Origin of the sequence: Pseudomonas sp. S32, from assembly GCF_016648095.1 — a bacterium.
GTDB lineage: Bacteria > Pseudomonadota > Gammaproteobacteria > Pseudomonadales > Pseudomonadaceae > Aquipseudomonas > Aquipseudomonas parafulva.
In genome coordinates, this window is record NZ_JACVVF010000040.1 from 1 (window position 1) to 44,049 (window position 44,049).

Sequence of the window (44,049 nt, forward strand, 5' to 3'; positions counted from 1 at the left end):
GTATGGCACCGGCTTTGCCGGTGTTCGCGGCTGAAGCCGCTCCCACAAGGTAGATTGCGCCAGCGTCCAGATTTTGTGGGGCAGTCCAGACGGAGTATCCACAGGCCCGTCATCATTCATGGGCCCAGAGCACAACTGTTGTAAGCCGCTGCGTATCTCAACCCTTGCGCGTGGTGCGGCTCTGTTGACCATCCACCCCCACCGGCACCTCACCGGCCAGGGTCACACGGCGAACCACCCGGGGCTGGGTGCCGTAGTCATCCACTGCGTAATGCTGGGTCGCACGGTTATCCCAGATGGCCACGTCCCCGGCCTGCCAGCGCCAGCGTACGGTGTTCTCAAGGCGCGTCACATGGCCCTGCAACACGGCGAACAGGTGCTGTGAGTCGGCCAGGGAATAGCCTTTGATACGCTTCACAAAGTGCCCCAGTTGCAAGACCCGCTCACCACTGACCGGGTGTACCCGCACCACCGGGTGTTCGGTTTCGTACACGGTGGAGGTAAACACCTTGCGGTAGTGTTCAAGCTTGGCAGGGTCCACGTCGGGCTTGAGCGTTGCATAGTCGTACTCGTTGCTGTGCACCGCCCACAGCGAGTCGGCCAGCTTGCGCAGCGCTTCAGGCAGTTCCTGGTAGGCCGCTGCGGTGTTGGCCCACACCGTGTCGCCACCCGACGCCGGTGCCACCACGCTACGCAGGATGGACGCCTTGGGGTAGGCGTCGACGAAGGTCACGTCGGTATGCCACGAGTTGGCGCGCTGGCCTTGGGCACCGTCGAGCTGCATGAGATAACGGGTGTTCTCCACCACTGGCACGGTCGGGTGAGCGACCGGCTCACCAAGCAGTTTGGCAAAGCCTTCCTGGCTCGTATCGTCCAGGTGCCCCTGGTCCCTGAAGAAGATCACCTTGTGCTGCACCAGCGCAGCCTGGATGGCCGCCACCGTGGCAGCGTCCAGGTCGGCAGACAGCTTCACGCCGTGGATCTGCGCGCCGATACGGCCGGCAACCGGTTGAATGTCGAGGTCAAGGGTGTGCGGCACGGTGGCCAGGGCAGCGTTACTCATGGTTGTGGTCCTTGCTTTGCTTGTGGGGGGTTGAGGGTTCAGCGCGCGGCCTGCACCGCATGTTCCTGCTGCAATGCAGCATCGAGGAAGCGGGGTTCGACCCAATCGGCCACCTGGAAGCCGCGGCGGATCAGGCGCTCCTTGGCAGCCAGGTCAACGCCCTGCTGCAACTGGCTGATAAAGCCAGGGTCCAGGCGCGGGTCGAAGTACTGGGCGAGGTCTTCCTTGGCCAGGTCATCACGCAGAATGCTGAGCGGCCAATTGGCGTTGCTGGCCACCAGTTCCAGGTAGGCCTCGCGGTTGCGTTCGTTACGCAGCCAGGTGCTTGCCTGCTCCTGCGCGTTGACCAGGCGCTGCACCAGTTGCGGGTATTTGCGGATGAAATCGCCCGTGCCCAGCAACACCGCTTGGGTACCCCCAGCCCCGAGCAGGTCGCGGGAGCTGACCGGTATTTCGACCAAGCCGCGCTCGCGCAACGACAGCAGGCTGGACAAGCCCCAGGTGGCGTCGATCTGCTTGGCCGCCAGTGCGGCATTGGCAGCATTGAAGTCGAGGTTGATGACTTTCAGGTCACGCTCGGTCAACCCCTGGCTGGCGAGGGCACTGGCGAACGACAGCTGGTTGGCAGTGCCGCGGAATACCGCCACGCGCTTGCCCTTGAGATCGTGCAGGCTTTTGATACCCGAGCCGGGCACCACCCCCAGGTAGCTTTTTACCCCACGCACACCGGCGGCCAGCACCCGGGTATCCAGCCCGTTGGCCTTGCCGACGATGGCAGCCAGGTCGCCCAGGTAGGCAAAGTCGGCCTGCCCGTTGGCCAAGGCTTCGTTGACCACAGGGCCTGCCCCCTTGAAGAAATGCCAGTCGATACGAATACCGTCTTTGGCGAATTCCTTTTCCAGCAGCTGCTGGTTACGCAACACATCCACCACGCCACCGGCACTGGGCTTGCTGCCTGCGCTCAAGTCGGGCACAGCGATGCGGATGCTCGATGGGTTGGCCGGTTCGGCGGCTTGAATGTTCAGGCTGAGGGCCAGCCCAAAGGCCGTGATCAGATGTCGCAAAGGGGTTTTCATGGCAAGGCTCCAGGGCAGGCCGCCGCCGGAAACGCCCGGCGCTGTGGGCTGAAGCTAGGCCGCGTTGGATAAAAGCTACAAAGACCAAAAACTCATTTTTTTGTAACCGAATGGCATAAACGAGCGTTCATGCCTTCTGCGGGCAGGCTTGCGAAAAACGCATAGAAAATATGAGGAAAACGCAATGTCTGGAGGGTTTCATCAGGCGAGAACACCGTGCTCTTATCTCTTGAAGATCACCCATGGATATTTTTAATTCCATAAGTGAATAAAACACAAACCTTCGAGATTCGGCTGATGGATGGAGCTTCAGGCACAACACGATTCTGGCTGCCAAGCCTCCTGCCCGGCTCACACGCCGTGCAACGTTTCATACGGCAAAGCCTGCCATGGCTGGTGCCTTTGACGGTTGCCGCCCTGTGGCTGACCGCGACACAACAGCACTGGATGAGTGAACAGATCCTGCCTGCACCAGCACTGGTATGGGACAGCGCCGTGGAGTTCGGCTCGGGCGAACTTTGGGGGCACCTTTGGATAAGCTTGCAGCGCCTGTTCTGGGGGCTGTCTGTCGGGATCGGCAGCGGCTTGTTGCTGGGGGTGTGGCTGGGGGCGTCACGCCAGGCGCAGACACTGGTGCTGCCTACCTTCATCGCGCTGGCACAGATACCGACACTGGCCTGGATCCCGCTGTTCATGCTGTTCTTCGGCATAGGTGAATGGCTGAAGCTGGTGGTGCTGGTCAAGGCCGTGGTGGTGCCGGTGACCCTGCATACACTGGTGGGCGTACGCGATGCCCAGCCCAAGTTGCGCGAAACCGCCTTGGCCTTACGGCTGCCACGCCACCTGCTGTTGCTGCGCCTGCTGCTGCCGGCAGCCTTGCCTGCGTTTCTCACCGGCGTGCGGCTGGCCTTGGCCACGGGCTGGACATCCCTGCTAGCCGTCGAGCTGCTGGCCTCGAGCGAAGGCATCGGTTACCTGATGGTGTGGGGGCGGCAGCTGTTCATGCTCGATCTGGTCATGCTGTGCATTCTGGTGATCGGCCTGGTGGGGGCACTGCTGGAGCGCAGTTTTTCGGCTTTGGAAAAGCGCCTGCTGTTCTGGCCACAAGCAGCCACAGGGGAGCAACGGCACGGGGCGGTGCCGCGCAGCTGGCAGAGCCTGCTGCTGCCCGTGGCGCTGCTGGCGGCGTGGCAGGCCAGCAGCCGCTATGGTTGGGTCGACACCAATATCCTGACCTCCCCGCTGCAGGTCCTGCATACGCTGCTTGACGGCCTGGCGGACGGCTCCTTACCCCAGGCGTTGCTGGCTAGCCTGCAACGCACCCTGACCGGCCTGATACTGGGTGGCGGTGCAGGCCTGCTGGTCGGGTTGCTGCTTGGCCTTTCAACCACGGCCGAACGCCTGTTCGGGCCCAGCCTGTCGGCCTTGCGGCAAGTGGCACTGTTTGCCTGGGTGCCGCTGCTCACTGCATGGTTCGGCCTGGGTGAGGCCGCCAAGCATGTCTTCGTAGGGCTGGCAGCGTTCTTCCCGCTGATGATCGCCACACAACGCGGCATTGCCAGCCTCTCGCCGCAGCTGGGCGAAGCCGCCCGCACCTTGCGCCTGAACCTGTGGCAACGCCTGCGCCTTCTGGTGCTGCCCGGCGCGGCACCGGCCATTTTTGCCGGGCTGCGCCTGTCACTGATCTACGCCTGGCTGGGCACGATCGGGGCTGAGTACTTCATGCCCTCGGACGGCGGTATCGCCAGCCTGATGATCGGCGCCCAGCAATTGTTCCGCATGGACCAGGTGATGGCTGCCATGGTTCTGATCGGCCTTATCGGCGCCCTGCTCGGCACCCTTGGGCAACGCCTGGAATCACGCGCAACGCGCTGGAGAACCGCATGAACGCCTTTAACACTTCGCACTTGAAAGCGGCCAACCAGGCCGATGTTCGCCCGCCGCTGGTCAGTTTCGAAGGGGTCGGCAAAGTGTTCACCGTCGATGGCCGCCCCTTCGAAGCCATCCACAATTTCAACCTGTCGATCCGCGAAGGCGATTTCGTTGCCATTGTCGGTGCTTCCGGTTGCGGCAAATCCACGCTGCTGCGCCTGTTGGTGGGGCTGGACACCGACTACAGCGGCAGCATCCAGGTGGATGGCAAACCCGTGAGCGGTATTGGCGGCGAACGCGGCATCGTGTTCCAGGAGCACCGCCTGTTCCCCTGGCTGAGCGTGGAGCAGAACATCGCCCTGGGCCTGGTAAACGAGCACTTGACGCAGGGCGAGCGCGCCCGCCGCGTGCACGAGTTCGTGCAGCTGGTGGGCTTGGTGGGGTTCGAATCGGCGTACCCGCACCAGTTGTCTGGCGGCATGGCACAACGCGTAGCCATCGCTCGCGGCCTGGTGGCAAGCCCGCGTATCCTGTTGCTCGACGAGCCTTTTGGCGCACTCGATGCACTGACCCGCCAGCAACTGCAGGATGAACTGCTGGCCATTCGTGAACGCGCCGGCATCACCACCTTGCTGGTAACCCACGACGCCGAGGAGGCGACCTACCTGGCCGATCGGGTAGTGGTGCTGGAACCGCGCCCTGGCCGTATCAAGTCGGTGGTGCAGATCGACCTGCCGCACCCCAGGCTGCGCACAGGTGTTGCGCTGCACGGGCTACGTGAGCAGGTGCTGCATCAGATTACCGGGCACGGGGGCTACCTGCCGCCGCCAGCCCCGCGTGTCGAGGGCCTGCGGCCAGAGCTGATCGCACTATGAGCGATAGGGGAGGCTGCAGCTGCGAAGGCCCTCGGGCTGAGCAGGCCAGAAAACAGCTACAGATCAAGGCGATGGACGACACCGGCCGAGATGGGTATCATGCGTGCGCGTTGCACTCGTAGCTCAGCTGGATAGAGTACTGCCCTCCGAAGGCAGGGGTCGTGGGTTCGAATCCCGCCGAGTGCGCCATATCAAAAAAAGCCCCAGGCCAGTGCCTGGGGCTTTTTCGTTTGTGCGACATGTCGCATTCCTGGCACTCCCGTACCACGGGCCATTAATGATAGCGTGGGCGTCTCCCCGTTTTCCAAAACGGGCCCACAACAATGATTGGCGAAGGAATGCGCACACCCATGTACCTGAAAAACCTGATCACCACTTCCCTGCTGGCGGCCGGCATCGGCTTGTTCGCCCTGCCCGCCCAGGCCAACCTCAGCCAGCATCAGTCTGCTGCAATCGTGAAAGCCTTCGACGGCGTTATCTTCAGTGACTTCAAGCAGTTCCTCGGTAAGCTCAAAAGTAGCGAACTGGCCAAAGCTGATGACCTGGGTACTACCCTCGATGCTTATCTGGCGGGTAAGCCGCTGGCAGTCGAGCAGCAAAATGAAATCAATCGTCTACTTGGCCTGTATACCCGTATCAAGTATGGCAAGGAGGCCCTAGGCACCCTGCGTGGGCTCGTTGAAGCCCGCACCTTCCGCGTCGAGGGAGTACCACAGCACCAGAACCCGGAATTTCTGAAGATCGCCGACCTGATCGCGGCTCAGGCCGGTTACCTGGGCCTGACCTTCCGCAACATCGACAACCGCGTCTATGAAATTTCGCTGGGCAGCGGCAAGGAAGTCGTCGGCCTACATGCCCACGCCGACGTAGTACCGGTGAACCCGGATAACTGGAAATTGCCCGACGGCACGCGCCTGGACCCGTTCAAGGTCACCTTGGTGGGTGACCGCATGTATGGCCGCGGTACCGAGGATGACAAGAACGGTATCGTAGTGGCGATGTACGCGCTGAAGGTGGCAAAAGACGAAAACCTGCCGCTCGCACGGCAGTTCAAACTGCTGATCGACACCACCGAAGAAACCACCGGCGATGCCATCCCCTACTATTTCGAGCGCAACCCCACGCCGGACTACAACCTGGCGCTGGACGGCGGCTACCCGGTGGTCATCGCCGAAAAAGGCTATGGCACGGTCATGGCAACCTTCAACAAGCGCGCAGCCAGCGGCACCGGTGCTGAAATCACCGGCCTGACCGGCGGGCTAGCCACCAATCAGATCCCCACCACATCGGTGGCCACCCTGGTCGCAGACAACCCCGCTGCCGTGGCTAAAAGCCTGAGCGACGCAGGAGCCGACTATGTCAAACGTAATGGCGGCGACTTCAGCATCGAGGCCAAGGCCGAAGGCAACAAGGTGGTGCTGACAGTGGCCGGCGTTTCGGCGCACTCTTCCGAACCGGAGTCGGGCGTGAACCCGGTGGCGCGCATGCTGGGCTTCATCAACGGGCTGGGCCCACAGGTGCCGCTCAAGCAAAACCAGTTCACCGATGCAGCCCGCTACGCGGCAGAGAATTGGGGCCTGGACTACCTGGGCAACAAGCTGGGCATTGCTTACAAAGACGCCTTCATGGGGCCGCTGACCGCTTCGCCGACATTCGTTGGTATGGATGACAAGGGCCTGAAGCTTGCCGTGAACCTGCGCATCCCCAAAGGCAAGCCCATTGCCACGATCCAGGATGAAATCGCTGGGAAGCTCGGCAAATGGAGCGAGCAAAGCCACACCTCGGTGGCCTTCGACTACAGCCTGGACGAGCCGATGTACCGCAACCCAGAGGGTGAGTGGGTGAAAGCGCTGCTGGCAGTGGCCACCGAGAACCTGGGCATGAAGCACGAGTTTGGCACCTCGGCAGGTGCAACTTCAGTGCACGACTTGCCCAATGGCGTGCAGTTCGGCCTGGCCATGCCAAACGTGAAATACACCGGGCACAACGACAACGAGTTCAAGACCGTGGAGCAGTTCATGCTGGACTTGCAGATCGTCAGTGAAATGGTCGCGCGTATCGGGCAAATGCCGAAGCTCTGAGGCGGCATGCACTGCATTCAGGCGGGGGCGGTATCAGCTGAAAAAAGCGCCTTGGCGAGGGTCATGACGTTTTTCAATTGGCTCGATGCCGTTTCCTGCATTGCCGTGCAGGCTGGCGTGCCGGATGCTTTAGTAACCCACGCACCACACTATCCGCAGAGGCCCGTATGAAGAACGTCGAGCAGATCCTCAAGAGCAAGTCCGAGCACCAGACCGTCCACACCATAGGCCCGGACGATTCGGTGCTCGATGCACTCAAGCTGCTGGCCGAGAAAAACATCGGCGCGCTGCCCGTGGTTGAGGGCAACCAGGTTATCGGGATCGTCAGTGAACGTGATTATGCGCGCAAGCTGGTGCTGAAAGGCCGCTCATCCGCCGCTACGCCAGTGCGCGACATCATGAGTGCGCCCGTGGTGACCGTGGAGCCGAAGCAGAACCTGGAGTACTGCATGAACCTGATGACCAACCGTCACTTGCGCCACCTGCCGGTGGTCAGCAACGGCGAGCTGCTTGGGCTGTTGTCGATCGGTGACCTGGTCAAGGAAACCATTGCAGAACAGGCCGGCCTGATTGTGAAGCTGGAACAGTACATCCGGGGCGAATGAGGCTGTCAGTGGTAAGCGCGCTCCAGCTCGTCCAGCTGGTGGTCGAAACTGCGCAGGCGCGCTGACCAGGTATACACCAGCACTTCCAGGTCTCGGTTGAGCACTGTGGTAGTGCCGTCGTATTGCGGCAATGCCTCGCCCAGGTCCAGCTGATAGCGCTCCCGCGCCATCGCCTGTGCCACGCTGGAGAGGTCACGGGCGTTGGCCAACCAGTGGTGATGGTGATCATGCACTTCACGGTCGAGTGCACGGCATTGGCATTTCAGTGCATCCAGGCTCTGGTCGAGCGGTGTGCCCTTTAGCTCCCCCATCACCTCCTCGAAGGTTCGGCCTGAGTGCCAGTAGCTGCCCCAGAAGTACCGGTCGAACACCGTTTCTACACGGCGCAGCGCCACTTTGGTGTTCCAGATGGTCAGCAAGGTGTGGCCCTGCACCACTTCACGCTTGTTCAAGCGCAGCTGTTGCCAGGCGATCCAGGTGAGCGTGGTGAGTGAGTAGGCGACGATAACCGCAGCAGCAGCGTACAAAAAATGCACAGCCTGGTTCAGGTAATAGGCTTGGCGGATACCGTAGAAGTAACTGGCCGTGAGCGTGCCCAGGATCAACAAGGCGCACCAGAAACCCGATGCATAGGGATCTTTCATCGCGCTATCCCCTTATTGTTTACCTGAGCATAGCAACGGCCAATCACCCTTCAGGTGCCGCTCGGCGCTTTATTTCTTGCTCGAATGCAGCGCCTCGTTCAACTGGTCGATCATGGGGATCCAGTCGGCATCTGCGGTGTAGCTTTCCTTGAGAAAAGCGCGCTGGGCATCGCTCCAGAACGGTGCATCCACCAGTTTCACATCCTCGTCGAGGGGCGAATGGGTGGTGATGAAACGGTCGATTTCCACGGGGTCGTCAGGCAGACCCAGCTGCTTGAAAATCTCTGAAAAATGATGAGTCGGGCTATCCATGGTTCCTCCTAGATACCGGCTTCGGCTACTGAGCCAGGGCACGGCATGGTGTGAAAGCTTGCTGAACGCGATCATCCGCCTGTGGATAGACAGCACGCAGCCAGGGAAGACTCGAAATAACCCGTATATTTGTCCGGGCGCTGCCGCAAGCACGGGGCTGCAAGCAGCCCCTCGGCAGTCAGACCGGGGCGCGGCGCAGGGTTGCCAGGAACGTGGCAGCGCCGATGAACAGCCCGGCAAAGGTGCGGTTCAGGCGCTTTTGCTGCCGCGGCGTACGCAGCAGGCGCAGTACCCGCGAGGCAAGGCCGGTGTAACCTGCCATTACCAGCATATCCACGGCCACCATGGTCACGGCGATGGCAATGTACTGCGGCAGCAGCGGGGCATGCGGGTTGATGAACTGTGGCAGTACCGCCAGCATGAACACCAGGGCCTTGGGGTTGCTGACATTGACCAGGAAGCCGCGGAACACCAGGCTCAGCGGTTTGCCGATGGGGCGTACGCCAGATTCATCGGTCATGTCCAGGGGCAAGGCGCGCCATTGCTTGTAGGCCAGGTACACCAGGTAGGCCACACCGAACCACTTGATGAACTGGAACGCGGTTGCGGAGGCGGCGAGGATGGCCCCCACACCCGCAGCGATGATGGCGATCTGCATGAGCAGCCCGAGCTGCAGCCCCAAGGCGTTCCAGTACCCACGCCAGAAACCATATTGCAGGCCGCTGGACATCGAGGCGATTGCCCCCGCGCCCGGCGACAGGCTGATCACCCAGCACGCGGCAAAAAAGCCCAACCACACTTCCATAGACATCGCACACCTCGCTCGAACACATGTTGCAAAACGTTAAGCTAAGGCGCCGATGAAAAAATGACCAGAAGATTTTAGAGGGGGTGGGTAGCGGCCCATCGCCAGCAAGGGGCTTGCCGGCGATAGGCTTAAGGCTCAACCCAAGGTTTCGAGCTCGGCCTGCATGCCTTCCAGGGTTTCCAGGGCCTCCATCCACGCTTCCTCAAGCTCGCCTTCACGCTGCTTGAGTGTGCTCTGGCGTGCCAGCAACTGCCGCAACTCGTCCTTGCGCGCAGCTTCATACAGGCCGCCGTCGCCAAGGGCGGTTTCGATCTCGGCCAGCTGAGCGTGTACCTGGCCAAGCTCGGCCTCAAGCTTGTCAGCAGCCTTCTTGTGCGGCGCCAGTTGCTGACGCAAGGCGGCAGCCGCCTGACGCGTGGCCTTCTTGTCGGTCTTGTCCGGGTTCACCGCCGCGCTGCTGGCCGGCGCACTGCGCTGGCGGTACTCCACCAGCCAGCGGCTGTAGTCGTCCAGGTCACCGTCGAACGGCTCGACCTTGCCATCGGCCACCAGCAGGAAGTCGTCAGTGGTGCTTTTGAGCAGATGGCGATCGTGAGAAACCACCACGACCGCACCGGCAAACTCCTGCAAGGCCATGGTCAGCGCCAGGCGCATTTCCAGGTCCAGGTGGTTGGTAGGTTCGTCCAGCAGCAGCAGGTTGGGCCGCTCCCAGGCGATCAGCGCCAAGGCCAGGCGGGCTTTTTCACCACCCGAGAAGTTCACCACCGGCTCGTCGACACGGTCACCATGGAAGTCGAAACCACCCAGGAAGTCGCGCAGGGTCTGCTCGCGCTCGGCGGGGGCAATGCGCTGCAGGTGCAGCAGCGGGCTGGCCTTGTCGTCCAGGGAGTCCAGTTGATGCTGGGCAAAATAGCCCACAGCCAGGTTTTCACCCAGCACCAGGCGACCTGCCAGGGGCTGTAGCTCGCCCGCCAGGTTCTTGATCAGCGTGGACTTGCCCGCACCGTTGGGGCCCAGCAGGCCGATGCGCGCCCCTGGCGTGAGCTGCAACTTGACCTTGTCGAGTACCGACTTGTCCGCGTAACCAAGACGGCCTTCAGACAGGCTCAGCAACGGGCTGGAGATTTTGTGCGACTCGCGGAACACGAAATCGAAGGGCGAATCCACATGCGCCGCCGACAGCTCTTCCATGCGTTCCAGGGCTTTGATACGGCTTTGCGCCTGGCGTGCCTTGGTGGCCTGGGCCTTGAAGCGGGCGATGTACTTTTCCATGTGCGCACGCTGCGCCTGCTGCTTTTCGTACGCCTGCTGCTGCTGCGCCAGGCGCTCGGCACGGGTGCGCTCGAAGGCGGTGTAACCACCCTTGTACAGGTTCAGCTTGCGTTGCTCGACGTGCAGCACATGGTCGACCACCGCATCCAGGAAGTCACGGTCGTGGGAGATCAGCAACAGCGTGCCCGGGTAGCTCTTGAGCCAGTCTTCCAGCCACAGGATGGCGTCGAGGTCCAGGTGGTTGGTGGGCTCGTCGAGCAACAGCAGATCGGACGGGCACATCAAGGCCTGGGCCAGGTTCAGGCGCATCCGCCAGCCACCGGAGAAATCACCCACCCGGCGATCCATCTGCTCATTGGTGAACCCGAGGCCTGCCAGCAATTTACGCGCACGGGCGTCGGCGGTGTAGCCATCGGCGCTTTCCAGCTCACTGTGCAGCCGGGCCAGGGCAGTACCGTCATGCAGCTGTTCAGCCTCGGCCAGTGCGGCCTGGACCTTGCGCAGGCGCACATCGCCATCAAGCACGTAGTCCACCGCCAGGCGATCGAGGGTATCGACCTCCTGGCGCATATGGGCAATGCGCCAGTCGCCAGGCAGCTGGCAGTCGCCGCCATCGGGCGACAGCTCACCGCGCAGCAAGGCGAACAGGCTGGATTTACCGGCGCCGTTGGCACCGATCAGGCCGGCCTTGTGACCGGTGTGCAGGGTCATCTCGGCGCCGTCTAGCAAGCGCTGCGGACCACGCTGTAAAGTGAGGTTGGATAGTCTGATCATGATGGTCGCGGAGTCTACCAGCTTCCTCGGCCCATAGCGCGGGTACAACCATGCAAAGCGACTTGTGGAATCACGCATTGGCCATGTATGCCAGGCCCGGTGTGGAGGCAGCGTGCCTTGAGCTGCAAAGGCAAGGGGGCGACGTGTGCCTGCTGCTGTGCGCGACCTGGTTGCAGGCCCGTGCAGTGCCTTTCAGCGATGAGCGCGCGTGCGCATTACAGGGCTGTGCCGGCCGCTGGCAACAGGAGGTGGTCGCCCCGCTGCGCAGCCTGCGGCAGCAATGGCGTGAAGCGGCTGGCAGTGACAGCCAACTGGCGCTATTACGTGAGCAACTGAAAGGGATGGAGCTGCAAGCCGAAAAGAACCTGCTACAACGCCTTCAGGTCTGCGCTGCACAGTGGCCTTGCGGGTCACCCGCTGGCGCAGGCGACTGGCTGGCCCGGCTTGCGCCAGGCTCTGCCAGGGGCCACGACGCGCTTGACCGGCTGCGCGCCGCGGCTACGGCGTATCAGGAAGCCGAAGACGAAGTCTGAGCGGCGCCTGTGTCGGCCGTGGCGGTAGTGCTGCCAGTGGCCGAGTTGCTGCTGGCAGTGCCTGCCGGCTTGGCGTCAGCAGGCTTGCTGGCAGCCGCGCGCGCAGGTGCCTTGGCCGCGGGCTTGGCCTTGGCAGTAGAGGCACTGCTGGGCGCCTTGGTTGCAGCGGGCTTGGTAGCAGGTTTTGCCGCAGTACGCGTGGCAGCAGGTTTAGCTGCAGGTTTCGCAGCTGACGTGGCGGCCGGCTTTGATGCAGCAGCTTTGGCAGCAGGCTTGGCGGCAGCGGTTTTTGCAGCTGGCTTGGCTGCCGGCTTGGCTGCAGGGGTTCTGGCAGCGGGTTTGGCAGCAGGTGCCTTGCCTGCCGGCTTGGCGGTCGCGGTTTTTGCCGCAGGCTTGGCAGCGGCGGCCTTGGGTGCAGGCTTGGTCGCGCTAGCCTTGGCCGCAGGTTTGGCCGCAGCGGGCTTGGCAGCCTGGGCGGCGCGCTGATCCAGTGCCTTGGTGGCAGCTTCACGCACCTTACCCACGCCCTGCGCCAGCTTCAGGCTGTCCTGAGCATCACGCTTGAGTTGCTGAATGTACGAGCGCGTCTGGGTTTGACGGTCTTTCAAGGAGTCGAGCAGCTCTTCCAGAGCCCCCACTGCCTTTTGCGCCTTGGACTGCGACTTGGCTTTACCCGCCTTCGCGGCGTCTTGCAGTTTCAGACGGCCATTGTGCAGTTTCTCTTGAGCCTTGCCGCGCTGTTTCTCCAACTTGGCGAGCAATTTTTCCGCATCAGCCAGCGCTTGCGAGCAGGCTTCCTCCAAATGGTCGAGCAGGCTACCTGAAAGTTGTTGAAGCAGGTGTAAAGGCGTACTGACTGGCTTCTTTTTAGCCGACATGGCTTACCTCCTGGCTGACGAGATTACGGCTCATACTATGCTTCTGCTGCTGACGCCGCTAGGGCATGTTGACCGTAATATCCATGCCCTGTTGCATGCCGGGGCAAAGTTGCAGTAGCGCCGCCAGCGAAGTGTAGCGGCGGTGAACAGCCGCGCTGCAAGCAAAGGCTGGCATACTTGGCCCTTCATCCACACAGGGGCTGACCATGCCGCGTTATCTTGTTCTGGGTTTGTGCCTGCTGGCGCCTTTGTGCATGGCCGATAACAACGAGCACGACCTCGCCTACAGCCTGGGGGCCAGCTTGGGCGAGCGCTTGCGCCAGGACATGCCCGGCCTGCAACTGGAAGCCCTGGTCGAAGGCCTGCGCCAGTCGTACCAGGGTCAGCCGCTGAAGCTGGATCAAGGGCGTATGCAGGCACTGCTACAACAACATGAAACTCAGCAGGCGGATACGGCGACGCAGAAGTTACAGGCCGCCGAAGTGCGTTTCTTGGCCAACGAGCGGGCGCGTCACGGCGTACATGAATTGCAACAAGGCATTCTGTACAGCGAAATCCAACCCGGCAGTGGCGCTCAGCCAAAAGCGGCAGGCAAGGTGCAGGTGAACTACGTAGGGTGGCTACCGGATGGCTCGGTGTTCGACCGCAGCCAATCGCCGCAGTGGTTCAACCTGAACTCGGTGATCGAGGGCTGGCGGGTGGCATTGCCACAGATGCAGGCGGGCGCAAAGTGGCGCCTAGTGATCCCGTCGGCACTGGCCTACGGCGCCGACGGAGCGGGTGACCTCATCGCCCCCTACACTCCGCTGGTCTTTGAAATCGAGTTGCTGCAAGCACGCGACTAGCGCTGCGCCTCAGGCCTGAACCGCGCCTTCTTCCTTGTGCGCGGTGTGCAGCACTTCGATCAGGCAGTCTTCAAGTTCAAAGCGTTCGTGCAACAAGCTACCCAGCTTGCCAAGTTTCTCGGCAAAACGCTCAGTGTCGCGGCACTCGGCCTTTTCACAATGGTCGTTGAACGCCAGCGCAATCTGGGTGATGTCGATAATACGAGGGTTGATCTCTTCGGCCAGCTCCAGCGCTTTTTCGTCGCCAAACGCCTTGGCTTCGCTGATCAGCTGTTCGCACACTTCGAAGTGCCAAGCCGATACATAATCCACCAGCAAGGCGCAGAAGTCGCCGTTGGTGTCCTTGTCGGCAAAGGCAGGCTTCACATCACGCAGGGCAGCGAATGCGTGTACCAGTTCCTGGCGCTCCGCTAGCCACCGGTCGATCAGGTTATTGACCCCGCCCCAACGTTCCTGAGCATTCTGACAACTATCTAGCATGGCGATCTCTTCCCTTTTGGGTAGATGCCGCTGCACCTCGTACCCGAATCTCGCGGCACAAAAGTGGATCAGCAGAACGGCATCGAGCCGTAGTATTTTGCGTTATGCGTGCAGGCAGATTATTCCCGCACGTGCTGCCCTTCAAGGTACGCAGCGGACTAACTTCGTACAAGTGTTTAATACACGGTTACACGGCCACTGGTCGTGCTGGCGGCCCACAGCGCCTGTGCAAGCTACCTGAGGTCGCGGATTGCCAAGGTATGTAGGCGGCTCGCCAGCAAATAGCCCAACGGCAGCGTGGCCAGCAGCAAGAACGCCAGCAGGCTCCACTCGGGAAGGGTCAGGTCCAGAAAGCTCCAGGCCAGCGAGTTGCAGTCGGCGCTGCCAAACAACAGCTGCCGGGCGGCCTCGCTCCAGGACTGCCTGAACAGGCGCGCCAGCGGCACCGGGCAGGCGTGGCCGACATCGTCGGCACCCTGCAGCCATACGTGCCGTGCGGCCAGCAGGGCACCGGCCAGCGCACAGCCCAGTGCAACCCGCGCATAGCGGCGTTTGCCTGGCGAGGCAGGGGCATGGAGCGTTGCCAGCAGGCATACCAGCGCATAGCCCGCGAGCATCAACCGCTGGCTGAAACACAATGGGCAAGGCGAAAGCGCCAGCGCTGCCTGCAATTGGAAGGTGGCGATCAGCACCACGAGCGCGCCCAGGCAGGCAGGTAGGAAGAAGGTGCGCAAGCGGGCCGGCAGCATGGGCGTTGAATGTTCCGGGGTTGGTAGGGTAGACCTGAAACGGTAGAGGAAACGTATCCTTTGTTTCAAGGCACTACTGCCCAGACAATTCACTGCACGGCGAAGGAAATTTCCAGCTACATGGTAGGAAGGGCCTTAGGACAAAGACCGCAGAATTTACCTACACCAGTGGAGAAATTACCCGCCCCCTAAGCCCGCTGCATTGCGCGGGCCCAGGGGTGGCTCAGGCGCGGACGCTTTCTGGCAGGGGCAGCGCCAGCAGGCGCTCATCAAGCAGGCCAAGGCCTTCCTGGAACAGCTGGTTGCTGCGCTCGGTTTCACCCAACCCCGCCAGTAACCGAGCCAGCTCGGCGCAGGTTTCCGGGTTGCGCTCCATGCGCAGGCTGCTTTCCAGATAATCCCTGGCCTTGCCCCACAGACGGTTCTGCAGGCTCAGGCGGCCCAGGGTGAGCAGCAGGCTGGCGTCCTGCGGGTGCTCTTTGAGCCAACCTTCGGCGGTTTGCAGCTGACGCGCAGGGTCATCACCGCGAACCAGACCATACAGCCGGGCCAGGTGGCTTTCGTACTGGCGCTTGAGCGCAGCGCGCAGCACCTGCTCGGCCTCGCTTTGGGCGCCTGCCTGGCGTAGCTGCTCGGCATAGGCCAGCACCAACTGCGGCTCCTGGCGCTGGGCAGACGTCAATTGCTGCCAGGCGCGTTCAAGGGCCTGCCGGGCGGTTTGGGCATCTTCACCACGGGTGGCTGCCAGGCTCAGGTTCTGGCCCCAGGCACGGCGCTCCAGCGCCGCCAGCTCGGCAGGCGGCAATACCTTGCCCTTGCGCAGGTCTGGCATCAGGCGGATCAGTGCCGACCAGTCGCCGCGCTCCAGGTGCAGGCGTTGCAGCAGGCGCAGCACCTGGGTGTTGTGCGGATGGCGTTGTTGCATGGCCAGCAGTGTTTCCAAGGCGCCATCGCTATCCCCGCGGTCCATCTGCAACTGGGCATGGGTCAGGGCAACGGCCAGTTCGGCTTGGGGCTGGCGTTCGAGGGCGCGCTCCAGCAGGTTGTCACTGTCTTCGATGCGGCCCTGTTCGTTCGCCGCACGTGCAGCGCCCAGGTAGTACATCAAAGGCTGGCGCTCGGCCTCGGCGGCACGGTGCAGGTGGCGCTGGGCACTGGCCCAGCGGCCCTCGGCAAGGTCCAGCTGCCCTTGCTCGACGGCCAGCCGATTACGCCGGCTGCGGTTGCGTCGCGACCAAGGGTTGACCGCACCGCTTGAGGCCAGCACCAGCCCAACCAGAAAGCGCAGCAACAACAACACCGCCACCACCGCGAGCAACCCCAACAGGGCAGCCCACAAGCCGGACTGATAACGGAAACTGCCATAGGACACCATCACGTAGCCGCTGTGGTTGGCCACGGCCACACCCAGTGCTGCGGCAACCACGATGGCCAGCACCGCCAGCAGGTACACGCGCTTCATGGCTTGCCCCCCTCGGCATCAGCCGGCAAGTGGCGGCGCTGGATGTAGTTCTGCACGGCAGCCAGGCTCTGGCTGAGGTCAGGGGTGACCACCGATACCGGCTGCTCGGCCAGAGCGTTGAGGCTGTCGAGCATGGCCTTGCTTTGCGGGTTATCGGCGTTGAAGTTGGCGACCAGCACGCTGCGGGCATCATCCAGTGCCTGGGTGTAGACCTTGGCATCACCGTTGAGCGCGGCCCACTGGGCCTGTTCGATGGTGAGGCTAAGTGCCAGGCGCAACTGGTTAAGTTGCTGGCCTGCCAACAGAGGCCGCACGTTGTCGTCGGCATTGAAGTCGATCTGGAAGTACTTGGAGATCTCCGACCACCACTGCGCCAGGCGGCTTGGGCCATCGCCATCTGCGGTGAGTGCGCCCATTGCATTGGCATCGCTGGAAAACTCCGGCGACTGGGCGCTGAGCTGTTGCACTTGCTCACGCTGGGCGGCCAGCTTGAGGAACAGGCCAGTGCGGTCGGGTTGCTGGGTGCTGCTGAGGGTAGCGAGGCTGCGGGCCAGTTGCTCGCGGGCAGCGAAGGCACCCGGGTCGCTCTGTTCGCGCAGAATTTCGTCCGCACCCTCGACCAGCGCCTTGGCACTGGTGATGTCCTGCAGGGCCGACAGGCGCAGGGTCGCCAGGCGCAGCAGGTGCTCGGCCTCGGCCAGGCGCCACTCCTTGCGGCTTTCGCCCAGCACGGTTTCAACCCGTTGGCTGAGGCGCTGCTGATCGCCTTGCAACTGGGCGACCAGCCGGCGGCGGTCTTCCAGCTCGCTGGCCGCCGGCAGGCTGGCCAACTGCGCGCTGATTTGCTGCTCACGCTGCTGCAGTGCCTCGGCGCGCTGGTTCAATGCTTCGAGGTGCTGGCCCTGGTCGAATTCATCGCCCTGCAGCTGGTGTACCTGCCAGGCACCCCAGCCACCGACGCCAACGCCCGCAGCGCCCAGCAGCAAGGCCAGCGCAGCCAGGCCGTTGCCGGAGCGTTTGCCGGATGGGGGGGTGACAGGCTCCGTCGGCGCCTGGGCCGCGGTTTGATCATTATTGGACAAGACAGTCTCGCTCACGTATCCATCCTTTGCATGGGGGCGCATCGCGTACAGCTTAGCGCCTAATCGGCAGGTGCAGCGCTGCGCTGCACGGCTGCCAGCAAGGCCATGGCGCTGGCGCCACGGCAATCCACAACCTGTTGGGCCCCTGCGGCCCTGGCCTGTTCGGCTACCCGCGGGCTCGGCACGAACAGCGGCATGCGCGCAATCTGCGGCCACGCGGTGCCAGCCAGCTGCTGCAAGTGTTCGAAACCCTGCCCACTGCTGACCACCACGCCATTGAGGCGTTCCGCGTGGATGCGCTGCATCAGGGTACCTGCCGGGTAAGCAGGCAGGCAGCGACGATACAGTTCCAGATATTCGACGCTAGCACCTAGCTGTGCAAGACGCTCTGCCAGCAGTTCGCGACCTCCTACGCCGCGCACAATGAGCATGCGCGGGGCGGCACCCGCCACCGCCTGGCGCAGCGCCGGCACGGCCAATAAGGCTTCGCTGTCATCGCCTGCCGCCGGGTAGCTCACGTGCAGGCCTGCCTGTTGCAATACGGCAGCGGTCGCTGCACCCACGGTGAACCAGCCGCGCGGCGGCATAGGCAGGCCACACGCGGCCACCTGTTCAATCAGCAACCTGGCAGCCGGTTTGCTTACCACGATGACGCCGCCAAACTGCCCCAGCTCACCCAGCAGCGCCCGCTCCCTGGCGTCGGGAAGTACAGGTTCGATGGCCAGCAAGGGCAGGCAACTGCTACCCACCCCGGCGTCAGCCAGGCTTTGCGACAGCGCCGCGCAGTCCTCGGCAGGCCGGGTCAGCAACAGGCGCCAAGGGCTCACGGGTGCCCAGCCTCGCCATAGACTTCCTTGAGGATAGCCTCGGCGCCCTGGCTCAGCAGGTCTTCAGCCACTTGTATGCCCAGGGCTTCGGCGTGCGCCCGTGGCGCGCGGGCCTGGGCAACCAGCAGAGTGCCGCCATCAGGGTGGCCAACCAGGCCACGTAGCCACAGTTGGTCCTGCTCGAGCACTGCATAGCACGCGATGGGCACCTGGCAGCCCCCGTTCAGGCGCTTGTTCAAGGCGCGCTCGGCGACTACGCGGTCGGCAGTGTCGTCGTGGTGCAAGGCTGCCAGCAGTGCATGGATGTGCGCGTCAGCACTGCGGCACTCGATGCCAACCGCACCCTGGCCGCCAGCGGGCAGGCTGTCATCGACGCTGATACTGTCGGTGATGCGGTCTTCGAAGCCCAGGCGAATCAGCCCGGCAGCCGCCAGAATGATCGCGTCATATTCGCCGGCATCGAGCTTGGCCAGGCGCGTATTGACGTTACCGCGCAAAAAGCGAATTTGCAGGTCGGGCCGGCGGGCCAGCAGCTGGGTCTGCCGGCGCAGGCTTGAGGTGCCGACGACACTGCCGGCCGGCAGCGCCTGAAGGCTGTCAAAGCGGTTGGAGACAAACGCGTCGCGCGGGTCTTCGCGCTCGCAGATGCAGTACAGCCCCAGGCCTTCGGGGAAGTCCATGGGGACGTCCTTCATCGAGTGCACAGCGATGTCGGCTTCGTTGTCGAGCAGGGCGTTTTCCAGCTCCTTGACGAACAGGCCCTTGCCGCCGATCTTCGCCAGGGGAGCATCCAGCAGCTTGTCGCCGCGGCTCACCATCGGCACCAGGGACACGTGCAGGCCTGGGTGAGCCTGCTCAAGACGGGCTTTGACGTATTCGGCCTGCCACAGGGCCAATGCACTTTTACGGGTGGCAATGCGGATTTCGCGAGTGGACATGTAACGCCCCGATACATAGAAATGCCGCCGATGATAACAGCATCGTCGGAGGCACTAGCAGATGCGGATCAACAGCGAGTGCGATGGTGAACCTGGGGCGGGAGTAGTGGGGGCAGGTGTATCAAGGCCGCTGGGCGGCCTGTCGCGGGCAAGCCCGCTCCTGTAGAGAAGGCCGACAACGTTAGAGGTTCTGCATCATTTTGCGCACACCGGCCACGTGGCGGCGGCTCACCGTGAGGGCGTCACCGTCGAGCCCCTTGAGGTAAAGCTGGAAATGGCCGAGTGGCGTACGCTGCAAGCGCTCGATACGCTCGCGGGCGACCAGTGCGTTGCGATGGATACGCACGAAGCGATCACCGAACTCGTCTTCCAGGGCCTTGAGCGGTTCATCGAGCAGCACCTCGCCTCCTTCGTGACGCAGGGTGACGTACTTGTGATCGGCGATGAAATAGATCACCTGGGGTATGGGGATCAGCTCGATGCCTTTGCGGGTTCTGGCACTGATGTGGCTACGTGGCCCACCCCCTTCGCTGCCCGGTCGGGTGAGCGCGGCCAGTTGCGCACGGTTGGGTTTGTCCGCCTTGCGCAGCGCGTCGCGAAGGGTTTGCGGCTGTATTGGCTTGGTCACATGGCTGAGGGTGCTGCCGTCGAATGCATCGGCGCCATATTCGTCATCACCGGTGCAAAACACCAACGCCGGCGGCGCCTCGCGCTCGCACAGGCGCGCGGCCACCTGCAGGCCATCGAGCCCTGGCATGCCGATGTCCAGCAAAACCACATCAGGCTTGAGGCTTTCAATCAGTGCAAGCGCTTCCTCGCCATTCGTGGCACTTGGCTCCAGCACGGTGTAACCCTCGAGTTCACCGAGCAATCGGCTTAGGCGTTCGCGGCCTTGGGGTTCGTCATCAACGATCAGGACATTCATAGTTGCGCTGGATTCCTGAATGAGTCTGCACGGTCATGGCGTAGACAGGTGTGAGTGGAGCGATGCTGCGTGTCACGCTCTAGACCGGTGCGATGGCCAAAGATTCACTGGAGCCGGCAGATTCGCTGCCCACCCCTTGTCAAACTGTAGACGGTCCGTGGAACACTGCCGTTCAATCCTGAAAATCTCTGCAACGGTTTTGCGCGGCCTTCGTCTGTCGATTAACTGCGCCCTGCGCCCTGCGGCAGCTGGCCCAACCCTGCTATCATCGCGGCAATTTTTTCGTTCACGCCTGCAATGAGTGAATTCATGAGCACTGACAAGACCAATCAGTCCTGGGGCGGCCGCTTCAGTGAGCCCGTCGACGCCTTCGTCGCCCGTTTCACCGCCTCGGTAGACTTCGACAAGCGCCTGTACCGCCACGACATCATGGGCTCGATTGCCCACGCAACCATGCTGGCACAGGTCGGCGTCCTCAGCGACGCCGAGCGTGACACCATCATCGATGGCCTCAAGACCATTCAGGGCGAAATCGAAGCCGGCACCTTCGACTGGCGCGTCGACCTCGAAGACGTGCACATGAACATCGAAGCACGCCTCACCGACCGCATCGGCATTACCGGCAAGAAGCTGCACACCGGCCGCAGCCGCAACGACCAGGTGGCTACCGATATCCGCCTGTGGCTGCGTGACGAAATCGACCTGATCCTGGGCGAAATCACCCGCCTGCAAAAAGGGCTGCTGGAACAGGCCGAGCGCGAAGCCGAAACCATCATGCCAGGCTTCACCCACTTGCAAACCGCCCAGCCGGTCACCTTTGGCCACCACCTGCTGGCCTGGTTCGAGATGCTCAGCCGCGATTACGAGCGCCTGGTCGATTGCCGCAAGCGCACCAACCGCATGCCATTGGGCAGCGCTGCACTGGCCGGCACCACCTACCCCATCGACCGCGAGCTCACGTGCAAGCTGCTGGGCTTCGAGGCCGTGGCAGGCAACTCGCTAGATGGCGTCTCGGACCGTGATTTCGCCATCGAATTCTGCGCTGCGGCCAGCGTGGCGATGATGCACCTGTCGCGCTTCTCGGAAGAGCTGGTGCTGTGGACCAGCGCGCAGTTCCAGTTCATCGACCTGCCAGATCGCTTCTGCACCGGCAGCTCGATCATGCCGCAGAAGAAGAACCCGGACGTGCCGGAGCTGGTGCGTGGCAAGAGCGGCCGCGTGTTCGGCGCCCTGACTGGCTTGCTGACCCTGATGAAAGGCCAGCCGCTGGCCTACAACAAGGACAACCAGGAAGACAAGGAGCCGCTGTTCGACGCCGCCGACACCCTGCGCGACTCGCTGCGTGCCTTTGCCGACATGATCCCGGCCATCAAGCCCAAGCACGCCATCATGCGTGAAGCGGCCCTGCGTGGGTTTTCCACCGCAACTGACCTGGCCGACTACCTGGTGCGCCGTGGCCTGCCGTTCCGTGACTGCCACGAAATCGTTGGCCACGCGGTGAAGTACGGTGTGAACACCGGCAAGGACCTGGCCGAAATGAGCCTGGAGGAACTGCGCCAGTTCAGCGACCAGATCGAGCAGGACGTGTTCGCGGTGCTGACCCTGGAAGGCTCGGTGAATGCCCGCAACCACATCGGTGGTACGGCACCGGCACAGGTGCGCGCGGCGGTTGCCCGTGGCACGGCGCTGCTGGCCCAGCGGGCCTAGGTGCCGCAGCGGCCTTGCGCATCGCGTCGCAAGGCCGCCCCCCGTCACTGTTTGCGGTTACGCATCATCTCGAGGAAGGCCGGCATCGCCGCTTCCTTGTCTGCGACAATCCGTGCGACGTGCGGGTTCTCGCCCATCTGCTGCAGCAATGCCTTGGCCTGGGGGAAGTCCGCCAGCAAGTCGATGTTCAGCACTTTCTTGCCCACAGCGCTCGCCAGGTCAACCGAGAAGCAGAACATCAGGTCGGCCAGGGTCAGTTGATCGCCCGCCACGAAGGGTGCGAAACGCCCGTTGCGTTTGAGGGTGGCGAAGCCGGACAGCAACTCGGTACGCGCCTTCTCCTTGACCAGCGGCTCCACAGGCGTGCCGAAGAACGCTTCGGCGTAGCAGGTGCGCGCAGGCAGCTCGATGTACAGCTCGATTTCCTTGACCAGCTCACGCACCTTGGCCTGGGCGAAAGGGTCAGCCGGCAGCAGCGCCTTGCCGCCTTGGGTTTGCTCGATGTAATCGAGAATGACGCTGGTTTCACTCAAGAAACCGTGCTCGGTTTGCAGCACCGGCACCTTGCCACGTGGGCTGACTTCCAGTACCTGCGGGGTCTGGCCACTGAAGAACAGCACCTCTTCGAAAGGCACGCCCTTTTCCAGCAAGGCCAACTTGACCATGTTGTAGTAGTTGCTGACAGGGAATCCGTAGAGCTTGAGCATGGGTTGACAGCCTCCGGGCCGTAAGAAAATGGCACGGCTTTTATAGCCCCATCGCCCGCGCCTGACCAGCGTCATGCACGCGGTCGATGGCCGGGCATTGCCAATACAGCCGTGGCAAACTGTGCATCCCACAACAGGAGTTGCGCCATGAGCGAACACACCGACATCGACGATGATCAAGACGACGAGGCCTTTGCCGAGGCTACGTTGACGCAGGCAATCGAGAACCAGATCGAAAGCGGCGAGCCCCCTGCGGCCAAGGCCACATTCAACAAGCTGACCCTGGTCGGCTACGCGCGCGAAGACATCCTGAACCTGATGGCACACGTTCTTGCCTTCGAGATCGACAACATGCTCAGCGAAGACCGCGAGTTCGACGGCCAGTGGTACGAAGAGGCGCTGCGCGCATTGCCTGAGCTGCCGCCTGAGATGGATCAAGGCGACGACGAATAAGCCGGCTACACTCCTAGGTCAGGCACCCCTTGCGGTGCCGCCATCCTTGTCCGGAAGTCAGGAGTCGCCATGTCCTTTTCCCCCGAATTGATCGCCGAACTGGAAGTACTTGCGCTGTTCAACCTCGACAGCAGCCAGGAAGGCATCAAGATTCACAACAACGCCTCCCCCACCCTGATCGCTGCGGCGCAGCGCCTGCACGACAAAGGCCTGACCGATCAGCCTGACGGCGGTTACCTGACCAGCCTTGGGCACGATGCGGTGGAGAGCGTGCAGCTGCTGCAGAACATCCTCAAATCACCGCAGCCAGCCTGAAACCCGAGCACCCCCGGTGGGAGCGGTTTCAACCGCGAGCCCTGGGGGTGCGCCAGCATTGCGTCAGCTAACGGCGGCCCGGCGCTTTTCCATCAACCGCGAGCGCCCGTACAGGAACACGATGGCCAGCAAAGCCACCGCCTGTGCCGACAGCGAATAGGCGTCGGCGTGAATCCCCAGCCAATCGAACTCAAAGAACGCCACCGGGCGGGTACCCAGCACGCCCGCCTCCTGCAATGCCTTCACGCCATGCCCTGCAAATACTACAGACAGCGCGCACAGCAGTGCGGCGTTGATGCTGAAGAACAGTGACAGCGGCAGCTTGGCCGAACCCCGCAAGATGACCCATGCCAACCCCACCAGCAGCACCAGTGCAGTAGCCCCGCCCGCCAATACCGCCTGGTGCCCGGCCGGCCCTGCCTGTAACCACAGGGTTTCGTAGAACAGGATCACTTCGAACAATTCCCGGTACACCGAAAAGAACGCCAGCATGGCGAAGCCGAACCGGCCACCACCGCTGACCAGGCTGCTCTTGATGTAGTCCTGCCAGGCTGCGGCGTGGCGACGGTCATGCATCCACACCCCCAGCCACAGCACCATCACCGCAGCAAACAATGCCGTGCAGCCTTCGAGCAGTTCGCGCTGAGCGCCACCGACATTGATCACATAGGCAGCCAACGCCCACGTAGCGAAGCCGGCAACCAGCGCCAGGCCCCAGCCGATGTTGACGCTGCGCACCGCCGACTGCTGGCCCGTGTTACGCAGGAAGGCCAGGATTGCTGCCAGCACCAGAATGGCTTCCAGGCCTTCACGCAGCAGGATCAGCAGACCAGACACATAGCTCAGCGACCAGCTCAGCCCATCACTGCCCAGCAACTTGGCGGCTTGGTCCAGCTTGGTTCTGGCTTCGGCAAGGCGCTGCTCGGCCTGGGCGATGGGCAAGCCATCCTGCAATGCCTGCCGGTATGCCATCAGGGATTTCTCGGTGTCCTTGCGGGCCTGGGCGTCGATGTTGTCCAGCGAGCTTTCTACCAGCTCGAAACCCTCCAGGTAGGCCGCTACTGACAGGTCGTAGGCCTGGTCATGGTCGCCTGCACGGTAAGCGGCGAGGCTCTTGTCCAGGGTAGTGGCGGTGTACTCGAGCAATTGGGCCGGGCCGCGTTTGACCTGCGGCGGCTGAGCGCGCTGAGCGCGGAACGCCTGCACGGCTGCTGCACCTTCGTTGGCTGCCACTTCCGCGGGTGTCTGGCGCGCCAGGTCGGCCAGGTTCCACACCTTGTCGCCCTTTGCCGCTTGCGGGTTGGCCGTGAAGCTGGCGATATACGCCGCCACATCCCAGCGCTGGCGGTCGTCCAGCTGGTCAGCGAACGATGGCATCTCGGTACCGTCGATACCCAGAGCCAGCGTGTTGTAAAGGTCGAACAGGCTCAACTGGTCGAGGCGTTCGGTATTACGCAGATCGGCGGGGGCCGGCTCCAGGCCGACACCAGCCGGGCCATCGCCCGCTCCGGTATCACCGTGGCAGATCGAGCAGTTTTGCGCATACAACGATGCGCCACGGGCCGGGTCGGGGGTGATCACCGGGGCTTGGCTCACCTCGTAGGCCACGGCCAAGCGAGCGCCCAATTGGCGAGCCTGCCTGGCGACTACGGCGCCATCCTGACGCTGGTCGATGGCCTGGCGCAGGGCCTGGATGCCTTGCTGCAGCGCTTTGTGTTCGGCGTTGGCCGGCAGGCTGTTAACCAGCTCAGCCAACACAGCACTGAATTCCTGCTGCTCACGGTACTCGCCACTGTCCACTACCTTGCCATCGCGCACGGTGGGCGGGTAATCCGCACCAATGTAGTCAAGCAAGTGCAGCGCTTTGGCGGCTTCAGCGGGCGCTTCGGCCTGCGCCAGGGTGCTGCACAACGCCAGCACTGGACCAAGCAGCAACGCGGGCAGCCAGGACAGCAGACGGGTACGGGTTTTCATGGCCAGTCTCGGAGGGAATGCGAAAGAGAACATTGTTCACTTCCACTCAGCTTGCCTCAAGGTTTGTGGGCAGATTTCATGAAAAATCTTGCTACAAATCAGTCGGCGGTCAACCTCCGCATTACCAAGAGCCAGCGTCTGCAGCCAAGCTAAGGGAGCAGCCCTGCCGGCTATTGGCCTAAGGCTTGGCGCTCTCCCTCCAGCCGCCACCCAATGCAAGGAACACCCCAATCTGCCCCACCGCCACCTGGCTGTTCGCCGCCGCCAGTTGCGCACGCATATCGGTGTAGGTGCGTGTTGCCTGCAAGTCCGCCAAAAACGATTCGCGCCCTGCCTGGTAATAGCGGTGGGTCTGGTCTGCCGCTTCTTTCGCCGACCTTTCTGCCTCGGCCAGTGCATCACGGCGGTCAAGCAAGGCGCTGTACTGGGCAAGCCGGGTCTGGGTTTCGCGAATGGCGTTCAGCACTACACCGTCAAAATGGGCCAACGCCGCCTGGGTAGAGGCTTCAGCCATGCGAATGCGCGCCCGGGTGCCATTGGTAGGGATGGACCAGCTGATCTGCGGACCAAAGCCCCAGCGGTTGGTTGCAGGCTCGCCCAGGTTGTCAAGGATGCCAATGGTACCGACCTGGGCACCGATGCTGATGTCTGGGTACAACGCGCCAGTAGCAACGCCAATAGTGGCTGTGGCAGCAGCCAGTTGCCGCTCGGCCTGGCGCACGTCAGGGCGGCGCTTGAGCAGCGCCGCGCCATCGCCGACCGGTACCAACTGATGAAGCTGTGGCAGTTCGGCACACTCGGCAGTGCCGGCCGGCAACTGATCCACCGGCTTGGCCAGCAGCGCCGCCAGGGTATACAGGCCCGTTTCACGCTCGGCCTTGAAGCGCGGCAACTCGGCGCGCAACGATTTGAACTGGGTTTGCGAGCGGGTGACCTGGGTTTCATCGCCACGGCCCGCATCACGCAGGCGCTGGCTGAATTGCACACTCTGCTGCTGCAGGTCGAGTGACTCGCGGGCAATGTGGTATTCCTCGTTGGCCGAGCACACCTGGGTATAGGCCTTGACCACATCCGCCACCAAGGTGATGCGCGCCGTGTCGGCAGCCGCCTGCACCGCATCGGCATTGGCCTTGGCAGCCTCGGTACCACGCTTGAAGGTGCCCCACAGGTCGAACTGGTACGAGGCGCTGATGATCGCCTCGCCGATGTTGGCCACCGGCACTTTTTCGGTCAGCAGGAAGGCTTCACCCGACTCTTGCAGGCGCTGCGCACCAGCCTTGACGCCACCGCTGAAGCCGCCCTGGGATTCGGCAACGTCGACCTGAGCGCGAGCCTTGGCGATGTTGGCCGCTGCAACCCGCAGCTCGGTATTGGCGCTGAGCGCCTGGCGCACCAAGGCATTGAGGCGTGGGTCCTGATAAAGCTGCCACCAGCCCTCGGGCACCGGTGCCGACACCACGCTGCCACTATCCTGGCGCAACGGGCCGTTCAGGTCGCTGCGCTGTACGGCGGCGGCCTTGGGCACTTCATAGTCGGGGCCGACCATCATGCAGGCGCCCAGCGACAGGCAGATACCCGCCAGCATCAGCTGTTTCATGGCTACTGGCCCTCCACGATCGAAACCGTGGCGGTACGCCCGGCGACCATTCGGAAGTCCGGTGGCACTTCGTCGAAGGCGATGCGCACCGGAATACGCTGTGCCAGGCGCACCCAGCTGAAGGCAGGGTTGACGTTGGGCAGCAGGTTCGCGCCGCTGCTGCGGTCACGGTCCTCGATGCCGGCTGCGAAGCTTTCTACATGCCCGCGCAGGCGGGTGTTGTCGCCCATCACGCGGATATCCACCGCGTCACCAATGTGGATGCCGCCCAGCTTGGTTTCTTCGAAGTAGCCATCGACGTGGTACGAAGCGCTGTCGACCACCGACAACACCGGCCGCCCTGCGGTGACGAACTCATGGTTGCGCGGCGCGCGGTCGTTGAGGTAGCCGTCCACCGGGCTGCGCACCACCGAGCGGTCGAGGTTCAGCTGCGCGGTATCCACCGCCACCTGGGCCTCGCTGACCGCGGACCGGGCACGGGCTTCGCGCGACTGGCTTTCTTCCAGTTGCTCGGCAGCCACCAGGTTGCCCAGCTTGCGATTGCGTCGGGTTTCCCGCGACGCCTGGGCCAGGGTTTCCTGGCGCTCACCAAGGGTGGCCTTGGCCTGGCGCAGGGCCAGGGTGAAACGGTCCTGGTCGATGGTGAACAGCACATCGCCGCGTTTGACGGTCTGGTTGTCGCGCACTTCCACCTTCTGGATAAGCCCGGACACGTCCGGGGCAATCTGGATCACGTCGGCACGGATGTGGCCGTCGCGGGTCCAGGGGGCGAACAGGTAATACACCACCATCTGCCACACAAGTACGGCGGCAAAGGTCACGACCAGCAGGGTGAGGACCACACGGCCCAGCGTCAGCAAAGGTTTTTTCATGGCAGCATCAGGCTTCGACAAAAATGGTCAACCGCACCGAGCAGTACGGCGTAAAGGGCAACGTTGAACAGTGCGCGGTGCCAGACCAGGCGGTAGAAGTGCACGCGCACCAGCACCGCATGCACCCCCAGAAACAGCAGGTAGGTCGCAAACATCATCACCAGCAGCGTGGGCAGGAATACCCCGCTGATATCCAGTTCACCAATCACAGTGGCGCTCCATCCAGCCCGGGAGGCAGTTGCGGTTGTTCGGCAGGCTCCAGCATTACCTCCACCCCGGGCAGCAGCGCCAGGCGCAAGCCGGCCAGGGCATGCAGCAGGTGGGTGCGGGCCGCGCCGCGTTCATGCGGGTTATCCAGGTTCAGTGCCAGGCGCGCACGCTCCATGCTGCGCAGCAGCGCTGTTGAGGCATGCAGCCGCTCGCCGACACGCAGGCAGGCGGCGTAATGCGCTCCCACTTCCTCGATGACCGTGGCCAGGCGCTGGCGGCCTTGCTGCCCCGCGCGCGGCATGTAGGCCAGCAGGTCCAACAGGTTGAGCCCCACGCGCAGGTCGCGCAGTGCTACACCGCTGTCCTGGCCGGTTTGCGACAACCGCGGCAGGTGCTGCATCAGGCGGTCGAGCATCTGCACCCCCACCTTACGGTGCTCCGCGAGAGTGGCCGGCTCGGTCATCTCGACGATGTCGCGCCAGGTGAAGCGGGTCATGCGTTTGGCCGCCAGTTCCACCCCGAACGGACGCATTACCAAGGTCCAGACGAAGGCGAACAACAGCCCCACCGGCCCGGCCAGGTTGGAATTGAGGAAGGTGAAGAAGTCCGCGTCGTACGCCCCCTGAATGCTGATGAAGGTGGAAGTGTTGACGATGGTCAGCAGGGTGCCCAGGTAGAAGCGCGGCTGCACGGTCAGTGTGCCAATGCAGATGAAGGGTACGGCGAAGGCCAGCACCAGCATGGGGAAGTCGTGCAGGTTGGGCAGCACCAGGAACAGGTACAGGCTGGAGAAGATCACCGACATCAGGGTCCAGAAGAAGAACCGGTAGATCTGTGGCGCCGGGTCATCCATGGCGGCGAAGAAACTGCATGACACCGCCGCCAGGATCACCGCACTGGCGCCGTCATTCCAGCCCAGGCCAATCCACAGCCCGCATGCCACGATGATCGCCAGCACGGTGGACGCTACCGAGTACAGCATCAGGCCCCGGTCAAAGAACGGCTTCAGACGGGCCAGGCGCCAGTGCCGATACACGGCACGCCACGGTGTGGCATCGTCGCTGCGCAGCGCATGCTGCAGGGTGCAGCAGTCCTGCCACAGATCGACCCACTCGGTGAGCCGGTAAAACGCGTTGGACAGCAGCAACTCGGCACGCTGGTCGAGGGCCTCGGCCCCTGGCTGCAGGCGGTCGATGTCGGCATGCAGGGCAGCCCAGCGCCCGATCGAGGCGCTGTCGGCAGTGCCCGCGAGCCATTGCCGGGCGGCATCCAGCACAGGTTGCAGTTGTTCGAACTGCTGTGGCGCACGGCCGTGCAACGCCGTCAGCGCGTCATCCAGGGCATCGAGCACCGGCAGCAGGTGGATCATGCGCCCGCGCAGTTCGCGTACGTTCTTCAAGGTGTGGGGGCCGGCGCCTTCATGGCCGAGCTGGCCGATCATCAACTCCAGGGAGTTGAACGTGGTTACCATGGCACCGCGCATGCCACCCACGTCACTGGTGCCAGACAGCCGCGCCAGGTAGCTATCGCTGTAGCGGATGGCATCGTTGAACCAGTTGCCGGTCGCACCCACAACCACCGGCGCCAGCCGGCGTGGCCAGAAAATGGCCCCGACCACTGCCGCACAGACAATGCCCAGGCAGATTTCCTGAGCCCGGGAGGAGGCCACGTCGAAAACCGCCAGCGGGTTGTCGACCACGGCCAGGGCGATCATCGGCAAGGTGTAACCGGCCAGCATCAGTACATAGTTATTGGCGGTACGCAGGTTCAGCGAGAGGAACAGCAAGGTACCGGTCCACAGGGCAATGGCGATGCTGAGCAGCAACGGCGATTGCACCAGCGGCGGTACCAGCAGCACCGCCCCGGCGGCGCCCAGCAAGGTCCCCAAGGCGCGGTACAGTGCCTTGGAGCTGGTAGGGCCGAGGAACGGGCTGGAGACGATGTACACCGTAGCCATGGCCCAGTAAGGGCGTGGCAGCTGCATCAGCAGCGCGATGTACAACGCGATCATGGAGGCGGCGAAGGTGCGCACACCATAAAACCAGTCACGGGCCGGCGGTACCGAACTGAAGAAGCCGTTCATGCCGGGCCTCCCGCGCTGCCCAGGCCGGCTGCTTCGAAGGCACGCAGCACGCGCAACGCACCGTCGAGGTCCGCCTGGTCGACACCGCCCAGCACATCGCCACGCAACCTGACCAGTTCGGCTTCGATGGCTTCGGCCAGCGTGCGGCCTGCGTCGGTCAGGCTCAGGGCCTTGGCCCGCCGGTCCAGCGGGTCTTCACTGCGCACTACCAGGCCGGCTTTGCACAGCTGGTCGAGCAGACGTACCAGCGAAGGGCTCTCCAGGCCGGCAGCCTGGGCCACGGCAACCTGGTGCACACCATCGCCCAGGCGCACGATCATCAGCAGCGGCGCCGCGCAGGCCTCGGAGATACCGTAGCCGGTCAACGCGTTGTGGCAGATGCGCCGCCAGTGGCGAGCAGCAACCACCAAGCCGCTGCTGACCTGCAGGCGCAGAAGATCAAGGGACATAGGTAGACCAGCTATATTCATAGTTTGCTAACTATCAATATACGCCTGGCCCTCCCCCTCTCGTCAACCGCTGCCGACGGAGGGCACACCGCAAAGGCTGCACATCATGGGTGAATCTGGTCTTCCAGTTTCATTGTCAGGGCCAAGGTGCTGCCCATCTGCACGGCACGGTCCCGCCACTGTTCGTAGCGCACCTTATCGCGGCTGCTGAAGTGCACAGCCAGTTCCTCGGCCGCCTGTACTACGCCCGCTGCGGCAGCCAGTTCCAGCCAGTACAAGGCAGGCTTGAGCTCAGCCTGCACGTACAGCCCGTGCATCAGGCGGTAACCGACTTCGAAGCGGCAGCGCGCCTCGCCCTGCTCGGCACCGCGCAGGAACCACTGGTAAGCCTGCGCAGGGTCTACCTGCCATTGAAGCTCGCCGTCACACACTTCTTCTTCCAGCAGGTCGCCCAACGCGGCAGCGGCATGCAACATGCCCCGCTCGAAGGCCTGCCGGTAGCACTCTGCTGCCTGCATGTAGGAAGGCTCGACGCCTTTGCCAAAGTAGTGTTGCTGCCCAAGGTTGAACCATGCCGCCGCACTCCCCTGCAACGCTGCCATGCGCAACAGGTGCCCCGCCAGCACGGTATCGGCACGCCAGTACTTGCCGTTCAGCCAGATCCAGCCCAAGTCATTGAGGGCTGCCACGTTGCCCTGCAACGCTTGTAGCCGCAGGTCGCGATACACCGCCTGCAGGTCGCTGGCCTCGTCCAGGCGGCTGACCAGCAGGGAGCGTTGGCTGGGCAGCCCGACCCCGGCAAACAACCGCTGTCGCTTCCCCACGGCGGCTGGCGGGGTGATGACCCGCTCGGGAAGAAGGCGGGCAAGCAGCGAATGGATATTGCTGGCAGCAGACATGTTCATCCTCATTGAACGACGCACAACCCCAACCTTCGGCTGTGATGAGGCGTGATTCTGCGGGACGGCACGTCAAAACCTGTCGCGAACGATACGGTACCAGGCAACCAAACGTCACTTACTTGATCTGAGCGGTCTGTGGCCAATTGCCATGCCCCTCGCATGCCGCCATCCTATTGCGGCAAGCCTAGACAAGGACGTTATCTTTTGCCGTTCGCCACCACTCGCGCCACCTTAAGCCGTCAGTGGGCACTGCTGCGCCAGTTGCCCAGCCGCTCCCCCGGCATCACCAGCTCCGAACTGGTCTGGCGCCTGCGAGACCTGGGCTTTAGCGTCAGCAAACGCACCGTAGAGCGTGACCTCAACGAGCTGTCACTGATCTTTCCACTGGAGCGCAATGACAAGAGCATCCCGTTCGGCTGGCACTGGTCGGCCAGTGCCGTGGGTGAATTGCGCGGCAGTTCGGACCTGCTCGCCCATTTACGCGGTGATGCCGTGCTGCCTGTGCAGGGCGACGGCATCGAACTGGTTGCCCGCATCAGTGACACGCTGGCCCGGCAACTGCGCGAAGCGCCATTGAGCAGCGACATGCAGCTGACGGCGCACAAGCAGGGCCATCAGCTGCGGGCCACGGTCAGCGATGGTTGCCCGTTGCGGTGGTGGCTGTTGAGCCAGGGTGATGGGGTGGTGGTCGAGCAACCGGCGCAGTTGCGCGACGAGATTGGCAAGATCCTGACCAATGCAGCAGCGCAGTATCAGGACCTGAAACCGTAGCAGGTCAGCGCTGCATACCCCAGCGGCGCACGGTCAACCGCTCGAGGGTATTGAATACCAGGCCCTCCACCAGCAACCCGATCAGAATCACCACTGCAAGCCCGGCAAACACCTTGTCGGTGTACAGCTCGTTGCGGTTCTGGAAGATGTACCAGCCAAGGCCGCCTTTGCCGCTGCTGGCGCCGAACACCAGCTCTGCTGCAATCAGGGTGCGCCAGGCGAATGCCCAACCGATCTTGAGCCCGGACAGGATCGACGGCAGGGCTGCCGGCACCAGGATGTGCAGCACCAGCCGCAGCCCTCTCAGGCCATAGTTGCGCCCCGCCATGCGCAAGGTTTCGGACACCCCAAGAAAACCGGCATAGGTATTGAGCGCCAACGCCCACAGCACGGAGTGCACCAGTACGAAGATAAGGCTGTTGTCACCCAGCCCGAACCACAGCAAGGCCAGTGGCAACAGGGCGATGGCGGGCAAGGGGTTGAACATGGAGGTCAAGCTGCCCAGCAGGTCACGCCCCAGCTGGGTCGACACCGCCAGGCTGGTGAGGCCGAAGGCCAGGATGATCCCAAGCACGTAACCCTTGAGCAGGATGACCAGCGACACGCCAACCTTGGCCGGCAACTCACCGCTGACCAGGCCGCCCCACAGCGCCGTGGCTGTCTGCAGGAAGGTCGGCAGCAGCAGGTCGTTGTCCTGGTAACGGGCAACGGCCTCCCACAGCAGGGCCAGCACCAGCAGGATAACCGCCTTGCGTAGCCAGCCGTGTTGCCACAGGCGCTGAGCCAACGGCAGGTTGCGTTCCACAGGCACACTGAGCAACGGCTCCAGCTGCACCTCGTATTCCTGGCGTACAGGGGTAGTGGTCATGGCTGAAGCTCCTCTCAGTAGGCGATGCGGATGTCGTTGAAGCCAAGGCCTTCGGCTTGTTCGGGGGTATCGGCTTCATCGAACAGCAAGCGGTGGATACGCCGGGCACTGGCCTGGAAATCGCTGCCACCCAGGCTGCCCAGGCCGTATTGGTGACTGTGCACTTCGGCGCGTACCCGCCCGGGGTGAGGCGACAGCAGCAAAATGCGGTTGCCTACCACCAGGGCTTCCTCGATGGAGTGGGTAACGAACAGCAGGGTGAAGCGCACCTCCTCCCACAGCAGCAGCAGTTCTTCCTGCATCTTGCGCCTAGTCAGCGCGTCGAGCGCCGCGAACGGTTCGTCCATCAGCAGGATCTTCGGCTGCGTGGCCAAGGCCCTGGCAATGGCCACGCGCGCCTTCATGCCGCCCGACAGGGTGTGCGGGTAGGCATCTGCAAAGGCTGCCAGGCCGACTTTCTCCAGGTAGTGCAGCGCCCGCTCTTCAGCCTCTGCGCGTTTCAGTTGGCCCGATACCAACAGCGGGAACATCACGTTTTGCTTTACCGTTTTCCAGGGCGGCAACTGGTCAAACTCCTGGAATACGACGATACGGTCCGGGCCGGGGCCGCTGACCGGCTGCCCCTGCAGCACGATCTGCCCCGCCTGGGGCTGAATGAAGCCGGCCACTGCCTTGAGCAAGGTGGACTTGCCGCAACCGGATGGGCCGAGCAGCACGAAGCGGTCCGCCGGGTCTACCTCGAAACTCACCTGGTGCGTGGCGCGCACCACGCGTTGCCGGGTACGGTATTCGAGGGTGAGGTCATCCACTTTCAGCAGCGGCGGCGTGGCCACACCGTTGAGGTTGCTGACCGTGTGGCCTGGCAATGATGCGGTCATGCGCTCAGCTCCCCTGCAGCGGGCGTTCATCCTGGAAGAAGTAGTCCTTCCACGATTCAGGCTTGTGCTTGATGGCGCCTACCCGGTAGAGGAATTCGGCAAGCTTGTAGGTGTTCTTTGGGGTGACGGTGAATTCGTACTGCGGGTTGTCGATCAGTTTGATCAGTGTTTCACGGTCGATCTTGGCTTTGGTCACGCGGATGTAGGTGTCGGCAGCGGCCGCCTTGTCGTTCTGGGCAAAGGTGGCGGCTTCAGCCAGGGCATCGACAAACGCCTTGTAGGTCTTGGGGTTGTCCTTGCGGAATTTTTCAGTCGCAAACAGCAGGGTGGGCGAATTCGGCCCAAGCAGGTCGTAGCTGTTGAGCACTACATGCACGTTCTTGTTGGCCAGCGCCTGGTCCTGGAACGGCGGGTTGGAGAAGTGGCCGTTAAGCTCCGTTCCCCCTGCCAGCAGTGCGGCAGTGGCGTCAGGGTGCGGTACGGCAAGGGTGTATTTGTCCAGCCGGTTGTATTGAGCGTCGCCCCACTGCTGCGCTGCCGCGTACTGCAGGAAGCGCGACTGCACAGATACCCCCACTGCCGGCACTGCGATGCGGTCTTTGTCTGAGATATCAGCAATGGTTTTTACAGCTGGGTTGCTGCTGACCAGGTAATACGGGAAGTTGCCCAACGAGGCAACGGCCTTGACGTTCTGCCGCCCCTTGGTGCGGTCCCACACGGTAAGCAGCGGGCCTACCCCTGCCCCCGCGATATCCACCGAGCCAGACAGCAATGCATCATTGATGGCAGAGCCGCCAGACAACTGGGCCCAGTCGACTTCGATGTCGATGCCCTGCTGCTTGCCGTGCTTTTCGATCAGGTGCTGGTCTCGCACTACGTTCAACAGCAGATAGACGATGCCGAACTGTTCGGCGATGCGGATCTTGCCTTCGGCATGAGCCAGGTTAGGGGCTGCCAGGCTGCCCACGACCAGGCTTGCGCCCAGGCCGATGCTTGCCGCCAGGCGGCTGATGGATTTGCGCATGATGGTTTCCTCAGTCGTCAGAACGGGGCATCGCCCTGGATGGTGGTGCGGTAGAGTTTGCGCCGCAGGTGCGCGGGGCAGCCGGCGGCCAGGTGGATGAGCGAGCGGTTGTCCCAGAACACCAGGTCGTGCGGCTGCCACTGATGGCGGTAGATGTTCTGCTCCAGCACGCTCAGGGCGTAGAGCTGCTGCAGCACGTCACGGCTTTCATCGTCCGGCAAGCCGACGATGCGGGTGGTAAACCCTTCGCTGACGAACAGGGCCTTGCGGCCGTTCTCGGGGTGCGTGCGCACCACCGGGTGGATCACTTCCTGAACCTGGGCCAGCTGCTCGGCGGTAAGGGTGGGGCGCCAGTTGCCTTCGAACTTGGTTTCGGCATAGCGCGCGGTGTAGGAGTGCGCGGCATCGCGCCCGGCAATGACCTTGCGCAGCGCATCGGGCACAGCCTCCCAGGCCTTGTGCATGTCGGCGAACAGGGTGTCACCGCCTTCGCTTGGCAGCTCCTGGGCGTGCAACATCGAACCCAGGCTGGGCAACGCTTTGTACGACAGGTCTGAATGCCAGAACTTGCCGGCATCGCCCAGGCCGATGTTCTGGCCGTTCTCGACGATGTTGGAAACAATCAGAATTTCTGGGTGGCCGGCCAACAGGAACTGTTTGAGCACGTGAATCTGAAGCTCGCCGAAGCGGCGGCTGAAGGCAATCTGTTGCTGGGGGCTGATGCGCTGGTCGCGGAACACCAGCACATGGTGATCGAGGTGAGCGCGATGGATACGGCTGAAATCCTTGGCATTGACCGGCTGGGCAAGGTCCAGGCCGATAATCTCGGCGCCAACGGCACCGGAGAACGGGCGGATTTCGAAGCGTTGCGGCTGGGCGCTGTCGGGGGTCGACAAGGCGTTCGAGGCGGCTGGCATTTTTCACTCCACGCAGTGCGCGACTCCAGGACGCGCAACGATCAGAAACGCACGGGGTATTCCCGTGTGGGTTCAAGTCGTGCGGCGCATCGATTGGTCGACGGGTACGCAGTGGGGTGAACTATAAATGCATAAGAAAAATTATTTAAATACCTTTAAAGAATAAACATAGTTCGTCCATTCTGGCCTGATCCGCGATCAGATCAAGCCACCCTCCTCTTCTTCTACGATCAGGTTGTTGAGGCTGCTGAGCGCCTTGCGCGCCGTGGAACGGTTCAGCAACTTGGCCTGGGCGCCGGGAGGCAGGTCGGTGATCTTGAACACGCCCTTGGCGGTGAGCACATCGATCAGGTCCTCAAGCACACGGATCATGTCCAGGTCGCTTTGCTTGAGCTGGTTCAGGCTGTTTTCCACGACGTCATCGGCGAACCACTCCTGGATGTCGGCATGGTCGGCCGGGAGCATTTCGGTGAATTCGTCAAAAGCGGCTGCTTCTACCCGCAGCAACTGGCCGGCAGCGTCGCGTTGCACGTAGAACATGGCAGAGTCCCTCGTCACAGTGGTTCCTTGTCAGTAGACAGCAGCATAGGCAAAAAGCGCCGGGCACGTTGGCCCGGCGCCGGATTATGCGCTGTGGTCGTTAGGCGGGGAAGCCTGGCAGGCGCATTGGGGCGGCGTTGGAGGCCGCCCCGTGCACGGTGATCAGCTGTCCTTGTTATGGATGATGATGGTGGGGTCGGCACCGCTGATCAACGAGTTGATCGATTGGTTGGACCAGTTCACACCTTCCAGCTTGATGGTGACATCGACGTTGGCCAGGCCACCGGTAGCATTGAGCTTGCCTTCACTGCTGACCTGGAGCGTGGTCGTACCTTCCACCGTGGTGAGCTTCAGGTAGTTGTCGATCGTACTGCCCTTCTCGCCCTGCAGCAGGTCCTTGAGGTCGATACGGTCGCCTTCACCCTTGTTGAAGTCCTTGATCACATCGTTGCCGTAGTCGCCGGCCTTCCATACGAAGGTGTCGGCACCGCTGCCACCGATCAGGATATCGTCACCCGGGCCGCCAATGAGGATGTCGTTGCCGGAGCCGCCCAGCAGGATGTCATTGCCCTTGCCACCGTCCAGTATGTCGTTGCCGCCTTGGCCAAAGAGAATATCGTTGCCGTTACCGCCCGACAGAATGTCATTGCCGTCGTTGGTACCGGAGATATCGAACTCTTTGTAATGCTCGGTGATGTACTGGTGCATCGCCTTGCTGTCCACGGCACTGGAATCCACGCCGGTCTTCATCGCGACATAGTTCTGCAGCGCTTCGATGCCGTTGCCTGCAACCGACGGCATGGTGATCAGGTCGCCGAAGATGATGTCGTTGCCGTCACCGCCATTGACCGTGTCATTGCCTGGCGCCGTGGCGTCGGTATGGCCGAGTACCGCATTGGCCAGGTTGGAGGCGTCGATGTTGGTTTGCGGGTTGCCGTCAGAGTCGTAAGGCTTCAGGTCATCGGTATTTACACCGCTGCCGATACCAATGGCTTCGATGGTTGGCGACAACGCCTTGAGCAAGGCGAACGCGCTCTTGGAGTTGCTGACGGTGTCGGCGTCGGCGTAGTTACCTTGGCCAGCAAGGCTCGACAACTCATACGTACCATCACCCTGCGCATGCAGCACGCCGCTCACAGCCGTGCTCCAGCCCCAGAAGCCGGCCTTGTACACAGCCAGGTTGCCGTTGCTGTCGATCTGCAGGACGTTGTTGCTGTCCAGGTTGACGTTCACGGTCTGGCCAAGCTTGTAATTGATCGACGACAGGTAGGCATCCATCATGATGTTTGCCTTACTGCTGCTGTAGCTGACAAGCGTAGGGTTGGTCCTCTCGCCGGTCTGGTAGAACGTAGGCTGGCCGTCGGTGATGAAGAAGGTCTGGTTAGTACCGGACACACCCGCATCTTTCAGGTTCTGGAACCAGTTTGCCGTGGTCTTGAACGCATCTTCGTAGTTGGTACCGCCGTCGGCACTCATTGCGCTGAGTGCGTTTTTCAGTGTCTGCAGGGCGGAACCGTCGGACAGGTTCACCGAAACGGTCGATTTCACCTGGGTGGCGAAGTCCACCAGCAGCACGTTGACCGTACCGGATGTGGAACCCTTCACGCTGTTGGACAGGGTGGTGAACACAGACTGCAGCGCTTTCTGCGCAGCATCCACCGAGTTCTTCATACTGCCCGAGGTATCCACGATGAATGCCAGGTTGTAGCTCTGCCCTGGGGTCACATGGAAGCCACCGATATCAGACACGATGATCTCGTTGGCGCCGGTACCGGTGAAGTTGTCGCTGTCGGCGGTCAGGTTGGTGGACGTGTAGGTATCCCCGTACACCGTGACCTTGATCGTGCCTTCATTGACTGCCTTGCTGCCGCCAACGCTCTCGGTGGAGGTAGAGGTGACCTTCACGTCGAACTGGCCCTGGTAGTAGGCCGGTGGTTTGATGGTGAGGCTGCCCAGCTTCCAGCCGGTAACATCCACACCCGACGCGCCCACGGTGGCGGTATGGCCAGCACCATCACTGACCACCGAGCCTGCCGGGATGCCGGACAGCTTCACGTTCAGGCTTTCGGAGCCGTCTGTGTCGGTCAGGGCGGTAGAGATACCGACCAGTTTGACCGTGCCATTCTCAGGCCCTTCGTTGAGCTTGTAGCCGTCGTAGTAATTCTGGCCGTTGACCGTGTGCATGTCGGACACGCTCAGGCCAGCGTTACCCATCTCGGTGACGTTCTGGTACATCTTGATGTTCGAGCTGCTCAGGTCCGTCACGGCACCGGAGCCCACCTGGATATTCAGGTCATAGCTACCCGGGCCAGACTGGTTGGCATGGTAGATCTCGATTGGGTAATAACCCGAGGAGGCCGGCGTGAAGGTGCCGGACACCTGGCCACCACCGCCCCAGGTGGTGGTAACTACGGCCTTGCCGCCTACGTTCACCAGGAAGCTGTCGTCAGCCGTACCGCTGAAGGTGTAGGTTTTGCCAGCTTCCAGGTAGATCAGGCCGGACGTCTTCGAACCGGTACCCGCGTTCACGTTGCCGTCGGACTGCACGTTGGTGATGGTGCCGCTGGAATTGGCGTTGCCAGAGTTGGCAAACACCGTCTTCAGCTCGTCGCCGGTAATACCGTTGCCGCCGGTGCCCAGGTTTTTAAGGCTGGTCCACACTTCCTTGGTCAGCCCTTTGGACTCGACATCGGCACTGCCGATTGCCAGCGTCGGCATGTCTGCCACCGGGCTGATATCGACCTTCATGGTCACTTCGGTGCCCAGGTTGGTGCCGTCGTTCGGTTTGTACTTGAACTGTGCGTAGTCAGCCTGCTGGTTGCCCACACCGGTGCCGCCGTAGCCATCGGCGCCGGACTGGTTGAGCAGCGGCACGAACTTCAACTTGCTGGCAGTGATGTCCGCCTGGCTGACCACCTGGCCCACGGTGACGTTGGTCCAGGCAGTACCATTGAAGAACTTCAGGCTACCGGCAACCGGCAGCGAAGTGATGGTCACAAACAGGCCGGTGTTGCCGTCTGGGTCGGTGACCTTGAAGTCATTCCAGGCGAACACGTAGTCGGTATCTTCGACGCCGTACACAGCACCGCCCGGCGACACTGGCAGGTTGTCGTTGTCGATGATGGCCGTAGTGACGCTGCCCTTGCTGCTGTCGACCTGCAGGTTTTCGAAGTTGCCACCAGTGGCACTGTCGATCTTCACCGTGAAGTTCTCGGTACCTTCCACCAGCTTGTCATCGATGGTCGGTACGTCGAAGGTCACCCCAGAGCTGTTGGCCGGGATCTTGACGGTGGTAACGCCCGTGAAGTCTTCACCGTTCTTGGCGGTGCCGGAATAGCTGAGGGTGATGGTGACTTCAGCTTTCGACGGATTGCTCAGGGTCAGTGTGTAGTGGGCCGTTTCACCTTCGGTCAGTGATGTGGTGCCGCTGATGCCCACGGTGGTCAAGTCGCCCTGGCCCGCAGGTTCGTCGGTCACGGCGGTGGTCACCGAGGCCTTGTTGGCTACCAGGTTCTCGAACTGCTTGTCGCCGGCAACTGCCAGGTCGGTAATCGCTTTCACGATCGCAGGCTGGCCACCCACATACACGTCGTCTGGTGCGTTGATGCTCACGGTGCCGCTGGCGGAGCCGGCAGCGATGAACACCTGGGTACCACCGGTCAGGGTCACGGTCACACCGCCGTGGCCAGTGACTGGCAGGCTGCTGTCTTCACTCACCAGGGTGACGGTGTAGGTGATCTTGCCACCTTCGACCACGGTGTTGTTATCCACAGACAGCACCGCAGTGACCTTGCTGATGGTGTCGGTGACGTTGACCGAAGCTGGGCCGCCAATGACCAGGTTCTCGAACGTGGCGTTCGAGACTTCGGCCTTGGTGATGCCCACTTGGATTTTGCCTTCGTCTTTGAAGACATCATCGCCCTGAGCCGGTGCGGTGTAGGACTTGCTGGTTTCACCTGCCTTGAACACAACCGTGGCGTTATTGCTCAGGGTAACAGTGAGGTCTTTATCCAGCGCACGGTTCAAGGTCAGCGTGAAGAGCGGCGCTGTGGCTTCGTTGACAGAAGCCTGGTTGGCCACGATGTTCACCTGTACCAGGTCGCCCTGGCCAGCAGGCTCATCAGTCACAGCTGTAGTAACCGACGTTTTGTTGGCCACCAGGTTTTCGAACTGTTTATCGCCGGCAACTGCCAGGTCGGTGATCGCTTTCACGATCGAAGGCTGGCCACCGACATACACGTCATCTGGTGCGTTGATGCTCACGGTGCCGCTGGCGGAGCCGGCAGCGATGAACACCTGGGTACCACCGGTCAGGGTCACGGTCACACCGCCGTGGCCAGTGACTGGCAGACTGCTGTCTTCACTCACCAGGGTGACGGTGTAGGTGATCTTGCCGCCTTCGACCACGGTGGTGTTATCCACAGACAGCACCGCAGTGACCTTGCTGATGGTGTCGGTGACGTTCACCGAAGCTGGGCCGCCGATGACCAGGTTCTCGAACGTGGCGTTCGGGACTTCGGCCTTGGTGATGCCCACTTGGATTTTGCCTTCATCTTTGAAGACGTCATCGCCCTGAGCAGGTGCGGTGTAGGACTTGGTGGTTTCACCTGCTTTGAACACAACGGTGGCGTTGTTGCTCAGGGTGACAGTCAGGTCCTTGTCCAGTGCACGGTTCAAGCTAAGGGTAAAGGTAGGTGCCGTGGCTTCGTTCACCGAAACTTGGTTGGCCACGATGTTCACCTGTACCAGGTCGCCCTGGCCAGCAGGCTCGTCAGTGACGGCGGTGGTGACCGAAGCTTTGTTGGCTACCAGGTTTTCGAACTGCTTGTCGCCGGCAACTGCCAGGTCGGTAATCGCTTTCACGATCGAAGGCTGGCCGCCCACATACACGTCGTCTGGGGCGTTGATGCTCACGGTGCCGCTGGCGGAGCCGGCAGCGATGAACACCTGGGTGCCACCGGTCAGGGTCACGGTCACACCGCCGTGACCAGTGACTGGCAGGCTGCTGTCTTCACTCACCAGGGTGACGGTGTAGGTGATCTTGCCACCTTCGACCACGGTGGCGTTATCCACAGACAGCACCGCGGTGACCTTACTGATGGTGTCGGTGACGTTGACCGACGCCGGGCCGCCGATGACCAGGTTCTCGAATGTGGCGTTCGGGACCTCGGCTTTGGAGATGCCGACTTCGATTTTGCCCTCATCTTTGAAGACATCATCGCCCTGGGCCGGTGCGGTGTAAGACTTGCTGGTTTCACCCGCCTTGAACACCACCGTGGCGTTGTTGCTCAGGGTGACAGTCAAGTCCTTGTCCAGTGCACGGTTCAAGCTAAGGGTGAAGGTCGGTGCCGTAGCCTCGTTTACAGAGGCCTGGTTGGCGACGATGTTGACCTGTACCAGATCACCCTGGCCAGCAGGCTCGTCGGTCACGGCAGTGGTGACCGAGTTTTTGCTAGCCACCAGGTTCTCGAACTGCTTGTCGCCGGCAACTGCCAGGTCGGTAATCGCTTTCACGATCGAAGGCTGGCCACCGACATACACGTCATCGGGTGCGTTGATGCTCACGGTGCCGCTGGCGGAGCCGGCAGCGATGAACACCTGAGTGCCACCGGTGAGGGTCACGGTAACGCCGCCATGGCCAGTGACTGGCAGGCTGCTGTCTTCGCTCACCAGGGTGACGGTGTAGGTGATCTTGCCACCTTCGGCCACGGTGGTGTTATCCACAGACAGCACCGCGGTGACCTTGCTGATGGTGTCGGTGACGTTGACCGAAGCTGGGCCGCCGATGACCAGGTTCTCGAACGTGGCGTTCGGGACTTCAGCCTTGGTGATGCCTACTTGGATTTTGCCTTCATCTTTGAAGACGTCATCGCCTTGTGCCGGAGCGGCATAGGACTTGGTCGTCTCGCCCGCCTTGAATACAACGGTGGCGTTGTTGCTCAGCGTGACGGTCAGATCCTTGTCCAGCGCGCGGTTCAGGGTCAGCGTGAAGGTCGGTGAAGTAGCCTCGTTCACCGACGCCTGGTCGGCCACGATATTGACCTGCACCAGGTCGCCCTGGCCGGCCGGTTCGTCTGTCACGGTGGTGGTCACAGTTGCTTTGTTGGCCACCAGGTTCTCGAACTGCTTGTCGCCGGCAACTGCCAGGTCGGTAATCGCTTTCACGATCGCAGGCTGGCCACCGACATACACGTCATCGGGTGCGTTGATGCTCACAGTGCCGCTGGCGGAGCCAGCAGCGATGAACACCTGGGTGCCACCGGTGAGGGTCACGGTCACACCGCCGTGGCCAGTGACCGGCAGGCTGCTGTCTTCGCTCACCAAGGTGACGGTGTAGGTGATCTTGCCACCTTCAACCACGGTGTTGTTATCCACAGACAGCACAGCGGTGACCTTGCTGATGGTGTCGGTGACGTTCACCGAAGCTGGGCCGCCGATGACCAGGTTCTCGAACGTGGCGTTCGGGACTTCGGCCTTGGTGATGCCTACTTCGATTTTGCCTTCGTCTTTGAAGACGTCATCGCCTTGTGCCGGTGCGGTGTAGGACTTGCTGGTTTCACCTGCCTTGAACACAACCGTGGCGTTGTTGCTCAGGGTAACAGTGAGGTCTTTGTCCAGCGCACGGTTCAAGGTCAGCGTGAAGAGCGGCGCGGTGGCTTCGTTGACAGAAGCCTGGTTGGCCACGATGTTCACCTGTACCAGGTCGCCCTGGCCAGCAGGCTCATCGGTCACAGCTGTAGTGACGGACGTTTTGTTGGCTACCAGGTTTTCAAACTGCTTGTCGCCGGCAACTGCCAGGTCGGTAATCGCTTTCACGATCGAAGGCTGGCCACCGACATACACGTCGTCGGGTGCGTTGATGCTCACGGTGCCGCTGGCGGAGCCGGCAGCGATGAACACCTGGGTGCCACCGGTCAGGGTCACGGTCACACCGCCGTGACCAGTAACTGGCAGGCTGCTGTCTTCGCTCACCAGGGTAACGGTGTAGGTGATCTTGCCGCCTTCGGCCACGGTGGTGTTATCCACAGACAGCACCGCGGTGACCTTGCTGATGGTGTCGGTGACGTTGACCGAAGCTGGGCCGCCGATGACCAGGTTCTCGAACGTGGCGTTCGGGACTTCGGCCTTGGTGATGCCCACTTGGATTGTGCCTTCATCTTTGAAGACGTCATCGCCTTGTGCCGGTGCGGCATAGGACTTGGTCGTCTCGCCCGCCTTGAACACAACGATGGCGTTGTTGCTCAGGGTGACGGTCAGGTCCTTGTCCAGTGCGCGGTTCAGGGTCAGGGTGAAGGTCGGCGCCGTAGCCTCGTTCACCGACGCCTGGTCGGCAACGATGTTCACCTGAACCAGGTCGCCTTGGTTGCCCGAGCCTGGAGTGCCCGAGCCTGGCTCGTCGGTCACGGCAGTGCTGACTGGCGTTTTGTCCAACGTCAGTTGTTCGAACTTCCAAGCATCGGCACCACTGACCGACACGATGGCGTTCTGTACAGGTGGGTTGGCGCCGATATAGACGTTATCCGGTGCCGTCGCGGTTGCTGAACCCACAGTGCCATTGGCGGGTACCACGACGGTGGTGCCATCTTTCAAGTGGAAGTACAGCTCGGCGTGGTTGTTGATCGGCAAGCCGTCTTTGTTGGTCAGCGTCACGGTATAGGTGATCTGGCCGCCTTCGCTGACC

38 protein-coding genes and 1 tRNA gene are annotated in these 44,049 nt (G+C 62.4%); 11 read left to right on the forward strand and 28 right to left on the reverse strand.

All coding sequences use genetic code 11. The features are described 5' to 3' along the window. Nucleotides 1–157 precede the first annotated feature (157 nt). Together IAE38_RS18525 and IAE38_RS18530 are read right to left on the reverse strand one after the other, a co-directional pair. A complete protein-coding gene (locus IAE38_RS18525) occupies nt 158–1,063 on the reverse strand; it encodes a TauD/TfdA dioxygenase family protein (protein ID WP_201218608.1) in 906 nt (301 codons plus the stop codon). A 38-nt stretch (nt 1,064–1,101) separates the two neighbouring features. Next, on the reverse strand, nt 1,102–2,139 hold the full coding sequence (locus IAE38_RS18530; RefSeq protein WP_201218609.1) for an ABC transporter substrate-binding protein: 1,038 nt from the start codon (nt 2,137–2,139) through the stop codon (nt 1,102–1,104). 297 nt (nt 2,140–2,436) lie between these two features. Between IAE38_RS18530 and IAE38_RS18535 the strand changes: the two genes are divergently transcribed. From IAE38_RS18535 to IAE38_RS18555, 5 genes are all read left to right on the forward strand, one after another. Beyond that, nucleotides 2,437–4,026, forward strand: coding sequence for an ABC transporter permease (locus IAE38_RS18535; RefSeq protein ID WP_442968310.1), 1,590 nt, complete (start codon nt 2,437–2,439; stop codon nt 4,024–4,026). Next, complete coding sequence (locus IAE38_RS18540; protein WP_201218610.1) at nt 4,023–4,886, forward strand: ABC transporter ATP-binding protein; 864 nt, start codon at nt 4,023–4,025, stop codon at nt 4,884–4,886. Before IAE38_RS18535 ends, IAE38_RS18540 begins: the two co-directional genes overlap by 4 nt. Nucleotides 4,887–4,998: 112 nt before the next feature. Next, nucleotides 4,999–5,075 (forward strand) — tRNA-Arg (locus tag IAE38_RS18545). A 161-nt stretch (nt 5,076–5,236) separates the two neighbouring features. Continuing rightward, entirely contained in the window at nt 5,237–6,967 is a 1,731-nt protein-coding gene (locus IAE38_RS18550; protein WP_201163859.1) for a dipeptidase, read from the forward strand. A 167-nt stretch (nt 6,968–7,134) separates the two neighbouring features. Continuing rightward, nucleotides 7,135–7,572, forward strand: coding sequence for a CBS domain-containing protein (locus IAE38_RS18555; RefSeq protein ID WP_028635542.1), 438 nt, complete (start codon nt 7,135–7,137; stop codon nt 7,570–7,572). A 5-nt stretch (nt 7,573–7,577) separates the two neighbouring features. Here the strand turns inward: IAE38_RS18555 and IAE38_RS18560 are convergent, their stop codons facing one another. The 4 genes from IAE38_RS18560 to IAE38_RS18575 form a co-directional block, all read right to left on the reverse strand. Next, on the reverse strand, nt 7,578–8,216 hold the full coding sequence (locus tag IAE38_RS18560; RefSeq protein ID WP_201163860.1) for an NADH:ubiquinone oxidoreductase subunit N: 639 nt from the start codon (nt 8,214–8,216) through the stop codon (nt 7,578–7,580). A 69-nt stretch (nt 8,217–8,285) separates the two neighbouring features. After that, nucleotides 8,286–8,528, reverse strand: a complete 243-nt coding sequence (locus tag IAE38_RS18565; RefSeq protein ID WP_028635544.1) for a DUF2789 domain-containing protein — start codon at nt 8,526–8,528, stop codon at nt 8,286–8,288. 178 nt (nt 8,529–8,706) lie between these two features. Beyond that, entirely contained in the window at nt 8,707–9,339 is a 633-nt protein-coding gene (locus IAE38_RS18570; RefSeq protein WP_028635545.1) for a LysE family transporter, read from the reverse strand. A 132-nt stretch (nt 9,340–9,471) separates the two neighbouring features. Beyond that, on the reverse strand, nt 9,472–11,382 hold the full coding sequence (locus IAE38_RS18575; RefSeq protein ID WP_028635546.1) for an ATP-binding cassette domain-containing protein: 1,911 nt from the start codon (nt 11,380–11,382) through the stop codon (nt 9,472–9,474). 50 nt (nt 11,383–11,432) lie between these two features. Between IAE38_RS18575 and IAE38_RS18580 the strand changes: the two genes are divergently transcribed. Beyond that, the gene (locus IAE38_RS18580) at nt 11,433–11,915 is read left to right on the forward strand and encodes a TIGR02444 family protein (protein ID WP_201218611.1); all 483 of its coding nucleotides are present in this window, start codon (nt 11,433–11,435) and stop codon (nt 11,913–11,915) included. Here IAE38_RS18580 and IAE38_RS18585 read toward each other — a convergent pair. Further along, nucleotides 11,891–12,793, reverse strand: coding sequence for an AlgP family protein (locus IAE38_RS18585; protein WP_201218612.1), 903 nt, complete (start codon nt 12,791–12,793; stop codon nt 11,891–11,893). The two genes, IAE38_RS18580 and IAE38_RS18585, sit on opposite strands and share 25 nt — an antisense overlap. Before the next feature lie 206 nt (nt 12,794–12,999). On the opposite strand from IAE38_RS18585, the gene IAE38_RS18590 reads away from it, so the two are divergent. Then, a complete protein-coding gene (locus IAE38_RS18590) occupies nt 13,000–13,638 on the forward strand; it encodes an FKBP-type peptidyl-prolyl cis-trans isomerase (RefSeq protein WP_201218613.1) in 639 nt (212 codons plus the stop codon). A gap of 9 nt (nt 13,639–13,647) precedes the next feature. On the opposite strand, the gene IAE38_RS18595 is transcribed toward IAE38_RS18590, so the two are convergent. The 7 genes from IAE38_RS18595 to IAE38_RS18625 form a co-directional block, all read right to left on the reverse strand. Beyond that, nucleotides 13,648–14,118 carry an Rsd/AlgQ family anti-sigma factor gene (locus tag IAE38_RS18595; protein WP_028635548.1) on the reverse strand — a complete coding sequence of 157 codons (471 nt, stop codon included), beginning with the start codon at nt 14,116–14,118 and terminating at the stop codon, nt 13,648–13,650. A gap of 233 nt (nt 14,119–14,351) precedes the next feature. Continuing rightward, on the reverse strand, nt 14,352–14,867 hold the full coding sequence (locus IAE38_RS18600; protein ID WP_201218614.1) for a disulfide bond formation protein B: 516 nt from the start codon (nt 14,865–14,867) through the stop codon (nt 14,352–14,354). Between the two features lie 223 nt (nt 14,868–15,090). Beyond that, entirely contained in the window at nt 15,091–16,329 is a 1,239-nt protein-coding gene (locus IAE38_RS18605) for a heme biosynthesis HemY N-terminal domain-containing protein (protein WP_201214027.1), read from the reverse strand. Further along, nucleotides 16,326–17,426 (reverse strand): uroporphyrinogen-III C-methyltransferase, encoded by a 1,101-nt coding sequence (locus IAE38_RS18610; protein ID WP_201163866.1) that lies wholly within the window; start codon nt 17,424–17,426, stop codon nt 16,326–16,328. Before IAE38_RS18610 ends, IAE38_RS18605 begins: the two co-directional genes overlap by 4 nt. Nucleotides 17,427–17,470: 44 nt before the next feature. Beyond that, nucleotides 17,471–18,238, reverse strand: a complete 768-nt coding sequence (locus IAE38_RS18615; protein ID WP_201218615.1) for a uroporphyrinogen-III synthase — start codon at nt 18,236–18,238, stop codon at nt 17,471–17,473. Next, nucleotides 18,235–19,176: a hydroxymethylbilane synthase gene (gene hemC, locus IAE38_RS18620; protein WP_201163868.1), complete on the reverse strand. Its 942-nt coding sequence runs from the start codon at nt 19,174–19,176 to the stop codon at nt 18,235–18,237. The genes IAE38_RS18615 and hemC overlap by 4 nt, the downstream gene beginning before the upstream one ends. A gap of 181 nt (nt 19,177–19,357) precedes the next feature. Continuing rightward, nucleotides 19,358–20,101 carry a LytR/AlgR family response regulator transcription factor gene (locus IAE38_RS18625; protein WP_201163869.1) on the reverse strand — a complete coding sequence of 248 codons (744 nt, stop codon included), beginning with the start codon at nt 20,099–20,101 and terminating at the stop codon, nt 19,358–19,360. A gap of 309 nt (nt 20,102–20,410) precedes the next feature. Here IAE38_RS18625 and argH point away from each other — a divergent pair, with 309 nt between their 5' ends. Then, complete coding sequence (gene argH, locus IAE38_RS18630) at nt 20,411–21,808, forward strand: argininosuccinate lyase (protein WP_201218617.1); 1,398 nt, start codon at nt 20,411–20,413, stop codon at nt 21,806–21,808. A 44-nt stretch (nt 21,809–21,852) separates the two neighbouring features. Here argH and IAE38_RS18635 read toward each other — a convergent pair whose 3' ends face one another. Then, nucleotides 21,853–22,515, reverse strand: a complete 663-nt coding sequence (locus IAE38_RS18635) for a glutathione S-transferase (protein ID WP_201218619.1) — start codon at nt 22,513–22,515, stop codon at nt 21,853–21,855. 147 nt (nt 22,516–22,662) lie between these two features. On the opposite strand from IAE38_RS18635, the gene IAE38_RS18640 reads away from it, so the two are divergent. Next, on the forward strand, nt 22,663–22,968 hold the full coding sequence (locus IAE38_RS18640) for a hypothetical protein (protein WP_201163870.1): 306 nt from the start codon (nt 22,663–22,665) through the stop codon (nt 22,966–22,968). Nucleotides 22,969–23,037: 69 nt separating this feature from the next. Further along, nucleotides 23,038–23,283, forward strand: coding sequence for a TIGR02647 family protein (locus IAE38_RS18645; RefSeq protein ID WP_028635558.1), 246 nt, complete (start codon nt 23,038–23,040; stop codon nt 23,281–23,283). Nucleotides 23,284–23,346: 63 nt separating this feature from the next. On the opposite strand, the gene IAE38_RS18650 is transcribed toward IAE38_RS18645, so the two are convergent. From IAE38_RS18650 to IAE38_RS18680, 7 genes are all read right to left on the reverse strand, one after another. After that, entirely contained in the window at nt 23,347–25,290 is a 1,944-nt protein-coding gene (locus IAE38_RS18650) for an FTR1 family protein (RefSeq protein WP_201218621.1), read from the reverse strand. 145 nt (nt 25,291–25,435) lie between these two features. Further along, nucleotides 25,436–26,854 (reverse strand): efflux transporter outer membrane subunit, encoded by a 1,419-nt coding sequence (locus tag IAE38_RS18655; protein ID WP_201218623.1) that lies wholly within the window; start codon nt 26,852–26,854, stop codon nt 25,436–25,438. Between the two features lie 2 nt (nt 26,855–26,856). Further along, complete coding sequence (locus IAE38_RS18660) at nt 26,857–27,726, reverse strand: efflux RND transporter periplasmic adaptor subunit (RefSeq protein WP_028635561.1); 870 nt, start codon at nt 27,724–27,726, stop codon at nt 26,857–26,859. Continuing rightward, the gene (locus IAE38_RS18665; protein WP_028635562.1) at nt 27,723–27,935 is read right to left on the reverse strand and encodes a DUF1656 domain-containing protein; all 213 of its coding nucleotides are present in this window, start codon (nt 27,933–27,935) and stop codon (nt 27,723–27,725) included. The genes IAE38_RS18660 and IAE38_RS18665 overlap by 4 nt, the downstream gene beginning before the upstream one ends. Then, a complete protein-coding gene (locus IAE38_RS18670) occupies nt 27,932–30,019 on the reverse strand; it encodes an FUSC family protein (protein WP_201163873.1) in 2,088 nt (695 codons plus the stop codon). The genes IAE38_RS18665 and IAE38_RS18670 overlap by 4 nt, the downstream gene beginning before the upstream one ends. Beyond that, nucleotides 30,016–30,468, reverse strand: a complete 453-nt coding sequence (locus IAE38_RS18675) for a MarR family winged helix-turn-helix transcriptional regulator (RefSeq protein WP_201163874.1) — start codon at nt 30,466–30,468, stop codon at nt 30,016–30,018. Before IAE38_RS18675 ends, IAE38_RS18670 begins: the two co-directional genes overlap by 4 nt. 104 nt (nt 30,469–30,572) lie before the next feature. Further along, complete coding sequence (locus IAE38_RS18680) at nt 30,573–31,367, reverse strand: tetratricopeptide repeat protein (RefSeq protein ID WP_201163875.1); 795 nt, start codon at nt 31,365–31,367, stop codon at nt 30,573–30,575. A gap of 207 nt (nt 31,368–31,574) precedes the next feature. Between IAE38_RS18680 and IAE38_RS18685 the strand changes: the two genes are divergently transcribed. Further along, nucleotides 31,575–32,141 carry a WYL domain-containing protein gene (locus IAE38_RS18685; protein ID WP_201218625.1) on the forward strand — a complete coding sequence of 189 codons (567 nt, stop codon included), beginning with the start codon at nt 31,575–31,577 and terminating at the stop codon, nt 32,139–32,141. Nucleotides 32,142–32,145: 4 nt separating this feature from the next. On the opposite strand, the gene IAE38_RS18690 is transcribed toward IAE38_RS18685, so the two are convergent. The 6 genes from IAE38_RS18690 to IAE38_RS24095 all read right to left on the reverse strand — a co-directional run. Beyond that, nucleotides 32,146–33,009: an ABC transporter permease gene (locus IAE38_RS18690; protein WP_201218627.1), complete on the reverse strand. Its 864-nt coding sequence runs from the start codon at nt 33,007–33,009 to the stop codon at nt 32,146–32,148. Between the two features lie 14 nt (nt 33,010–33,023). Next, complete coding sequence (locus IAE38_RS18695) at nt 33,024–33,887, reverse strand: ABC transporter ATP-binding protein (protein WP_201218629.1); 864 nt, start codon at nt 33,885–33,887, stop codon at nt 33,024–33,026. 4 nt (nt 33,888–33,891) lie between these two features. Then, complete coding sequence (locus IAE38_RS18700) at nt 33,892–34,911, reverse strand: ABC transporter substrate-binding protein (protein ID WP_201218631.1); 1,020 nt, start codon at nt 34,909–34,911, stop codon at nt 33,892–33,894. 17 nt (nt 34,912–34,928) lie between these two features. Then, a complete protein-coding gene (locus tag IAE38_RS18705) occupies nt 34,929–35,828 on the reverse strand; it encodes a TauD/TfdA dioxygenase family protein (RefSeq protein ID WP_201218633.1) in 900 nt (299 codons plus the stop codon). 198 nt (nt 35,829–36,026) lie between these two features. After that, the gene (locus tag IAE38_RS18710) at nt 36,027–36,368 is read right to left on the reverse strand and encodes a tryptophan synthase subunit beta (RefSeq protein ID WP_201218635.1); all 342 of its coding nucleotides are present in this window, start codon (nt 36,366–36,368) and stop codon (nt 36,027–36,029) included. 162 nt (nt 36,369–36,530) lie between these two features. After that, the coding region (locus IAE38_RS24095; RefSeq protein ID WP_201218637.1) for an immunoglobulin-like domain-containing protein at nt 36,531–44,049 on the reverse strand (7,519 nt) is incomplete at its 5' end.

Excerpts from the sequence above, each read along its gene's own strand:
- IAE38_RS18525 (WP_201218608.1), bottom strand. The coding sequence starts at position 1,063 with ATGAGTAACGCTGCCCTGGCCACCGTGCCGCACACCCTTGACCTCGAC.
- IAE38_RS18530 (WP_201218609.1), bottom strand. The coding sequence starts at position 2,139 with ATGAAAACCCCTTTGCGACATCTGATCACGGCCTTTGGGCTGGCCCTC.
- IAE38_RS18535 (WP_442968310.1), top strand. The coding sequence starts at position 2,437 with ATGGATGGAGCTTCAGGCACAACACGATTCTGGCTGCCAAGCCTCCTG.
- IAE38_RS18540 (WP_201218610.1), top strand. The coding sequence starts at position 4,023 with ATGAACGCCTTTAACACTTCGCACTTGAAAGCGGCCAACCAGGCCGAT.
- IAE38_RS18550 (WP_201163859.1), top strand. The coding sequence starts at position 5,237 with ATGTACCTGAAAAACCTGATCACCACTTCCCTGCTGGCGGCCGGCATC.
- IAE38_RS18555 (WP_028635542.1), top strand. The coding sequence starts at position 7,135 with ATGAAGAACGTCGAGCAGATCCTCAAGAGCAAGTCCGAGCACCAGACC.
- IAE38_RS18560 (WP_201163860.1), bottom strand. The coding sequence starts at position 8,216 with ATGAAAGATCCCTATGCATCGGGTTTCTGGTGCGCCTTGTTGATCCTG.
- IAE38_RS18565 (WP_028635544.1), bottom strand. The coding sequence starts at position 8,528 with ATGGATAGCCCGACTCATCATTTTTCAGAGATTTTCAAGCAGCTGGGT.
- IAE38_RS18570 (WP_028635545.1), bottom strand. The coding sequence starts at position 9,339 with ATGTCTATGGAAGTGTGGTTGGGCTTTTTTGCCGCGTGCTGGGTGATC.
- IAE38_RS18575 (WP_028635546.1), bottom strand. The coding sequence starts at position 11,382 with ATGATCAGACTATCCAACCTCACTTTACAGCGTGGTCCGCAGCGCTTG.
- IAE38_RS18580 (WP_201218611.1), top strand. The coding sequence starts at position 11,433 with ATGCAAAGCGACTTGTGGAATCACGCATTGGCCATGTATGCCAGGCCC.
- IAE38_RS18585 (WP_201218612.1), bottom strand. The coding sequence starts at position 12,793 with ATGTCGGCTAAAAAGAAGCCAGTCAGTACGCCTTTACACCTGCTTCAA.
- IAE38_RS18590 (WP_201218613.1), top strand. The coding sequence starts at position 13,000 with ATGCCGCGTTATCTTGTTCTGGGTTTGTGCCTGCTGGCGCCTTTGTGC.
- IAE38_RS18595 (WP_028635548.1), bottom strand. The coding sequence starts at position 14,118 with ATGCTAGATAGTTGTCAGAATGCTCAGGAACGTTGGGGCGGGGTCAAT.
- IAE38_RS18600 (WP_201218614.1), bottom strand. The coding sequence starts at position 14,867 with ATGCTGCCGGCCCGCTTGCGCACCTTCTTCCTACCTGCCTGCCTGGGC.
- IAE38_RS18605 (WP_201214027.1), bottom strand. The coding sequence starts at position 16,329 with ATGAAGCGCGTGTACCTGCTGGCGGTGCTGGCCATCGTGGTTGCCGCA.
- hemC (WP_201163868.1), bottom strand. The coding sequence starts at position 19,176 with ATGTCCACTCGCGAAATCCGCATTGCCACCCGTAAAAGTGCATTGGCC.
- IAE38_RS18625 (WP_201163869.1), bottom strand. The coding sequence starts at position 20,101 with ATGAATGTCCTGATCGTTGATGACGAACCCCAAGGCCGCGAACGCCTA.
- argH (WP_201218617.1), top strand. The coding sequence starts at position 20,411 with ATGAGCACTGACAAGACCAATCAGTCCTGGGGCGGCCGCTTCAGTGAG.
- IAE38_RS18635 (WP_201218619.1), bottom strand. The coding sequence starts at position 22,515 with ATGCTCAAGCTCTACGGATTCCCTGTCAGCAACTACTACAACATGGTC.
- IAE38_RS18640 (WP_201163870.1), top strand. The coding sequence starts at position 22,663 with ATGAGCGAACACACCGACATCGACGATGATCAAGACGACGAGGCCTTT.
- IAE38_RS18645 (WP_028635558.1), top strand. The coding sequence starts at position 23,038 with ATGTCCTTTTCCCCCGAATTGATCGCCGAACTGGAAGTACTTGCGCTG.
- IAE38_RS18650 (WP_201218621.1), bottom strand. The coding sequence starts at position 25,290 with ATGTTCTCTTTCGCATTCCCTCCGAGACTGGCCATGAAAACCCGTACC.
- IAE38_RS18655 (WP_201218623.1), bottom strand. The coding sequence starts at position 26,854 with ATGAAACAGCTGATGCTGGCGGGTATCTGCCTGTCGCTGGGCGCCTGC.
- IAE38_RS18660 (WP_028635561.1), bottom strand. The coding sequence starts at position 27,726 with ATGAAAAAACCTTTGCTGACGCTGGGCCGTGTGGTCCTCACCCTGCTG.
- IAE38_RS18670 (WP_201163873.1), bottom strand. The coding sequence starts at position 30,019 with ATGAACGGCTTCTTCAGTTCGGTACCGCCGGCCCGTGACTGGTTTTAT.
- IAE38_RS18675 (WP_201163874.1), bottom strand. The coding sequence starts at position 30,468 with ATGTCCCTTGATCTTCTGCGCCTGCAGGTCAGCAGCGGCTTGGTGGTT.
- IAE38_RS18680 (WP_201163875.1), bottom strand. The coding sequence starts at position 31,367 with ATGTCTGCTGCCAGCAATATCCATTCGCTGCTTGCCCGCCTTCTTCCC.
- IAE38_RS18690 (WP_201218627.1), bottom strand. The coding sequence starts at position 33,009 with ATGACCACTACCCCTGTACGCCAGGAATACGAGGTGCAGCTGGAGCCG.
- IAE38_RS18695 (WP_201218629.1), bottom strand. The coding sequence starts at position 33,887 with ATGACCGCATCATTGCCAGGCCACACGGTCAGCAACCTCAACGGTGTG.
- IAE38_RS18700 (WP_201218631.1), bottom strand. The coding sequence starts at position 34,911 with ATGCGCAAATCCATCAGCCGCCTGGCGGCAAGCATCGGCCTGGGCGCA.
- IAE38_RS18705 (WP_201218633.1), bottom strand. The coding sequence starts at position 35,828 with ATGCCAGCCGCCTCGAACGCCTTGTCGACCCCCGACAGCGCCCAGCCG.
- IAE38_RS18710 (WP_201218635.1), bottom strand. The coding sequence starts at position 36,368 with ATGTTCTACGTGCAACGCGACGCTGCCGGCCAGTTGCTGCGGGTAGAA.